The sequence below is a fragment of the Caulobacter sp. LARHSG274 genome (genome assembly GCF_052871235.1).
Genome location: NZ_JBIXJO010000002.1, coordinates 54419 through 109958, shown reverse-complemented (window position 1 = coordinate 109958; position 55540 = coordinate 54419). Strand labels below are relative to the sequence as shown.

At 68.2% G+C, this 55540-nt stretch carries 53 protein-coding genes, 1 tRNA gene and 2 pseudogenes (2 of these 56 cut by a window edge); 28 read left to right on the top strand and 28 right to left on the bottom strand.

Features of this window, described 5'->3' with window-relative positions; translation table 11 throughout:
* Window positions 1-706 carry the beginning of a PQQ-dependent dehydrogenase, methanol/ethanol family gene (locus ACIPQB_RS04870; protein ID WP_446484086.1) on the bottom strand. The gene continues 1376 nt to the left of window position 1, outside the view, so 706 of the gene's 2082 nt are visible here — the first part of the coding sequence; it begins with the start codon at window positions 704-706; its stop codon lies off the left edge, out of view.
* Window positions 707-867: 161 nt separating this feature from the next.
* Here ACIPQB_RS04870 and ACIPQB_RS04865 point away from each other — a divergent pair, with 161 nt between their 5' ends.
* A complete protein-coding gene (locus tag ACIPQB_RS04865) occupies window positions 868-1497 on the top strand; it encodes a TetR/AcrR family transcriptional regulator (RefSeq protein WP_446484085.1) in 630 nt (209 codons plus the stop codon).
* Between the two features lie 123 nt (window positions 1498-1620).
* Here ACIPQB_RS04865 and ACIPQB_RS04860 read toward each other — a convergent pair whose 3' ends face one another.
* On the bottom strand, window positions 1621-1776 hold the full coding sequence (locus ACIPQB_RS04860) for a hypothetical protein (RefSeq protein WP_446484084.1): 156 nt from the start codon (window positions 1774-1776) through the stop codon (window positions 1621-1623).
* Window positions 1777-1943: 167 nt separating this feature from the next.
* Between ACIPQB_RS04860 and ACIPQB_RS04855 the strand changes: the two genes are divergently transcribed.
* Window positions 1944-2807: an SDR family NAD(P)-dependent oxidoreductase gene (locus ACIPQB_RS04855; RefSeq protein WP_446484083.1), complete on the top strand. Its 864-nt coding sequence runs from the start codon at window positions 1944-1946 to the stop codon at window positions 2805-2807.
* A gap of 106 nt (window positions 2808-2913) precedes the next feature.
* The gene (locus ACIPQB_RS04850; protein WP_446484082.1) at window positions 2914-4074 is read left to right on the top strand and encodes an FAS1-like dehydratase domain-containing protein; all 1161 of its coding nucleotides are present in this window, start codon (window positions 2914-2916) and stop codon (window positions 4072-4074) included.
* Window positions 4075-4163: 89 nt separating this feature from the next.
* Here the strand turns inward: ACIPQB_RS04850 and ACIPQB_RS04845 are convergent, their stop codons facing one another.
* Together ACIPQB_RS04845 and ACIPQB_RS04840 are read right to left on the bottom strand one after the other, a co-directional pair.
* Complete coding sequence (locus ACIPQB_RS04845) at window positions 4164-5789, bottom strand: carboxylesterase/lipase family protein (protein WP_446484081.1); 1626 nt, start codon at window positions 5787-5789, stop codon at window positions 4164-4166.
* An 82-nt stretch (window positions 5790-5871) separates the two neighbouring features.
* Window positions 5872-6678, bottom strand: a complete 807-nt coding sequence (locus tag ACIPQB_RS04840; RefSeq protein ID WP_446484080.1) for a helix-turn-helix domain-containing protein — start codon at window positions 6676-6678, stop codon at window positions 5872-5874.
* Window positions 6679-7366: 688 nt separating this feature from the next.
* On the opposite strand from ACIPQB_RS04840, the gene npdG reads away from it, so the two are divergent.
* Genes npdG through cofC form a run of 4 tightly spaced genes read left to right on the top strand, consistent with a single transcriptional unit; the run spans window position 7367 to window position 10320 of the window.
* Window positions 7367-8029, top strand: coding sequence for an NADPH-dependent F420 reductase (gene npdG, locus ACIPQB_RS04835; protein ID WP_446484079.1), 663 nt, complete (start codon window positions 7367-7369; stop codon window positions 8027-8029).
* A gap of 4 nt (window positions 8030-8033) precedes the next feature.
* A complete protein-coding gene (gene cofE / locus ACIPQB_RS04830) occupies window positions 8034-8783 on the top strand; it encodes a coenzyme F420-0:L-glutamate ligase (RefSeq protein ID WP_446484078.1) in 750 nt (249 codons plus the stop codon).
* A complete protein-coding gene (gene cofD / locus ACIPQB_RS04825; protein ID WP_446484077.1) occupies window positions 8780-9730 on the top strand; it encodes a 2-phospho-L-lactate transferase in 951 nt (316 codons plus the stop codon). Before cofE ends, cofD begins: the two co-directional genes overlap by 4 nt.
* Window positions 9727-10320, top strand: coding sequence for a 2-phospho-L-lactate guanylyltransferase (gene cofC, locus ACIPQB_RS04820; RefSeq protein ID WP_446484076.1), 594 nt, complete (start codon window positions 9727-9729; stop codon window positions 10318-10320). The genes cofD and cofC overlap by 4 nt, the downstream gene beginning before the upstream one ends.
* Window positions 10321-10430: 110 nt before the next feature.
* On the opposite strand, the gene ACIPQB_RS04815 is transcribed toward cofC, so the two are convergent.
* A complete protein-coding gene (locus ACIPQB_RS04815) occupies window positions 10431-10589 on the bottom strand; it encodes a hypothetical protein (RefSeq protein WP_446484075.1) in 159 nt (52 codons plus the stop codon).
* A gap of 630 nt (window positions 10590-11219) precedes the next feature.
* On the opposite strand from ACIPQB_RS04815, the gene ACIPQB_RS04810 reads away from it, so the two are divergent.
* Window positions 11220-12134 carry an SDR family NAD(P)-dependent oxidoreductase gene (locus ACIPQB_RS04810; RefSeq protein WP_446484074.1) on the top strand — a complete coding sequence of 305 codons (915 nt, stop codon included), beginning with the start codon at window positions 11220-11222 and terminating at the stop codon, window positions 12132-12134.
* A 103-nt stretch (window positions 12135-12237) separates the two neighbouring features.
* Window positions 12238-13908, top strand: coding sequence for an AMP-binding protein (locus ACIPQB_RS04805; protein ID WP_446484073.1), 1671 nt, complete (start codon window positions 12238-12240; stop codon window positions 13906-13908).
* Window positions 13909-14027: 119 nt separating this feature from the next.
* On the opposite strand, the gene ACIPQB_RS04800 is transcribed toward ACIPQB_RS04805, so the two are convergent.
* The 3 genes from ACIPQB_RS04800 to ACIPQB_RS04790 all read right to left on the bottom strand — a co-directional run bounded on the left by ACIPQB_RS04800 (window position 14028) and on the right by ACIPQB_RS04790 (window position 18063).
* Complete coding sequence (locus ACIPQB_RS04800) at window positions 14028-15227, bottom strand: family 43 glycosylhydrolase (RefSeq protein ID WP_446484072.1); 1200 nt, start codon at window positions 15225-15227, stop codon at window positions 14028-14030.
* 343 nt (window positions 15228-15570) lie between these two features.
* The gene (locus ACIPQB_RS04795; RefSeq protein WP_446484071.1) at window positions 15571-16260 is read right to left on the bottom strand and encodes a DedA family protein; all 690 of its coding nucleotides are present in this window, start codon (window positions 16258-16260) and stop codon (window positions 15571-15573) included.
* 279 nt (window positions 16261-16539) lie between these two features.
* Entirely contained in the window at window positions 16540-18063 is a 1524-nt protein-coding gene (locus ACIPQB_RS04790; RefSeq protein WP_446484070.1) for a tyrosine-type recombinase/integrase, read from the bottom strand.
* 194 nt (window positions 18064-18257) lie between these two features.
* Here ACIPQB_RS04790 and ACIPQB_RS04785 point away from each other — a divergent pair.
* Window positions 18258-18316: transfer RNA gene (locus ACIPQB_RS04785), tRNA-OTHER, on the top strand.
* 197 nt (window positions 18317-18513) lie between these two features.
* On the opposite strand, the gene ACIPQB_RS04780 is transcribed toward ACIPQB_RS04785, so the two are convergent.
* Window positions 18514-19503: a P1 family peptidase gene (locus ACIPQB_RS04780; protein WP_446484069.1), complete on the bottom strand. Its 990-nt coding sequence runs from the start codon at window positions 19501-19503 to the stop codon at window positions 18514-18516.
* A 134-nt stretch (window positions 19504-19637) separates the two neighbouring features.
* Here ACIPQB_RS04780 and ACIPQB_RS04775 point away from each other — a divergent pair, with 134 nt between their 5' ends.
* On the top strand, window positions 19638-21035 hold the full coding sequence (locus ACIPQB_RS04775) for an amidase (protein ID WP_446484068.1): 1398 nt from the start codon (window positions 19638-19640) through the stop codon (window positions 21033-21035).
* Here the strand turns inward: ACIPQB_RS04775 and ACIPQB_RS04770 are convergent.
* Window positions 20970-21860, bottom strand: a complete 891-nt coding sequence (locus ACIPQB_RS04770) for an alpha/beta fold hydrolase (RefSeq protein WP_446484067.1) — start codon at window positions 21858-21860, stop codon at window positions 20970-20972. The genes ACIPQB_RS04775 and ACIPQB_RS04770 overlap by 66 nt on opposite strands.
* Before the next feature lie 111 nt (window positions 21861-21971).
* Between ACIPQB_RS04770 and ACIPQB_RS04765 the strand changes: the two genes are divergently transcribed.
* Window positions 21972-22871, top strand: a complete 900-nt coding sequence (locus ACIPQB_RS04765; protein WP_446484066.1) for a LysR family transcriptional regulator — start codon at window positions 21972-21974, stop codon at window positions 22869-22871.
* 162 nt (window positions 22872-23033) lie between these two features.
* On the opposite strand, the gene ACIPQB_RS04760 is transcribed toward ACIPQB_RS04765, so the two are convergent.
* The 3 genes from ACIPQB_RS04760 to ACIPQB_RS04750 form a co-directional block, all read right to left on the bottom strand.
* Entirely contained in the window at window positions 23034-23639 is a 606-nt protein-coding gene (locus ACIPQB_RS04760) for an ester cyclase (RefSeq protein ID WP_446484065.1), read from the bottom strand.
* A gap of 459 nt (window positions 23640-24098) precedes the next feature.
* Window positions 24099-25172, bottom strand: a complete 1074-nt coding sequence (locus tag ACIPQB_RS04755) for an SGNH/GDSL hydrolase family protein (RefSeq protein WP_446484064.1) — start codon at window positions 25170-25172, stop codon at window positions 24099-24101.
* Window positions 25173-25237: 65 nt separating this feature from the next.
* On the bottom strand, window positions 25238-26827 hold the full coding sequence (locus tag ACIPQB_RS04750; protein ID WP_446484063.1) for a GH39 family glycosyl hydrolase: 1590 nt from the start codon (window positions 26825-26827) through the stop codon (window positions 25238-25240).
* A gap of 188 nt (window positions 26828-27015) precedes the next feature.
* Here ACIPQB_RS04750 and ACIPQB_RS04745 point away from each other — a divergent pair, with 188 nt between their 5' ends.
* The 3 genes from ACIPQB_RS04745 to ACIPQB_RS04735 all read left to right on the top strand — a co-directional run bounded on the left by ACIPQB_RS04745 (window position 27016) and on the right by ACIPQB_RS04735 (window position 29876).
* The gene (locus ACIPQB_RS04745; protein ID WP_446484062.1) at window positions 27016-27597 is read left to right on the top strand and encodes an alpha-ketoglutarate-dependent dioxygenase AlkB; all 582 of its coding nucleotides are present in this window, start codon (window positions 27016-27018) and stop codon (window positions 27595-27597) included.
* 77 nt (window positions 27598-27674) lie between these two features.
* Complete coding sequence (locus tag ACIPQB_RS04740) at window positions 27675-28652, top strand: S1C family serine protease (protein ID WP_446484061.1); 978 nt, start codon at window positions 27675-27677, stop codon at window positions 28650-28652.
* 123 nt (window positions 28653-28775) lie between these two features.
* Window positions 28776-29876, top strand: coding sequence for a Gfo/Idh/MocA family protein (locus tag ACIPQB_RS04735; RefSeq protein ID WP_446484060.1), 1101 nt, complete (start codon window positions 28776-28778; stop codon window positions 29874-29876).
* A gap of 309 nt (window positions 29877-30185) precedes the next feature.
* Here ACIPQB_RS04735 and ACIPQB_RS04730 read toward each other — a convergent pair whose 3' ends face one another.
* Together ACIPQB_RS04730 and ACIPQB_RS04725 are read right to left on the bottom strand one after the other, a co-directional pair.
* Entirely contained in the window at window positions 30186-30806 is a 621-nt protein-coding gene (locus tag ACIPQB_RS04730; protein WP_446484059.1) for a glutathione S-transferase family protein, read from the bottom strand.
* Window positions 30807-30879: 73 nt separating this feature from the next.
* Window positions 30880-31059, bottom strand: coding sequence for a hypothetical protein (locus ACIPQB_RS04725; RefSeq protein WP_446484058.1), 180 nt, complete (start codon window positions 31057-31059; stop codon window positions 30880-30882).
* Window positions 31060-31337: 278 nt separating this feature from the next.
* Between ACIPQB_RS04725 and ACIPQB_RS04720 the strand changes: the two genes are divergently transcribed.
* The gene (locus ACIPQB_RS04720; protein WP_446484057.1) at window positions 31338-32756 is read left to right on the top strand and encodes a M20/M25/M40 family metallo-hydrolase; all 1419 of its coding nucleotides are present in this window, start codon (window positions 31338-31340) and stop codon (window positions 32754-32756) included.
* 165 nt (window positions 32757-32921) lie between these two features.
* On the opposite strand, the gene ACIPQB_RS04715 is transcribed toward ACIPQB_RS04720, so the two are convergent.
* Window positions 32922-34256 carry a surface lipoprotein assembly modifier gene (locus tag ACIPQB_RS04715; RefSeq protein WP_446484056.1) on the bottom strand — a complete coding sequence of 445 codons (1335 nt, stop codon included), beginning with the start codon at window positions 34254-34256 and terminating at the stop codon, window positions 32922-32924.
* Window positions 34253-36001, bottom strand: a complete 1749-nt coding sequence (locus ACIPQB_RS04710) for a transferrin-binding protein-like solute binding protein (RefSeq protein WP_446484055.1) — start codon at window positions 35999-36001, stop codon at window positions 34253-34255. Before ACIPQB_RS04710 ends, ACIPQB_RS04715 begins: the two co-directional genes overlap by 4 nt.
* Before the next feature lie 276 nt (window positions 36002-36277).
* Between ACIPQB_RS04710 and purB the strand changes: the two genes are divergently transcribed.
* On the top strand, window positions 36278-37588 hold the full coding sequence (gene purB / locus ACIPQB_RS04705) for an adenylosuccinate lyase (protein WP_446484054.1): 1311 nt from the start codon (window positions 36278-36280) through the stop codon (window positions 37586-37588).
* 18 nt (window positions 37589-37606) lie between these two features.
* Here the strand turns inward: purB and mobA are convergent, their stop codons facing one another.
* A complete protein-coding gene (mobA, locus tag ACIPQB_RS04700; protein WP_446484053.1) occupies window positions 37607-38155 on the bottom strand; it encodes a molybdenum cofactor guanylyltransferase in 549 nt (182 codons plus the stop codon).
* Between the two features lie 97 nt (window positions 38156-38252).
* Here mobA and ACIPQB_RS04695 point away from each other — a divergent pair, with 97 nt between their 5' ends.
* From ACIPQB_RS04695 to ACIPQB_RS04670, 6 genes and pseudogenes are all read left to right on the top strand, one after another.
* Window positions 38253-39311 (top strand): LacI family DNA-binding transcriptional regulator, encoded by a 1059-nt coding sequence (locus ACIPQB_RS04695; protein WP_446484052.1) that lies wholly within the window; start codon window positions 38253-38255, stop codon window positions 39309-39311.
* Between the two features lie 475 nt (window positions 39312-39786).
* Window positions 39787-41898, top strand: coding sequence for an ATP-binding protein (locus ACIPQB_RS04690; RefSeq protein WP_446484051.1), 2112 nt, complete (start codon window positions 39787-39789; stop codon window positions 41896-41898).
* Between the two features lie 105 nt (window positions 41899-42003).
* Window positions 42004-42999 (top strand): methionine ABC transporter ATP-binding protein, encoded by a 996-nt coding sequence (locus ACIPQB_RS04685; protein ID WP_446484727.1) that lies wholly within the window; start codon window positions 42004-42006, stop codon window positions 42997-42999.
* A complete protein-coding gene (locus tag ACIPQB_RS04680; protein WP_446484050.1) occupies window positions 42996-43661 on the top strand; it encodes a methionine ABC transporter permease in 666 nt (221 codons plus the stop codon). Before ACIPQB_RS04685 ends, ACIPQB_RS04680 begins: the two co-directional genes overlap by 4 nt.
* 64 nt (window positions 43662-43725) lie before the next feature.
* Window positions 43726-43812 (top strand): annotated as a pseudogene (locus tag ACIPQB_RS04675) (hypothetical protein); the annotation flags it as partial.
* 11 nt (window positions 43813-43823) lie between these two features.
* Window positions 43824-44189: a hypothetical protein gene (locus ACIPQB_RS04670; RefSeq protein WP_446484049.1), complete on the top strand. Its 366-nt coding sequence runs from the start codon at window positions 43824-43826 to the stop codon at window positions 44187-44189.
* 33 nt (window positions 44190-44222) lie between these two features.
* Here ACIPQB_RS04670 and ACIPQB_RS04665 read toward each other — a convergent pair whose 3' ends face one another.
* Complete coding sequence (locus ACIPQB_RS04665) at window positions 44223-44471, bottom strand: hypothetical protein (protein WP_446484048.1); 249 nt, start codon at window positions 44469-44471, stop codon at window positions 44223-44225.
* A gap of 149 nt (window positions 44472-44620) precedes the next feature.
* Here ACIPQB_RS04665 and ACIPQB_RS04660 point away from each other — a divergent pair, with 149 nt between their 5' ends.
* Window positions 44621-45421, top strand: a complete 801-nt coding sequence (locus ACIPQB_RS04660; protein WP_446484047.1) for a MetQ/NlpA family ABC transporter substrate-binding protein — start codon at window positions 44621-44623, stop codon at window positions 45419-45421.
* Between the two features lie 267 nt (window positions 45422-45688).
* A complete protein-coding gene (locus tag ACIPQB_RS04655; RefSeq protein ID WP_446484726.1) occupies window positions 45689-46432 on the top strand; it encodes a GntR family transcriptional regulator in 744 nt (247 codons plus the stop codon).
* Window positions 46433-46472: 40 nt separating this feature from the next.
* Here ACIPQB_RS04655 and xylD read toward each other — a convergent pair whose 3' ends face one another.
* From xylD to ACIPQB_RS04635, 4 genes are all read right to left on the bottom strand, one after another.
* Window positions 46473-48266, bottom strand: a complete 1794-nt coding sequence (gene xylD / locus ACIPQB_RS04650) for a xylonate dehydratase XylD (RefSeq protein ID WP_446484046.1) — start codon at window positions 48264-48266, stop codon at window positions 46473-46475.
* Window positions 48253-49131 (bottom strand): D-xylonolactone lactonase, encoded by an 879-nt coding sequence (gene xylC, locus ACIPQB_RS04645; protein ID WP_446484045.1) that lies wholly within the window; start codon window positions 49129-49131, stop codon window positions 48253-48255. Before xylC ends, xylD begins: the two co-directional genes overlap by 14 nt.
* 130 nt (window positions 49132-49261) lie before the next feature.
* Window positions 49262-50008, bottom strand: a complete 747-nt coding sequence (gene xylB, locus ACIPQB_RS04640) for a D-xylose 1-dehydrogenase (protein ID WP_446484044.1) — start codon at window positions 50006-50008, stop codon at window positions 49262-49264.
* A 35-nt stretch (window positions 50009-50043) separates the two neighbouring features.
* Window positions 50044-51195: a fumarylacetoacetate hydrolase family protein gene (locus tag ACIPQB_RS04635; protein ID WP_446484043.1), complete on the bottom strand. Its 1152-nt coding sequence runs from the start codon at window positions 51193-51195 to the stop codon at window positions 50044-50046.
* Window positions 51196-51430: 235 nt separating this feature from the next.
* Between ACIPQB_RS04635 and ACIPQB_RS04630 the strand changes: the two genes are divergently transcribed.
* A complete protein-coding gene (locus tag ACIPQB_RS04630) occupies window positions 51431-51808 on the top strand; it encodes a DUF427 domain-containing protein (RefSeq protein ID WP_446484042.1) in 378 nt (125 codons plus the stop codon).
* Between the two features lie 4 nt (window positions 51809-51812).
* Here ACIPQB_RS04630 and ACIPQB_RS04625 read toward each other — a convergent pair whose 3' ends face one another.
* The 4 genes and pseudogenes from ACIPQB_RS04625 to ACIPQB_RS04610 all read right to left on the bottom strand — a co-directional run.
* Window positions 51813-52250, bottom strand: coding sequence for a hypothetical protein (locus ACIPQB_RS04625; RefSeq protein WP_446484041.1), 438 nt, complete (start codon window positions 52248-52250; stop codon window positions 51813-51815).
* 108 nt (window positions 52251-52358) lie between these two features.
* On the bottom strand, window positions 52359-52703 hold the full coding sequence (locus ACIPQB_RS04620; protein WP_446484040.1) for a hypothetical protein: 345 nt from the start codon (window positions 52701-52703) through the stop codon (window positions 52359-52361).
* Window positions 52704-52929: 226 nt separating this feature from the next.
* The gene (locus ACIPQB_RS04615; RefSeq protein ID WP_446484039.1) at window positions 52930-53292 is read right to left on the bottom strand and encodes a hypothetical protein; all 363 of its coding nucleotides are present in this window, start codon (window positions 53290-53292) and stop codon (window positions 52930-52932) included.
* A gap of 145 nt (window positions 53293-53437) precedes the next feature.
* A pseudogene (locus ACIPQB_RS04610) lies at window positions 53438-53629 on the bottom strand (LuxR C-terminal-related transcriptional regulator); the annotation flags it as partial.
* Between the two features lie 120 nt (window positions 53630-53749).
* Between ACIPQB_RS04610 and ACIPQB_RS04605 the strand changes: the two are divergent.
* Window positions 53750-54124: a helix-turn-helix domain-containing protein gene (locus ACIPQB_RS04605; RefSeq protein ID WP_446484038.1), complete on the top strand. Its 375-nt coding sequence runs from the start codon at window positions 53750-53752 to the stop codon at window positions 54122-54124.
* Between the two features lie 7 nt (window positions 54125-54131).
* Here ACIPQB_RS04605 and ACIPQB_RS04600 read toward each other — a convergent pair whose 3' ends face one another.
* On the bottom strand, window positions 54132-54914 hold the full coding sequence (locus ACIPQB_RS04600; protein WP_446484037.1) for a competence/damage-inducible protein A: 783 nt from the start codon (window positions 54912-54914) through the stop codon (window positions 54132-54134).
* Between the two features lie 51 nt (window positions 54915-54965).
* Between ACIPQB_RS04600 and sfsA the strand changes: the two genes are divergently transcribed.
* Window positions 54966-55540, top strand: the 5' portion of a protein-coding gene (gene sfsA / locus ACIPQB_RS04595) for a DNA/RNA nuclease SfsA (RefSeq protein ID WP_446484036.1). It continues 127 nt past the right edge of the window; 575 of the gene's 702 nt are visible here — the first part of the coding sequence; its start codon is at window positions 54966-54968; its stop codon lies off the right edge, out of view.

The window sequence follows — 55540 nt, the reverse complement described above, 5'->3', positions numbered from 1 at the left end:
CCCCGCCCTTGCCAAACCAGTCGCCCTTCCAGGTCGGCCGACTGACCTGCTCGGCCTTGGTGTCGATGGGCTTGGAAGGATCCCCGGGCACCGTGTAGAAACGCCACAGCCGCTTGCCGCTCATGGCGTCATAGGCGCTGACATAGCCGCGGATCGGGCTGACGTCGGCGCCGCCATGGCCGATGATCAGCTTGCCGCCGAAGATGCGCGGGGGACCGTTGGTGTTGCGCAGTTCGTTCAGGCCGTATTCGCGCTGCTGCCACAGCGGCCTGCCGGTCTTGGCGTCCAACGCGATTACCCGACCGTCGGTCGTGACCAGGAAAACCCGCCCGTTCCAATAGGCGATGCCCTTGTTGCCATAGTACATGTGCAGCGGGCTCTGGGCGATCTTGCGGGTCTTGGCGTCATATTCCCAGAGCAGCTTGCCGCTGGCCGCGTCGAAGGCGCGAATGAACGAATTGCCGGTCGTGGTGAAAAGCTTGCCCTCGCCCGTCACCGGGGCGGAAACCGTAAAGCCCGGCTCCAGATCATAGTGCCAGGCCAGCTTCAGTCGATCGACGGTCTTTAGGGTGATGTCTTTGAGGGGGCTGAAATGTTGTTCGCTGCCCGTGCGACCAAAGCTGGGCCAGTCGTCGGCCTTGACGCTGGTGTCGCTGTCGGCGCCGGGCGAGATCCGATGGCAGGCCGATAGAGGCAGAAGCAGCATGAGAGCCAGGAGGCTTGCCCGCCCCGTGGCCGATTTGCGGATGGATTTCATCATGCTCGCGGCCCCCTATCGCCGTTCCCGCCCTGTCGCTGCTATTGTCAGACCTGCAGCTCTTATATACCAACCAGTCGGTAGTAATTCCTATGAGTAAGGGAAACTGAATGGCTATGTCCAGCCGGATTCGCGTACGGGAAGATCCAGCCGTCAGACGGGCGCAGATCATCGACGAGGGCGTCCGCCTGATCGGACAGCATGGCTTCAATGGGTTCACCCTGCAGGCCTTGGCCGGACGGTGCGGTCTGTCGAACGCGGGCCTGCTCCATTACTTCGGTTCCAAGGATGAGTTGTTCCTGGCCTTCCTGGGCGAGCTTGAACGTCAGGACAGCGAGGTGTTGGCGCCGCTGGTGGCCAGGGCCGGCGGCAAGGCGGACGCCGCCTCTTCGCGTGCGGTGATCGCGGCCTTCTTTCGGGCGCTGTCGGGGCGCTTTCTCCGACGCCCCGAACTGGCGCGCTTTGCGATCATGTTGCAGTGCGAGTCGATTGATCCGACGCATCCGGCGCACGACTGGTTTCTCGATCGTGAGGCGCTGGCTCACGACATGTTCGTCTCGCTGCTCACTGGCCTGACGCCTGATCCGCAATCGGCTGCGCGCCAGCTTTTAGCGTTCACCAACGGTTTGGCTCAGCAATGGCTTCGCTCCAACCGGGCGTTTGACCTGGCGCTGGAGTGGGACAAGGCTGTCATGGCGGTATTGCCGGTTCTGTTCGAGAACACCCCGGCCGAGGCTTAGTCAGCCGGCGCGCCTCGCCCCCGGGGCGGCGACCCTGGCGGATCGCCGATCGTCGCCAGGCCCGGCTTGGCCGCGATCACCGGCGCGCTCGCCGCAAGGCGCCGCCCGCCGGCGCCGCGTCGATCAGGCGTTGCTGTTCAGGATCGCCACAGGAGCGAAGGGCGGCAGGTCGCACAGTTCGCCGATGTCCTCGCCGGCTTTCTGCGTGCTCCAGAGGTAATATCCGACCAGTTCCAGACGGGTTGGCCAGCATGCCGCGCACCGCTGCTTGAACAGCACGACCCGCCGCCCACGGAACGCGCCGCATGGCCATATCCGCCTCGGCGATATTTGGTCGGACCGATATGCATCAAACTGCCTGACCGACTAGCGTGGCTGGTAACTCCAATGCATGGAAGCCAGGAGCCGCGACCCCACCACCATGACCGCACGACAGGGAGAAACCTGTGCAGGACAAAGCACCCGTTGTTCTGGTGACCGGCGCCAGCCGAGGGGCCGGTCGGGGGATCGCGATCGGCCTGGGCGCCCATGGCTGCACGGTCTATGTGACAGGCCGGTCGGAAAAGGCGGGCGACGCCACCCTGCCCGGCACCATCTATGAAACCGCTGAGGCTGTCACGGCGGTCGGCGGCCAGGGGATCGCCGTTCGCTGTGATCATGGCGACGACAGGGATGTCGAAGCGCTGTTCGAGCAAATCCGCCGCGAACAGGGACGACTTGACCTGTTGGTGAACAACGCCGCGTCGATCTATGACGAGCTGACCCACCCCGGTCATTTCTGGGAAAAGCCCTTGAAGCTGGCCGACATCATCAATGTCGGCGTGCGCAGCAGCTATGTGGCCAGTTGGCTGGCCGCGCCGATGATGGTTGAGCAGGGCAAGGGCTTGATCGTCTTCACGTCCGGCTCAGGGGCCGTCCATTATGTTTATGGACCCGGCTACGGCGCGCACAAGGCCGGCGTCGACAAGATGGCCGCCGACATGGCTGTGGATTTCAAGGGCAGCGGCGTCGCCACCCTGTCGGTCTGGATGGGCGCGCTGCTCACCGACCGGCTTCAGATGGTGATGGACTCCGATCCGATGAAATACGCCTATCTGAAGGACACGGTGGAAACCCCCGAATTTACGGGCCACATCATTTGGGCGCTGCTTAACGACCCCAAGATCGCGGAGCTTTCGGGCCAGACGGTGATTGGCGCGGAGATGGCGCGGACCTATCGCCTTCTCGATCAAGGCGGACGCCAGCCGCCCTCGCCCCGCGACACCGCCGGCATCGCCCCGCATGTCCAGCATCCCCGCATCATCCGCTGACCGCCGACGCATGGGGGCGCGCCTTGTGGTCGCTCGCGTGCACTAGGGCCCGAGGGGCGCCCGAGCGTGAACCAGCGCAAATTCCGAAACCCTGGATGTTCAAGACATGGCCCTCACGCTCGACTGCTCCGATATCGACCAGTACCTGGGGCGTCCGTTGGACGGCTCGCCGTTGCGCGAGCCGATCGGCAACAACGATATTCGCCGCTGGGTGCACGCCATGCACTATCCCAACCTCCTGCACTATGACCCTGCGTTTTCCGCCGCGAGCCGCTTTGGCAAGCTGATCGCGCCCCAGTCCTTCCCGATCGCCACTGACGATGGGCATGGCGCGGCGCCGGCCTGTGTGGGTTGCATCCCCAATTCGCACCTGCTGTTTGGCGGAGACGAATGGTGGTTCTATGGTCCGCGCGTCCAGGGCGGCGACATCATCAGCAATGAACGCATTCCGCTGGACTACACGGTCAAGGAGACCAAGTTCGCCGGACCGACCTGTTTTCAGCGCGGCGACAACAACTATCGCAACCAGAACGGCGAGATGATCGCCCGGCAGCGCTCCACGACGATCCGCTACCTTGCCGAAGCGGGACGCGAAAACACGTCTCCCGGCGACGCTGAGGATCCCATCTGGTCCGACACTGAGCTTGAGGTCCTGGAGCAGCGTAAGTTCGAATGGATTCGGATGCTCCACGATCTGGGTCATGCCCCCCGGCGCTGGAACGACGCCAAGCTCGGCGACCAGCTGCCCGAACGCGTGATTGGGCCCCACACCATCGCCAGCTTCACGACTGAATGGCGCGCCTACCTGGTCAATATCTGGGGCACCATGGATCTGAAGGCGAACGATCTGGAAGCGCTGGGCTTCACGCGCGAGATGGCCGGCTACGAAAACGATCCGACCATGCAACTGGTCAATCCCGAACTGACCGACGGCGCCTATTATGGACCCTCGCGCGGCCACCTCTTCCCGCGCTGGGCGCGCCGGATCGGCATGCCGCGCTCCTATGGCTATGGCGCTTCCATGGGATCTTGGGTCACCGACTATCTGGCCGGCTGGGCCGGCGAATGGGGCATGGTCGTCCATTCCAAGGCGTCGTATCGGGGACCGGCCTATACGGGCGACATTACGATCCTCAACGGCGAGATCATCGACAAGCTGGTGGACGAGAACGGCCGCGCGCTGGTGCAGATCGACGTCAAGATGACCAACCAACTGGGCACGGTCCTCGCGACAGCCAAGGCCGAGGTTCAACTGCCTTCCGGCTGATCGTAATTTGGCGCCGAGCCGCGCGGGGGGCTCCTGGACTTGGCTCGATCAGCGGCCTTGGTGGTGCAGACGCCGCCCACCAAAGTGCGTCAGACGTTCCAGAACTGGCGGGTCGTTCTGTTGGGGTCGGACACGACGCGCCACGGCGTATCGATGATCATCGTCTTGCGCTGGAGGGTATCGTAGCGCGGCCAAGCCAAGCTCTCTTGCGAAGGGTCGCCGGTGTGGGCGAAGTTGATCCAGGCCTGCATGGTCTGGACCGACAAGGCCTCCAGTTCGGGGCCCGACCCGATGAACTGACGCGGCGCGAGATTGCCGAACATCAGCGGCACCTCCGCCCCGTGCGGGCTTCTGAGCACGCGATCCATGACGCGGGGCTCATAATCGACGCGGTACATGTAGACCGGCGCGGCGCGCTGGGCGGCCTTGCGATCGGCCTGGAGCAGCGCATTTGTGCGTAGAATGGTGTCGGTCAGCAGCGAGGAGACCCAATAGGTGGGCGGATCGTTCGGCTGGGCGGCCCGATATACCTCGAAGGCCGCGGCCCCCCGCTCGCCCAGCACCGCATCGAAACGCTGGCGCGCCTGTTGGACGGTGAACTTTCCGAAGGCCGGATCGGTCACCAGAAACAGGGCCGCCTCATCCTTGGTGGTGCCGGTCATCAGCGGCACGTCTTGCGAAAGCATGGTGGCGACCGGATCAAACGGATGAGCCGGAACCGACCGCCCATCGACCATCGGCGCAAGGGTTCGCGAGCTGAGTCCCGGCGCCTTGGCCAGACGCACGCTCGAGGCGGCGGCGATCATCTTGCGAACATTGATCGTCTGTAGAGCGTGGACGTCAGATCGAGCCACGCCCAGCTTGGCCAGGGTTTGCTCGGCGATCGCCACGGCGTCGGCCTTTTCGACCAGCATCGGCGTGGCCCCGCTTTGCGCGATCGCCTTGTGGAACAGCCCCTTGGCGGGCGCGGTTCCAAGCAAGGCGCTAACCTTGGCGCCGCCGCCGCTCTGCCCGAAAATGGTGACATTGCGCGGGTCGCCGCCGAACGCTTCAATGTTGTCGCGCACCCATTGCAGAGCCAACACGATGTCCAGTTGGCCGCTGTTTCCGGAATCGGCGAAGTCGGGATGCAAATCGCCCAGGTACAGATATCCCAAGGCGTTGAGGCGCTGATTGAGCGAAACGACCACCAGATCGCCGCGTTGGGCCAGCGCAGAGCCCTCCGTCATTGGGTTCAGGCCCTGCCCCATCGCAAAGGCGCCGCCGTGCAGCCAGACCATCACCGGGCGCTTGCGGCGCGGCGAGGCCTCCGGCGTAAAGACGTTGAGAACCAGGCAGTCTTCGCTTTCCGGCTCATGAGCCGAGGTGTCCCGCACCACGGCCATCAGAATCGAGATGGCCGCAGATGGCGGCCCCGAAGCCCCCAAGGGCGCGCCGATCCCGTCCAGCACGATCGGTCCCTGGGGAGCTTGGGCTCCGGCCGCGAAGCAATCACGCACGCCGACCCAGGGTTTGGCCGGCTTGGGCGGCAGGAAGCGAAGCTTGCCTGTGTCCTCGCCATAGGGAATGCCGAGAAAGCGGGAAATAGTCCCGCTTCGCAGTCCGCGAACGCGCCCTCCGGCGGTATCGACCGACTCGGTCGGCATCGTATCGCCCTGCGCCATCAGGCGACCCGGGAGGGCTAGGCCAAGCCCTGCCGTCATGGCGCCGCTCATCAGCATCCGCCGCGAAGGATGACTGTCTGGCATCAATATTTCTCCCAGCCGGACGCCTGGCCCGCCGACCTGCGATACCCGGCTAGGCGGTGGAGGCTTGCCGCTTGTCCTCATTGGACTGAGCGTCGCAATGCCCGATCGATCGAGCGATCGCGTCGCGCAGACTTTGCTGCAGCGCGTAGGGTTCGATCAGATCAGACTGCGGAAAGACCAGGCCCACGACCATGGGCCGATCCTCGGGCAGACCGGGCAGCAGCACCGCGGCCATGTTGGCTTTCATGCCAAAACCGGCGGGGCCAAAGGCGTGATTTTGCCGGCGAAAGCCGTCCATTCGCGCCTGCAGGTCCGACGGGATGACTCGCGCCTCGGGGGGCGCCTCGGCGTTTATGCGATGGATAATCCCGCCGCGTTCGGGTTGCGGCATGCTGGACAAAAGCAACTGACCCGCGGCCGACTGGGTCAGACGCTCCACGGCGCCGCGATGAATTTCAACCGCGCGCGCCCCTGGAAAGGTCGCCTTGCCCGGTCGCCAGGCGCAGATCTGCACGCTCAATCCGACCATGGCGAAGAGGCCGACATCCAGGCCGGTTTGCGCGCGCAAGCGGTCCATCAGATCAACCAGCCGGCCTTCGCGCACGAAGTCCGGTTGCGGGCCGGTGCCCAACAACGCAGCCCGCGGACTAAGCCAGAAGGTGCGGGCCTTGCGATCATTATAGAGCAGGCCAAGATCGACCAGGCTGGCCAGCAGCTCCGAGGTGCTCGACTGAGGCCAATCAAAGCGATGAATGATCTCCGTCAGCTTGGCTGTTGGGTGATCCTCGTCGAAAAAATCCAATAGATCGATCACCCGTCGGGCGAACCGGGTCTTGTTTTCCTGAGCGCGCCGCATCCTCACCCCATTTTTTTGTTTTAGGCTGCATATTGGTAAGACCGATTTACCGATTACGCAAGTCGCTGAACGACGTAATGCATTCTTCAGGGCCGAAGGTCTGACGACCAACCTGTCCGGCGGGTGATACTAAAACCTATGTATTGCAGAGCTTTATCCGACCACCTTCCCCCTTTTCGAACCTAATGGGGAGGGCTTGAGCATGGTCGCAAAGTGTACGACCTGTGAGCGCATAACCACCTAACGGCAGATGCCGACCGGTCTTACCATCTGTTGCCAACAGTATCCCGGCCCGTTACCAATCATCCGTTCGACAAGGAAGCTGGCTCGACGGCTCGGCCAGGTCCGGCCGAACCGTCGCCGGGGCCAAGAACAAGGTCCGGCGCTCAAGCATAATCGCGTCGGGAGGGCGCACGACCAATGGACGTCGACCGTCGTGGAGCCGCATTGAAGCGCGTGATCGCCAGCTGGGCGCGCGGCCTCCCCACGCCGAAGATGACTTCGCCGGTCCGCGCCGCCTGCAGATCGTTATCGCGACAACACAGGCCCGGAGGACGCCACAAGGACGAGAATTGACGCGACCAGAGCTCCTCCCCTTCCGGGCGCGATTGGTCCCGGTGGGCGAAGACTGGCGATGCATACACAAACTGCGACGGTCAAAGGGCCGCGCGAACATTAGGGAAACACCATGGTTGAGACTTCCACCATCGCCATCGTCGGCGGCACGGGAAAGCTGGGGGCGGCGATCGGCCGGCGGCTGGCGGCCATCGGACACAAGGTGATCATCGGGTCGCGCTCAGCCGACGCCGCCATCGCCATGGCGACCACCTTGGGGTCGGAGGCTCGCGGCGCGAACAACGTCGAGGCGGCGGCCCTGGGCGACATCGTGATCGTCACCGTCCCATTCGCCGGCCAAGCCGAAACCCTGGCCCAGATTGCGCCGCATGTGACCGGGAAGATCGTGGTCGACACCACCGTCCCTCTGGTCCCGCCCAAGGTCATGCGCGTGCAACTGCCGTCGGAGGGCAGCGCGGCGGTGCGCGCCCAAGGGTTGCTGGGCCAGGGCGTGACCGTCGTTTCGGCGTTCCACAACGTCGCCGCCCATAAGCTGACGCATGTGGGCGAGGACGTCGATTGCGACGTGTTGGTGTTCGGCGACGACAAGGGTGCGCGCAGCCGGGTGATCGCTCTGGCCGACGACATGGGTCTGCGCGGCATCCACGGCGGCGCCCTGGCCAATTCGGCGGCGGCCGAGGCCTTGACCTCAGTGTTGATCCTGATCAACAAGACCTATCAGGTCGATGGTGCCGGGATCCGGATCACCGGACAGCTTGCCCAAGCCGACGGTTAGGCAAGTGATCGAGCTCCACCCCATCATGGCCATCGGCGAGGTCCGGCCCGGCGACGACCTGGCCGGCCTGCTCGCCCCCGCGCTGGCCGGTTTCGTATGCGATGGCGACGACATTCTTGTCGTGACGCAGAAGATCGTTTCCAAGGCCGAGGGCCGCTTTGTCGATCTCGGCGCGGTCACGCCCGGCCCGCAGGCGCTGGAACTGGCGGCCGTCACACACAAGGATCCGCGTCTGGTCGAGCTGGTGCTGGCCGAATCCGATGCGGTCGTCCGCGCGGTTCCCAACGTGCTGATCACCCGCCATCGCTCGGGCCATGTCGTGGCCAATGCCGGGATCGATCGCTCCAACCTTGGCCCGGGCGATCCGGAACGGGTCCTGCTTCTGCCAATCGATTGCGATGCATCCGCGGCGCGTCTGCGCGCCGCACTCGGCGCCTTGATGAGCTCGGCGCCGCGGATCGTCATCTCCGATAGCTTCGGCCGCCCATGGCGCAATGGGGTGATCAATGTCGCACTGGGCGCGAGCGGCTTGCCGGCCCTGATTGATCGTCGCGGCGAGATCGATCGCGACGGACGGGCGCTGGAAGTCACCCAGGTGGCGCTGGGCGATCTGGCCGCCAGCGCGGCCGGGCTGTTGATGGGCGAAGGCGCTGAAGGCGTTCCTGCCGTCTTGATCCGGGGCCTTTCGGCTCCAGACGAGCCCAACACCGCTTCCGCCCTGGTGCGGCCGGTCGAGCAGGACCTGTTTCGATGAGCGGGCGCGCCAGGAACGGGCGAGTTGTCGTCCTGACCGGAGGCGTGGGCGGGGCCAAGCTGGTCCTGGGTCTTTGCCACGCCCTGCCGGCTGAACAGGTGACGGCGATCGTCAATACGGGCGATGACTTCACCCACTTGGGCTTGGCCGTCTCCCCCGATATCGACACGCTGCTCTACACCCTGTCGGGCAAGGCCAACGCCGCCCAGGGCTGGGGACGCGAAGGTGAGACCTGGTCGTTCATGGAGGCGCTTCGCACACTTGGCGGGAAGGACTGGTTCCTGCTGGGCGACGGGGACTTGGCGCTGCACGTGGTGCGCACCCAACGACTACGCGCTGGCGAGCGGCTGTCCAGGATCATCGCCGACTTCGCGACGGCTTGGGGACTTGGCGCGCAGGTCCTGCCCATGACCGACGATCGGGTGGCGACCCAGTTGGAAACCGACGAGGGCTTGCTCGACTTCCAAGACTATTTCGTGCGCCGTCGGTGCGAGCCCCGGGTCCGCGCCGTCCGCTTCGCCGGGGCTGAAACCGCTGCGCCCGGGCCGGGGGTGATCGCAGCCATCACCGATCCCGACTGCCGGGCGATCCTGATCGCCCCCTCCAATCCCTATCTCAGTGTCGATCCGATCCTGGCGGTGCCGGGCGTCCGCGAAGCGCTGGGCCAGGCCTGCGCCCCGGTGTTGGCCGTCTCGCCGCTGATCGGCGGCAAGGCGGTGAAGGGTCCGACGGCCAAGCTGATGGACGAGTTGGGCGTGGAGACCAGCGTGGTCGCGATCGCCGAGCACTACCAGGGCCTGCTGGACGGGTTGCTGGTCGATGGCGGCGACGCCGCCGTCGATCTCGGCCTGACGCACGCTTTCGCCGACACCCTGATGCTGACCCTGGGTGATCGTATTCGCGTCGCCCAAGCCGCCCTGCAACTGGCCGACCAGGTGCGTCAGTGAACTGGCGCGCCGTGGTTCCGCTCAAGGCCCGCGGTCAGCGCAAGACCCGCCTGGCCGCCGCCCTGTCGGCGGAGGCACGCGATCTCTACAGCGAGCGAATGTTCGACCACGTGGCCTCGCAGTTGGCCGATTGTCCCGGGATCGACGAGGTGACGGTGCTGGCGCCCGCCAGGCCGCAAGGCTGGTCCGGAGCTTGGGCGCCGGATGGCGGCCTTGGACTCAATGCCGAACTGATGCGCTTGCGGGCGACACTGGGCGGCGCGCGAGTGTTGGTGGTGCATGCGGACCTGCCGTGGCTCTGCGCCGCGGACGTCGCCGCCCTGCTGCAGGCGACCCACACAGCCGACCTAGCCCTGGCGCCCGATCGGCATGGAAGCGGGACCAATGCGGTGGCCCTGGCTGGCGACCTGCCGTTCGGCTTCTGCTTTGGCCCGCAAAGCCTTGCCCTGCACAGGGTCCAACGCCCCGGTTGCGCGATCGTGGTGCGCCCCGGCTTGTCCTTCGATGTCGATACGCCCGAAGACCTGGCGATCATGCGGCGCACGCCCGCACGGGACGCCGTGGAAAGAAGCCGACTGGCGCCCGCCTAACGGCGCCGCGCACATGTACGAACCTCGCAAAAGGCGCTTTCGGCGCGCGACGTACGCACCGGCGTTTGATGTTTACCTCGCCTTGGCCGCCATGGCGCAACGCGGCCCGATCAGCGGGAAACCGCGCCCGCCGGCAAAGCCGCCCCGATCGTCTGGGCGAATGCGTGGGGATCCGAGATCATCGTCACGAAGACATCGCCCGACTTGGAGCCCGCGACCAGGGCCAGCGCGACGGCGCCAACCAGCAGCGCCAAGGCCAACAGGGCCATGATCGGCGATCGCGGCCGAGCAGTACGGGACGCGGGCGTGGGATAGTCTGTCGAAATCGACATCGTCGGCTCCCTCCGGGCTCCAAGCGATCTTTGTCGCTTTGGTCGTCATTGTCGTGGACCAGGGGGAGGCTACCCAGCTTTTACCCTTTTGCAAAATGACGCCGCCGAGCCCCCGGGACAAAACGACCGATGGACGATCAGCACATTTCGCCCATATATAAATATCACCCGCTTACAGGACCTAAATTTCTCCGAAACTCAAATCATGTCGTGAACAAGGAGAAGTATTTTAAGCGCTATATCGCAACTATTTATTCAATAAAACTTGAAGAGCTTGCGAGGACATCATGACCATACCCATTTCCAACCAAAACACCTGGAGCGGACCGTGCAACGGCGCGGGTTGCCGGCCTCGCCAGGGTCTGCGGATATCGCCGATCCTTGTCTCGATGCTGCGATCATTTCGCCGGGACGATAATGACCGCTTGGCGTCGTTATCTGGGCCGCAGACCAGATCGACGGTGGCAAGATCGCCGTCGTCCGCCGCGCTGGCCGTCCCCGCGACTCTTGCGTCGGCGGCGGGCGTGGAGGCCGATCTGGACACTGGTTCTCGCCGAGGAACATACAATGACCGAACGCAGGTTCGACGGCCGCGTGGCGGTAATCACGGGAGCTGGTCGGGGTCTGGGCCGCGAATATGCCCTCCTGCTGGCCTCCAGGGGCGCCAAGGTGGTCATCAACGATCCGGGCTCGGCGATCAGGGGTGAAGGCGTCGACGCCAACCCGGCCCAGACGCTCGTCCTGGAGATCCAGACGGCTGGCGGCGAGGCGGTCGCCTGTCTGGAGTCGGTGGCCACCCCTCAGGGCGGCGAAGCGATCGTCCAGACAGCAATCGACGCCTATGGCCAGATCGACATCTTGATCCACAACGCCGGCAATGTCCGCTATGGCGCGCTGGACGAGATCTCGCACGAAGACTTCAAGGCGGTCGTCGACGTCCATCTGATGGGGGCGTTCAATGTCGTGCGTCCAGCCTTTCCGATCATGGCCAAAGCCGGCTATGGCCGCGTGGTGCTGACCTCATCGGTCGGCGGGCTCTATGGCTCGGCGAACACCGTCAACTACGGCGTTTCCAAAGCCGGGATCATCGGGCTCAACAACATCGTGGCCATCGAGGGCGCGCCCAAGGGCGTCAGGTCCAACATTATCCTGCCCGGCGCTGTCACCCGAATGGCTGAAGGGCTGGACACCTCGGTCTATCCGCCCATGGGCCCGGAGATGGTTGCGCCCGTCGTCGGCTGGCTGGCCCATGAATCCTGCTCGGTCAACGGCGAGATGTACGTCTCGGTGGCCGGCCGGGTCGCCCGCGCCCTGATCGCCGAAACCCAAGGCGTCTACCGTCCGTCATGGTCGATCGACGATGTCGCCGATCAGATCGACGCCATCCGCGACGCCGACACCCAGGCGCTATGGATATTCCCCAGCGCGTCCGGCTACGCCGGACATCTTCAGCGCAGTTTCGAAATGGCTCGCAAGGGCTGACGTAGCGCGCTCCGGGCCTCGGCGCAGCGGGGCGCGCAAGCAAGGCGTCGAGCGCGGCCCGTGCCGGCCCGGCTCTCCAGCGCCACAAGGAGCAAGACAGGCCGTGCCAATAGGGATCGAGGACAGCTATGACAGGGGCTTGCTGGAGCCGCCCCTTCTGGACATGACGATCGCAGGCGCGCTCGACGCTGCGGTGCTGGCCCACGGCGACAGCCAGGCGCTTGTGGCGGTTCACCAGAATGTTCGGCTGACATGGTCGGGCCTGAGGGATCGGGTCGACGCTTTCGCCGCGGGACTGGTGAAACTTGGCGTCACGACAGGCGATCGGGTCGGTGTCTGGGCGCCCAATTGCGTGGAGTGGACGATTGCGCAGTTCGCAACCGCCCGGGTCGGCGCCATTCAGGTCAATATCAACCCCGCCTACCGAACAAGGGAACTGGCCTACACGCTAAAAAAGGTCGGCGTGAAGGTTCTGATCTGCACTTGGCAATTCAAATCCAGCGACTATGTGGCCATGGTCGAGGAGCTGCTCGGAACGGGAAACAGCCAAGGCCTCGCCGGCGCGGAGTTCTCCTTTCTTCAGCATCGCATCAAGATCGGCGGCCAGCCGCGAGAAGGTTGGCTCGACTTTGCCGATGTCGAAGGAAGCGGCGACGCCCAAGCGGGGCAAACGGTGAGCGGCTTGACGGCTCGACTGGATCCGTCAGACCCGATCAACATCCAGTTCACCAGCGGCACGACCGGCTCGCCCAAGGCCGCCACCCTGTCGCACCACAACATCCTCAACAACGCCTATTTGGTGGGCCTGCAGATGGGGTTGCGAGCGGGCGACCGCCTTTGCATCCCGGTGCCGCTCTATCATTGCTTTGGCATGGTCATGGGCAATCTGGCCTGTCTCGCGCACGGCGCGACCATGATCTATCCCTCCGAGGCCTTCGATCCGCTCAAGGTGCTGCAGGCGATCCAAGCCGAGCGCTGCACGGGCTTGCATGGCGTGCCCACGATGTTCATCGCCGAATTGGAACATCCTCAGTTCGATCAGTTCGACCTGTCGTCGCTGCGCACCGGGATCATGGCCGGTGCGACCTGCCCCGTCGAGGTCATGCGCAAGGTGGTCGATCGGATGCATATGGGCCAGGTCGGCATCGCCTATGGCATGACCGAGACCAGTCCCGTTTCCTTCCAGACCTCGACGGACGACCCGCTCGAGAGGCGCATCAGCACGATCGGCCGGGTTCAACCTCATCTGGAGGTCAAGATCGTTGATCCTGAAACTGGCGTGGTGGTTCCCCGAGGAACGGCGGGCGAGCTATGCACCAAGGGCTATGCGGTGATGCTCGGCTACTGGGATGACGCGGAAAAGACCGCCGAGGTCATTCGAGACGGCTGGATGCATACAGGCGACCTTGCGGTCCTGGACGCCGAGGGCTATGGCGCGATCGTGGGCCGCATCAAGGACATGGTCATCCGGGGCGGAGAAAACATCTATCCCCGCGAGATCGAAGAGTTTCTCTTTAGCCATCCGCTCATTGCCGACGTTCAGGTCGTGGGCGTTCCGGATCGGAAATATGGTGAAGAGATCTGCGCGTGGATCAAGCTGCGCGCCGGAGCAACGCCAGCCCAGTGCGATATTCCCGCCTTCTGCGCCGGCCGGATCGCGCACTATAAAATTCCGCGCTACGTCCGTTTCGTCGACAGCTTTCCCATGACGGTCACGGGCAAGGTTCAGAAATTCGAGATCCGCGAGGCGATGATCCGCGAACTGGCCGGTTAAACGCGCGGATGCGGTCAGCGCCCACACGACGCCCACCGCGGGCCAACGCCATTATCGGCTGCGATCACGAAGGATGCACAACCGCCTGGCGGCGGCGTGCGCCCTTGAGCGAGCGGCCCTCAGGTGAACTCGTCGACACGCCATTCATCCCGCCACTCGATGGTCAGCCGCCCCTCCCGGAAGATGATCGGCAGCCAGACGTAGCGGGAGATGGAGGTGTTCACGTTGGAGAGCGCCGCCGCAAGCGGAATGGCGTTGCGCTCGGCTTCCGTGAATGGCTGTCGCGGCTTGGCGGTCGCTTTTCGGATCGCACTGCGCACAGTCTCCGACAGCTCGCCGCTTTCGAAGTCGGGACGCCCGGTAAGCTGAGGCAGCCAGCGATCGGCCAGTGCGATGTAGAGATCCTTCTTGCGCGGATGCTTGAAGACGTAGCTGATCTGCGAATTGAACGAGCTGCGTGATCGGTCGGTGGGGTGAAGGTCGCCCAGCACGGCGAACGGGCCATGAAACCCGCTGGCCACAGCGACCTGGGTCGGGTTGGGGAAATAGCCGGTCATCCCGGAGCTGGTGAGATAGATCTTACCGCCGCGCTTGAAGCAGGCGATGCCTTCGGGCGTGTTTGGCGCGGATCCGCCGGGAAAGTGAGAACTGAACCTGTCGGTTACGTCGGTCCAGTCCTCGGTCAGTTCGACACAGATCACGTCCTTGTGGTCGTGCTCGAAGTACATGAACGCCTTGCCGGTTTCCTCGTCGACCACCAGATCGAAGTCGCCCGCCGCCATCCCGACCGGAAATAGCTCGCGATGCAGCATGGTGTAGGGGCCGGTGATCCGGTCGGCGACCATGACGGTGCGGAACTGCTTTCCGAGACCGGGGCGACGAATCTTGATCCAGCAGACGTATTTGCGTGTGCGCGGGTTGAAAAGGATGTGCGGCCGCTCGGGAAATATCTTCGGGCTCAACGGCGAGGTCGGATCCTGCGTGTCCGGCGGAATGAGCGGACCCAGGTCTTCCCAATTGTAGAGGTCTTTGGACCGGTAAAAGCGGACGCCCCAGCTTTCGACGCCCTGCTTGCCGTCGGTGAACTGCTTGTTCTCGCCGTACCAGTAGAAGCTGTCGCCGACGGCGATCACGGCGCCGGCATGGGCCTGGATCGGCTTGCCGTTGGTGTCCAGCCAGACCTCGCCCGGGCGGATGCTGTTCTGGCGGGGCGCGTTCCCGCGTCCGGCTGGCGCCCCCGACCCCGCGCATCCGCTCAAGACGGTGCCTCCAAGCAGCGAAGCCTGCGCCAGTAACCGGCGACGGTCGATCTCGATCATGGTTTGGCACCTACTTGCATGGGCAACAATACGGGCGGACGGCGGCACGACCAAGTAGAGAGCTGACGGTCCGATCGGCGTCGACGAGATCGGCGATGCGCCAATTGCAGCCGCTGTGACCTCGGCCACCACCGGATTAATATTAATCTAGGAAGCTCGGCCTGTGGCCGGTCTCCTCATAATGGTTTCGCCGCTCAAGCCACTCTTCGACCAGGGCCAACCTCCAACTCATGCGACGCCAAACCCGGGCCCAAACCGGCGGGAGGTAGATCGTCCTAGCAGACGCGCCGCCTCCGCCGGGGACTAGCGAGTCGCAAGGGCGAGCCGTCCGCGCAAGGCGGCCTCAGGCCGCGCAGCGATCCAGTGGCTCGAAGGCGGCGTTCGCAGGGACCCGCGCCATCGGCCGTGCGGTCGGCGCTGGTTTTGCCCCGGTCTTGTGGCGCATCAGCACCACCCCCGCCACGGCGGCGGCGAGCGCCAGAGCGACCACGACAACGACGTTCAGGCCCAAGCTCGGCAGGACCGACAGGCCCTTGCCCGCCAGATAGCCTGGCAAGACCAGGGCCCCGACCCAGACGAACGCCGAGGCGACATTGGCGATCTGGAAGCTGTGGGCTTTCATCCGCGCCATGCCGGCCATGACCGGCACGAAGGCGCGCAGTGGGCCGAAGAACCGGCCCAGAAAGATCGAGGCGACGCCATGGCGGCGCGAGAACAGGCGCGTGCGGGCGATCACCTGGCGGTGTGGGCGAAGAAACGGCAAGGCAAGCACCCCGCCGCCCAGGCGCCGGCCCAGGCCGTAGGAGACCGCATCGCCGAGCGCGGCGCCGGCGACCGACCACAGCACCACCGACACCGGATCCAGGGCGCCCGTGGCGATCAGGCCGCCCGCCAGCAGCATCAGGGCGGTGGCCGGCACGAAGGCGCCGATCAGCACCAGCGACTCCAGGAACGTCGCCACGCCGAGCACCAGGCCCGCCCACGCACGGTGGTCGGAGATCAGGGCGGACAGCGGGGCGAGATCGAAATGCATGGTCGGACGTCCTTGGGCCCAACCAACATGGGGAGCGGCGACACGGTTGCGAGACCGGTCGGTATCATCGAGTGTTAAAAACGTCGGCTGTGGCCGATCCGCATCAGACGTTCGCCCAAGTCGCCGCGAACCCGCTTCGTCAGATTCCGCCGGTCCGCTGCCCGCTCGCCGCCGCCGACCGATCAAGTGGCGCCGCTGAGATGATCGCGCGAAACTCGTCAAGGATCCCCCACACGTACCGCGCAAGGAAGAACAAGCCGGAGGAAAGGCTTCGCCCACTTAGGCCACTCTTCGATCTGGAGATTGGGCTGCGGCGGCCGCCTCAGCTGCGACAGCCTTCCAGCAGTCCAAGACCTCAGCGGCATAAACCACTCTCCTTCCAATCTTCTGGAAGGGCGGCCCAACGCCCATCCATCGATAGGTCTGGAGCGTACCCACGGTCATGCCCAAGTGCACCGCCGCAGCCCGCGTATCGAGCCATCGTGTCCTGACGATGTCGCCTAAAATGCTGCTGATTGGCGCGATCTCCTCAGGCTCGGCCTCCAGGAGTTTGATCACGCCACCATCCTCTTTGCTTGCCGTTCCGGGGTCCAAAAGCACGGCAATCTGACCAGATATCCGCTCCGCTGCATGCTTCACGGGCTGGTTGGTCAGGTGCGCATAGCGTTCGGTGGTTTTTGAACTCCTGTGGCCCAGCAGTGCGCCGATGATCAGCAGACTGTCGCCGCTGACCGCACCGAAGCTGGCAAAGGAGTGACGCAGATCGTGGAGGCGCGTGTCTTCCAGGCCAGCGGCCTTTCTGACCCGCTCCCAGACCGCTTGCAGGTCTACCACGTGACCCAGCCCGTTTCGGCCGGGCATGACATAGGGATTGCCGTCGACGGGCGGGATTGTTCTCAAGACCTCCAAAACCGCCGCGCCGACCTGAACAACCTTCGCCCCAGTCTTGCTGTCCGGGAGACGAAGGCAACTATTGGCCTGGTCGATGTAAGAGCGCTTGAGCGTCAGGATCTCGTTGCGCCGGCAGCCGGTCAGCGTGAGCAGCCGTATGGCCGCTATGGCGTAGGGGCTCTCCACACCGATCGCCTCGGTCGCCGCCAACACCTCACCAAGGCGCACCAGTTCGGCGGGCGACAGGAAGCGCTCGATCCTGCGCTCCTGGAAGCGGCGAACCCCGATTGCCGGGTTGTCGGCCCGAACGCCTCGACCGACGCCAAAGCCGATGGCGGCGCTAAGGGTGCGCACCGCGCTGTTGGCCGCGCCCTTGCCGCCGCGCACGCGCGACAGGCCCCGCTTCTTCCGGGTTTTGGCTGTTTTGGTCGTGAACCCTGCGGCGACATCGAGAAGGAGGCGCTCGATATCAGCCCGGCCTAGGGTCGCGGCCTTGCGGGCGCCCAGAATGGGTTTGATGTGGTTTTCGATGTCGGCCCGGGCCGCTTCGACCGAACTGGCTTTCCGTGTCGCCAGACCCACAACCAAGTAGAGGTCGCACAGCTCCGCGACCGTGAGATCCATGCGCTTTTCGATCTTCTCGGCCTGGACGTCGATCTTGCCCGCCACGCTGCCCAGCAGGCGGATCGCCTCGCTGCGCGCCGTCTCGGGCGTCCAGGGGGAGCCATGCTGACCAATGGCGTAACGACGCGACCGCCCCTCATGGCGATATTGCAGCACATAGCTCTTGTGCCCCGTCACGCGCACGCGAAGGCCAAGGCCGGCGACCTGACTATCCCAGACGAAGTAGTCAGCCTTCTCGGGCGCCAGCCCATCGATCAGCCGCAGGGTGATTTTGGTTCGACTACGCAATTTTTTGCCCCTCCTAATGGAAGCGGACCAAAACGGCGAGGTCGGACGTGACGACCGCCGGGGCAAATCCCGGTAAGCGCCCGGTAAGCGCCAGGAGGGAAACCACGGAAATGCCGATCGCAGGGGCGGCGGAGTAACACAATGATTTTGCTGCGCTATTCGCGCCGCGGAAAACAAAGAGAAACAATCGGCGGGCCGCCGAGCCGGGTTGGTAAGGCTGAGGTCGGCAGTTCAATCCTGCCCGGCGGCACCATCGGGACCCAAAGCAATTCAAGGCTTTGGGTCCCGACCAGTTCACAGACATCGTCATCGAAGAGGCTCCAGTAAGCACGGGGTAAGCGCGGGTTCGTTTGGCGACGCCTCGACATGTCTCGGCATCTCCGCTTTCCGGCAAGTCCCATGGGCTCCGGAAGGTTCTAGGCGCCGGCCAGGCTCAAACCGGCCGGTCGCCTAGTCCCTGGCCAGATAGACCCCGCGCGCGATCGCCCGGGCCAGGCAGTCGGCGAGCGCAGAACCGATGCGGGCGATGCGGCGCAGGCGCTCGTCCTGGCCCAGGTCGATCTCGCCCGAGGCCAGGGCGAACACCACGTCGCCGTCGAACGGCGTGTGCGCGGGCCGGACGGCGCGCGACAGGCCGTCCTGGGCCATCATCGCCACGCGCTTGCACTCTCCGGCGGAGAGGGCGGCGTTGACGGCGACCACCGCCAGGGTGGTGTTGGCGCCGGGCGCAAGACGGCCCTGCCCGGCCAATCGCGTGTCGTCGGGCATCGGCTCGATGGCGCCGGCCTCGCCGCCGGGCGCGCGACCGCCGAACTCGCCGTCGATCTCGAACGGCCAGGCCCAGAACGTCCGGCCGTCCGGCATGAACACCGAGCCGATCGGATTGACCGCCGCCAGGGCGCCGACCATCAGACCCTCGCCCAGGTCCAGCGAGGCCGAGCCCAGCCCGCCCTGGACCAGTCCCGCCCGCGCTCCCCGGCCGGCGCCGAACGCGCCCAGCTCGAACGCCGGGCCCGCCGCGCCCACGGCTTCCGCGCCCAGCCGGCGATAGGGCGGATCCAGCCCCCAGGCCTTGTCGCCGCCATTGGCCAGGTCGTAGAGCACCGCGCCGGGGACGATCGGCACCCTGGGCGCGCCGGGACGGACCATCAACCCCTCGCCCCTGGCCGACAGCGCCGCGACCACGCCGTCCGCCGCCCCCAGGCCGAACACCGAGCCGCCGGACAGGGTCACCGCATGGGCCGTGGCGTAGCCGTTCTCGGCCGACAGGGTCTCGGTCTCGCGCACGCCCGGTCCGCCGCCGCGCACGTCGACGCCCGCCGCCCAGCCGCCCGGACACAGCACCACGGTCACGCCGCTGCGCACGCTCTCGTCGGTGGCGTTCCCCACGCTCAGCCCCGGGACGTCGGTGATCAGGTTGCGGGGTCCGGGACGATACAAGGCAATCACCCTTCGAGGATTCGTGGCGCGACGTCTTTTAGCCGACGCAGCCGGCCGGCGGGCGGAAAACGACTTCGCCGCCGCGCGGCCGACTGTAGGCTGGTCCGGTTCGAGTCTCGCCTTCCGGAGTTCCCATGACCGACCTGCCGGATCTCTCCGCCGTCGCGCTGCTAAAGCTCTATCGCGACCGACGCGCCTCGCCCGTCGAGGTGATGGCGGCGGTCCTGGCCCGGGTCGAGGCGCTGGAGCCTCGGCTCGCCGCCACCTGGGCGCTGGACCCCGACGCGGCCCTGGACGACGCACGCGCCTCCGAGGCGCGCTGGGCCAGGGGCGCGCCGATGGGTCCGCTGGACGGCGTGCCGGCGACGGTCAAGGAGCTGATCGCCACCCGGGGCGTGGCCAAGCCCCTGGGCAGCGCGGCCACCGACCTGACGCCCGAGCCCGCCGACGCGCCCCCGGCGGCGCGGCTGCGCGAAGCCGGGGCGGTGATCTTCTGCAAGACCACCTCGCCGGACTTCGGGATGCTGTCGTCGGGCCTGTCGAGCTTCCACAGGCTGTCGCGCAATCCCTGGGATCTGAGCAAGACGCCGGGAGGCTCCAGCGCCGGCGCCGGCGGCGCGAGCGCGGCGGGCTATGGTCCCCTGCATCTGGGCACCGACATCGGCGGCTCGATCCGCCTGCCCGCCGGCTGGTGCGGCGTCTACGGGCTCAAGCCCAGCCATGGCCGGGTGCCGATCGACCCGCCCTATATCGGCCGGGTCGCCGGTCCGATGACCCGCACCGTCGCCGACTCCGCCTTGATGATGAGCGTGCTGAGCGCGCCGGACTGGCGCGACCACATGAGCTTGCCGCCGGCCGCCATGGACTGGACGGACCTGGACATCGACCTTAAGAACCTGCGGATCGGCTTGATGACGGACGCCGGAGCCGGCGCTGCGCCCGAGCCCGAGGTCCTGGACGCCGTCACCGCCGCCGCAGGCCTGCTGGAGGCCCAGGGCGCGATCGTCGAGCCGTTCGCCCCCTTCCTGACCCGGGAGATGCTGGACGGACTGGACCTCTTCTGGCGCGTGCGGTCATGGAACGACATCGGCGCCCTGCGTCCCGAAAAGGCCCGGCTGGTCCTGCCGTACATCGACGCCTGGGCGCGGGCGGCGCGGGACGCCGACGGCCTGTCGGTCTATCGCGGGTTCCACCAGATCCACCGCATGCGCGAGGCGGGGGCCCGGGCGTTCCAGTCCTACGACTTCGTGCTCTCGCCCACCGCGCCGATGCCCGCCTTCGCCGCCGACCTGCCCTCCCCGACCAACGATCCGAGCCGGCCGTTCGAGCACATCGCCTTCACCGCGCCGTTCAGCATGACCGAACAGCCGGCGGCCTCGATCAATTGCGGCTACACCGCCGACGGCCTGCCGATCGGCCTGCAGATCGTCGGTCGGCGGTTCGACGACCTCGGCGTGTTGCGGCTGTCACGCGCCTACGAACGCCTGCGCCCCGCCCAGCGCCCCTGGCCAAGCCTGCAACCCGTCCCATAAAGGCGATCCGCGCCCGCCCCGGCGATGACAGGTCTCCAGCAGGAAGTCCGTCACGGCCGTCATGAACGCGCCGGGTCGCTCGACATTGAGCATGTGGACGCCCGGCAGCATCAGGAGCCGGGCCCCGGGAACAGCCTCGGCGATCTCCTGGCTGTGGCTGGCCAGGGTGACGGTGTCCTGCCGGCCGCCGATCACCAGGGTCGGGGTGGTGATCACCGGCAGCGACCGCCGCAGGTCCAGGTCGCGCACGGCCGCGAAACAGCCGGCCAGGCCGATCTTGGACGTGCCCAGAACCATCGCCCTGAAGGCCGCGACGGTCTGAGGCTGGCTATCGAACATTTCGGCGGGAAACCAGTTGCCCATGAACATGTCGGCCGTCGCCTCCAGGTCGTGGCTGGCCAGGGTCCGGGCGACAAGATCGTCGAAATAGGCCGCCGGCTCCAGATGGGCGGCGGTGTTGGAGAGCACCAGGCGCCTGAGGCGCTCGGGCGCGCGGATCGCCAGCCACTGACCGATCATGCCGCCGAGGGAGAGTCCGCAAAAATGGACCGCCCCCACGCCCAGTCCGTCGAGCAGCTCCACGACGTCGCGTCCCAGCCGGTCGATCGAATAGGCGCCGACAGGCGGGTCGGACCCGCCATGGCCGCGGATGTCGTAGCGCAGCACCCGGAACGACCTGGCCAGGTCCGCGACCTGGCCGTCCCACATCCGGTGATCGGTGGCGATCGAGTTGGACAGCACCAGGACGGGCAGGTGTTCGGCCCCGTCCAGGCGGTAGGCGATCCGGCAGCCGTCGCCGGTGGTGAAGTGATGGATCTGCGTCATCTGGAGCCTCGCGTCTCGGCGGGCGACCTCGCCCGATGCGGACAGTCCTAGGCGTCGCCGTGGCGCTGAAAAATTACTATGATCGAGCAGTCTTTGTAGAAATATCCGACAATGAACGATCTCAAGCTGCACGACCTGCAATGCTTCAACGCCGTGGTCCGCGCCGGCGGCTTCCAGGCCGCGGGGCTGGCGTTGAACCGGTCTCATCCGTCGGTGTTCGCCGCGGTCGCCCGGCTGGAGGCGCGGCTGGGGCTCACCCTCCTGGATCGCGGCGGCTATCGCGTGACCCTGACCGAGGCCGGCCGGCTCTTCCACGCCCGCGCCGGCTTCGCGCTTCGGGAAATCGACAATCTCGCCGCCTACGCCCGGCAGTTGGCCAGCGGCGAGGAGACCATGCTGCGCGTAGTGATGGGCGATCTTTGCCCGCGCCCGCGCCTCCTGGCCTTGCTCGGGGCCTTCTTCGCCGGGCGCGAGGCCACCCGACTGCACCTGGACTACGACGCCGTCGGCGGCCCCGTCGAACGCCTGCTGGAGGGCGAGGCCGACCTGATCTTCCATCGCGCGTCGCCGTCGGATCCACGCCTGGAGGTCCTGCCGCTGGGCGAGATCGTGTTCGTGCCGGTGGCCGCGCCCGGCTTGCTGCCGTTCGCTCCCTCGCCCGAACTGACGCCCGACCGGCTGCGGCCGTTCACCCAGTGCGTGATCCGCGACACCGCCCGGCGCAGTCCGCCCGAGGACTTCTTCCTGATCGAGGGGGCGCCGCAATGTTCGGTTCCCGACCACGGCATGAAGAAGGAGCTGATCCTCCACGCCATGGCCTGGGGGCATCTGCCCGCCTTTCTGATCGAGGACGAGCTGGGCAGCGGCGCGCTGATCTCGCTGGCCGGACCGCACCTTCCCGGCCGTCGGGAGACCTTGTCGGCCGCCCGTCGGCGCGACCGCCCGCACGGCCCGGTCGCCGAGGCGCTGTGGACCTTCCTGCAAGACGAGGCGCAGGCTCCAATGGTCTGAGAACACAGGGCCAGCGGGGCAATGCCAGCGCGATTGGCCACGAGGGCGGAGGGGAATCCCCAAACGGACTCATAAGTCCCGATCAATCCACCAGGTCCCCGTCAGGGAACCGGCCGGTCTCGGGAAACCATATTTTCGTCAAAACCCGTCTTCGGCCGCCCGTCAGACCTTGGGCAGGTCATAGCGCGCCGTCATGGGCAGCAAGCCCAACTGCTGCATCATGCCGATGTCGTCGCGGCTGGCGCGATGCTCAATGATCAGGTCATCCTTCAGGGTGTACCAGTGGATCGACTGGACCTTGATCTTCTTGCCGGTCGGCGGCACGCCCACCAGCAGACCGCCGTTGAACGGGATCTTGCTCACCCCCAGATGCGTGCCGGTATTGATCTGGCGCATCACCACCTCGTCGCCGGCCGCCATCAGGTCGAACTCCTCGGAATGGTAATCGGGGAAGGTGCTCAGGATGTCGGTGACCACCCGCGTGAGGCCGGCCCGGCCCACGGCGACGCCGTGGTTGCGGGTGTCGGGCGCAAAGGCCTGGACCGACTCGTCGATCTTGCCCTGGTTGAGCAGCATGTTCTGGCGGCGGACGGTCGCCGCATTGCGAGCAGCCAGCGCCGTGGCTTCGATGTGACTGGTGGGAATGTCGGGGACTGGCGGCGGAAACTTCGGCGCCTGGCCAGGCGCGGCCGGCGTCTGGGCCCGTGCGGCTTCAGCCAGGGGAAGCCAGGCAGTGAGGGTGAGCAGCCAACGGCGGTTCAGGCGCATGGGACGTCCTCTTGAATGCCGCATCTTCGGACAACCGTAGGTCCGCGCAATGGAAAAGACGCGTTGAACCTTGGGCGGAACGCACGGCGCCGAGATCCTAAACAGACGGGTGCGGGCGCCGCCGGCCGGCAAGCAGACTAACGGCCGCCTTGATTGGATGCGCCCACCATTTGGTGGATGCGCAATTTTCGGTCGGAGCCGCAACTCAAGACGAGCCCGCGCCGTCCCGCCGCTGTAGCCCCGCGAGACGGCGTTCGGCCCCGTCTAAATCGCTCCGGCGAGTCCAGAGCCGACATCCACGGCAGGCGCCCTGTCGCGCTGGATGAGCCCAGGGCGCGCCGGGCGTGGGCGGTCCTCCGCCCGAACTTTTCGGCTGCGTCGATCGTACCAATCATCCCAAACGGCTGCATGCCTACCGATCGGGAAAATTGTCGCCATGACGGGCCCGAGGTTCGGGCTTTAGCGCGCCGTCCCCTCGCTCCAGGCGTCCGGGAACCGGGCCAGGGCGCCTTGCAGCAGGTCGGCCATGGCCTGGTGATCGGCCAGGGACGGGTGATAGTTGCAGCCGGTCACCGCCAGGCCGCCGAAGCGGACGGTGGCGATCCGGGCCGGATCGTTCAGGGTCGTCGCCACTTCGGAGACCAGGTCGTAGAAGGCGTCCGACCCCATCAGCACGAACCTAGCCTGCGGCTGCCGGGCCATCAGCATCCGGGCGAAGGCGACATAGCGGTCGCGATAGGCGGCGCGCAGGGCGGCCTGGTCGGCCCAGGGCTCGCCGGGGTTCAGCGGCGTCGAGAAGTCGTTGGTCCCCAGGTTGATCACCACCACCTGCGGCCGCCAGCCGTCGGGGCCGAGCGGGTGGGTCGGGTCGCCGGGAACGGCGCGGTCGTAGATCGCCGGCAGGCTCTGGCCGGGGCTCGTGCCATTGTAGTTGCGGACCACGCCGAAGCCCGAAAAGGCCACCAGGCGGTAGTCGGCGTTCAGCCGCCGGGCCAGGACCGGGCCGAAGGCTTTCTGGCTGTCGGTCAGGTCGTGGACCTGCTCGTCGGTGCAGGCCTGGACCGGCGACAGGTTCCCATAGCCGACGGTGTAGGAGTCGCCGATGAACTCGATGCGGCGGGCCGGGGCGACGGCGGGCAAGGCCTGGCCGCCCTCGGTCGGATAGAAGCCGATGAAGCGGCCGCCGCCCGCCTGGCTCTCGGTCTGCTTTTCCAGCCGCACCACGTGCTCGCCGGGCGGCAGGCCCTGCAGGGTCAGGCGGGCCAGGCCGGGACGCCGCAGCTGGGCCTTCTCCTCGCCGTCGACCAGCAGCCGCATGAACTCCGTGCCGCTCTCGACCGCCGCCTCGACGCCCGCGCCCCGGAACCGCCCCTCGAAATAGACCCCCGGCCAGCCGAAGCCCAGGCTGCCGTCGGCGGCGGGCAGCACCCGGCCGGCGACATGGACCGGCAGCGGCGCCGGCGGCGAAGCCGGGGCGGCGACGGCGCCGGTGGCCACCGCGGCGGCCAGGGCGAGGGTGATCATCCGCATCATGGTCAGGCGCTGTCCTCTGGGAGTCTCGCAGGCGAGGACCACACGGCCCTGTCGGTCGATCCGCCCTATCCCGCCCGCGTCTTGGCCAGCTGGACCAGCACGATGTCGTTGGCGTGCATCGGCAGGTCCAGCGACAGGCGGCCGTCGCGACCGACCTGCACGGCGCGGTCCTTTTCCGGCAGGTCCCGGGTCAGGTCCTGCAGGTGCTGAACCTGCGCGGGATCGAGGGTCTTGGGCGCGCCCATTTCGAGATAGGCGCTGTAGGCGTCGTTGGCCTTGTAGCCGGTGCGGCGCACGGTCAGCCGATAGGCGCCGGGCTTGAGGTGGGCGAAGGCCAGCCGGGCGGTCCCCGTCGCGGCGGCCGGGTGGACCTTGGTGTAGTACGGCCGGTTGCTGACCTTCTGGTCCGGCTGCTCCCAGTCGAAGACCAGGGCCGAGACCTTGTCGCCGTCCACCGAGGCGAAGACCTCGCCGTCGGCGCTGGGCAGTTCCAGGCCCTTCAGCGCATTGAGATATTTGTAGGCGAACCAGGCCGGCTTGCGCACGCCCTGCGGGTTCATCAGGCCGAAGCCGCCCTGGAACGGCGCGGTCGGCGGGCCCGGCTCCTCGAACAGGTCGGTATAGGTCCAGTAGCTCATGCCCTGGGCCAGGCCCTGGGTCCGCTTCAGCTTTTCCAGGATGTAGGCGGCGCTGACATAGGAGTCGTGGACGGAGTCGCGCGGCGTGTAGCTGGTGCTCCATTCGGTGAAATAGAGCGGCAGGGTCGGGAACGGCGAGGCGGCGATCTGCTCGCGCACCCGGCGCACGTCGCCGACGATCGCGTCCGGCGACGGCGACAGCTTGGTGTCCTGCTCGCCCTTCTCGTCGAGGAAGCCGCCGTCGACGCCGTAGGTGTGGGTCGAGACGAAGTCGACGCCCGAACCGCTCTTGGCGACATGGGCCAGGAACTCCGGCACCCAGGCCGCGCCGGCCGTCGACGGACCGCCCACGCGAAGGGTGGGATCGATCGCCTTGATGGCCCGGGCGGTGACGTCATAGAGCTCGAAATAGGCGGGCTGGTCGGCCTTTTCCCAGAAGCCGGCGAGGTTGGGCTCGTTCCAGACCTCGAAGAACCACTTGCGCACCTCCTCGACGCCGTAGCGCTGGCGGACATGCTTGATGAAGGCGTCGATCAGGTCGCGCCAGGGCTCGAGCTTGGGATGCGAGCTGTTGCCCTTCCAGTAGAAGATCGTCTGCTCGGAGGACTTCATGGCGTCGGGCGTGAAGCCCAGCTCGACGAACGGCCGGATGCCCTTGGCCAGCAGGTCGTCATAGAGCTGGTCGAGGCCGGTCCAGTCATAGACGATCTTGCCGTCGACGTTCTTCACCGTGCCCAGCACGTCGTGGAAGATGGCGTGGAAGCGGATGTAGCGGAAGCCCAGCTCGTCGACGGCGGTCTTCAGCTGGGCCTGGCTGTCGGGCCGCCGCAGGGTGCCGGGATAGTCCGAGCCGACCGACAGGTCGAAGAAGCGGTCGACGGGCTTGCCGGCCTTGGCGAGGTCGAGGGCGATGACCCGGGCGGGCGCCTTGGGGGCCTTGGCCAGGGCGGCCGTGGCGGTCGCCAAGCCCGGCAGGGCGGACAGTCCGGCGATCAGCCGGCGGCGGGACAATGTCATCGGGCTAGGCCTCCCCCTGTTTGTTGCCCCCAGAGCTAACCCGCCTTGGTACCGGTATCAAGAGGGATGGGAGACCGGCGCCGGGGCCTGGTTCCCGGTGCCCGGTCAGGCGGGAGACGTCCGGCGTCGGCTCGCCGGCGTCGACGCGGGCCTTGCGAGATCGCCGCGAAGGGACATCTGACTCGGCGATGGACCGCCAGCCCAGCCTGTTCGACCTGCCGCCCGCCAAGGCTCCGCCGACCGCGCCGGCCGGCCTGCGCTGGCGGGCCGAGCTCATCGACGCGGCGGAGGAGCGGGCCCTGGCCGAGCGGATCGCCGGCCTGCCGTTCAAGCCCTTCGAGTTCCAGGGCTATCTCGGCCGCCGGCGGGTGGTGTCCTACGGCTGGCGCTACGACTTCGCCCGCCAGGTGCTGGAGCCGGCCGCGCCGATCCCCGACTTCCTGCTGCCGCTGCGGACCAGGGCCGCCGCCTTCGCCGGCCGCGATCCCGAGGCCTTCCGCCAGGCCCTGGTGCTGGAATACGCCCCCGGCGCCGGCATCGGCTGGCACCGCGACCGGCCGCAGTTCGACGAGGTGGTCGGGGTGTCGCTGCTGGCCGCCTGCCCGCTGCGGCTGCGCCGCCGGGCCGGCGCGCGCTGGGAGCGGGCGACCTTCATCGCCCAGCCGCGCTCGGCCTATCTGCTGTCCGGCCCGGCCCGCACCGACTGGGAGCACTCGATCCCGCCGGTCGAGGCCCTGCGCTATTCGGTGACCTTCCGGACCTTCCGATAGCCGCAAGGACCCACGCCCAGCCCCTTGTCGGCCGCCCCGCCGGGCCCCAGATTTAGATCATGCATGGGAGACCCGACTTGAATTCACCGTTCCAAGGTTATGAGGTCGAGGCCCGGCTGCGGCCTTCCGCCGGCGGCCACGCTTTCGACCTGGATCGCGCCCTGTCGGCCGTCGTCGCCCTGGAGGCGCGGGTGGCGGCCGACGCCTTCACCGCCACGGTGCTGGGGACCGAGCGCCTGGGCAACGGCGTGGTGATCGGGCCCAACGGCCTGGTGCTGACCATGGCCTATCTGGTCACCGAGGCCGAGGAGGTGGTGCTGACCCTCAATGACGGCCGCCGCGTCCCCGCCCACGTGCTGGGGATCGACGCCCAGAGCGGCTTTGGCCTGGTCCAGGCGCTGGAGCCGCTGGGCCTGCCCGCCGTGCCGCTGGGCACCGCCCGGAACCTGGACTCCGCCAGCCCGGTGATCATCGCCGGGGCCGGCGGGCGCAGCCATGCGGCGGCCGGCCAGGTGCTGACCCGCATGCCCTTCGCCGGCTACTGGGAATATCTGCTCGACGACGCCATCATCACCGCCCCGGCCCATCCGCACTGGAGCGGCGCGGCCCTGCTGGGCCCGGCCGGCGATCTGGTCGGCCTGGGCTCGCTGAGCCTGGAGGAACAGACCGAGGGCGGGCTGCGCCGGCCGATCAACATGTTCGTGCCGATCGACCTGCTGCCGCCGATCCTCGACGACCTGGCCCGCGGCAAGCCGGCCCATCCGCCGCGCCCGTGGCTGGGGGTGCTGTCGCAGGAGCTGCAGTCGAAGGTGGTGGTGGTCGGGGTGATGCCGGGCGGACCGGCGGCCCGGGCCGAGCTGCGCCCCGGCGACCTGATCCTGGCGGTCAACGGCGTCCCGGTCTCCGGCCTGCCGGACTTCTACACTCAGCTATGGGCCCAGGGCCCGGCCGGCGCGACCATCCCGCTGCGCATCCTGCGCGAGCAGGACGTCTTCGACGTAGAGATCCGCTCGGTCGACCGCAACGCCCTGCTCAAGAAGCGCCGCTTCAACTGAGGCCAATTTCCCTTCTCCCCTTGCGGGAGAAGGAAACTCGGCCGGCGTTGTTGACGATCTTGCGGCCGGCGACCAACCTTGGGATGTTTCGACCGCCCCCTCATCCCTCGCCGGAGCTGGACCATGGAACTTGGACGTCGGGATCTCCTGCTGACCGCCGCGGCCCTCCTGGCCGCCCCGACGATCGGGCGCGCCCAGGCGGCCGGCGACCGCAAGCTCGGCTACGCCATCGTCGGCCTGGGCTATTACGGCCTCAACGTCATCCTGCCGCAGTTCGCCAATTGCGAGCACAGCCGGGTGACGGCCCTGGTCAGCGGCGACCGGGCCAAGGCCCTGGCCACGGCGGCGCGCTACGGCGTGCCCGAGCGCTCGATCTATTCCTACGAGACCTTCGACCAGATCCGCGACAATCCCGACGTCGACGTGGTCTATGTCATCCTGCCCAACTCCATGCACGCCGAGTACACGATCCGCGCCGCCAAGGCCGGCAAGCATGTGATGTGCGAAAAGCCGATGGCGGTGTCGGTCGCCGAGTGCGAGGCGATGATCGCCGCCTGCAAGACCGCCGGCCGCAAGCTGATGATCGGCTATCGCTGCCATTTCGAGCCGTTCAACCTGGAGGCCATGCGCCTGGCCCGCAGCGGCGCGGCCGGCAAGGTCCGCTATGTCGTCTCCGAGCACGGCTTCGTGCAGCGCGACCCCAGCAAGTGGCGGCTGAAGAAGGCCCTGGCCGGCGGCGGCTCGCTGATGGACATGGGGGTCTACAGCTTGCAGGCCGCGCGCTACATGACCGGCGAGGAGCCGGTCGCCGTCACCGCCCGGGAGTCCACCGACCGCAGCGATCCCCGCTTCACCGAGGTCGAGGACATGATCGCCTGGACCCTGAACTTCCCCTCCGGGGCCATCGCCACCTGCCAGTCGATGTACAGCGCCAACCAGAACCACGTCCTGCTGATGGGCGACCGCGGGCGGATCGAGCTGGAGCCGGCCACCCGCTATGACGGCAACCGCCTGTGGACCGGCCGCGACGGCCGCGAGCAGGAGGTCACGGCCCCGCCGGCCGGACCGGGCAAGACCCAGTTCGCCGGCCAGCTCGACCACATGGCCGTGAGCCTGCGCACCGGGGCCGAGCCGATCGTCTCGGGCGAGGAGGGCCTGCGCGACCTGCGGATCGTCGAGGCGATCTACCGCTCGGCCCGCGACGGCCGGACGATCACGCTGTAGGGGCCTCGGCGCGGTTTGATTTTAGATCGCCGTGCTCCCCCCTTCCGTCTCCCCGGCGAAGGCCGGGGCCCAGATACATCCTGAGCGGCTCGTGGGTTTCACCTGGGCCCCGGCCTTCGCCGGGGAGACGGGGTTTTTGAAGCGCGATCCAACTTGAAGCAAACGCGCCCTGGGTGGATCGACCGTGCGTGGTCCTCGTCCTTCGACCGGCTCAGGATGAGGACCATTCACAGGCAGTAGAAAACCTCATCCTGAGCCTGTCGAAGGACGAGGTTTTCGGCCCCTCGGCGCTGAACGCTGATCCGGCCCTCAGGCCAGGGCGTCGGCCTCCCAGGCCAGGTATTCCGGCGTCTCCAGCAGGCGCTCGCCATAGGACCCGGCCAGGCCGGCGTCGCCATAGTCCGACAGGTGGACGCCATAGGTGCGGAAACGCGTAGCCACCGGGGTGTAGAAGGCGTCGGCGATCGACCACTCGCCCAGCAGGAACGGCCCGCCCGAGCGCTTGAGCAGCTGGTTCCAGCGCTCGACGATCCGGCGCACGTCGTTCTGGGTGGCCTCGGAGATCGCCACGGTCTTGCGGGTCTCCAGCTCCATCGGGCATTCGCCGCGCAGCGACGAGAAGCCCGAATGCATCTCGGCCGCCGCCGAACGGCCGAGGGCCCGCAGGGTCGGGTCGGCCGGCCACAGCCGGGCCTGCGGGAACTTCTCGTGCAGATACTCGCAGATCGCCAGCGAGTCCCAGACCACCAGGTCGCCGTCCTTGAGCACCGGCACCAAGTGGCTGGGCGAGTGCTTGGCCAGCTCGTCGGCCTGGCCGACCTGGCGCAGCTCGACCAGGGTCTCCTTGAAGTCCGCCCCGGTGTGCTTGAGCGCCAGCCACGGCCGCAGCGACCAGCTGGACCACTTCTTGGTGCCGACGACGATTTCCATGGCGGACTCCCTGTGCGCGCAAGCGGGCCCTGGGCTTAGCGCGCCCGCCGACTCGGGACAACGCCTGGCGGGATCAGGATTCGCCGCTTCGCGCCGCCGGGCGCGGGAACACATAGGCCCAGGACGGATCGGCGGCCGGCGGGCCGGGGTCGCGGGCCAGGGCCCGCAGCGAGCGGGCGCGGTTCAGCTCCTCGACCGGAATGATCTCGGCGGAGCGGGCGGAGTGGGGAGTCAGTCTGAGCTGGGCGTGCATGGCGGGACCTCGCTTGACGGCCGTCTGTCGCGGCCATGGCCCCATAGGAGACTCCCGACCCTGAACATGCCCGCACCCGCTCGTTGTCCGCCGTTCATGTTGCTGAAGAGGGCCGCTCTCGACCAATGCCTGGGAAGCGGGACGATTTGCGCTTCGGCGCGTCAGCGTCCGCAACGCGATTGGTCTTTGACCGGCCATCGGGCCGCTCGGCGGCGACGGCGGTTCTCAAGCGATCGCCGGCGTGCGCTTATGCGGCCCTGGCTATCGGGGAGGCCCTCATGCGGCGATCGGCGAGACTTCTGCTCGGGCTCGTGCTCGCGGCCCTGCCGCTGGCGGCCCGGGCCCAGGCCCCAGGCCTGCGGCCGGACCAGGCGACCTTCCGGGCCCTCTATCAGGAGCTGATCGAGACCGACACCAGCATCACCACCGGCAGCTGCACCGCGCTGGCCGACAAGATCGACGCCCACCTTCGCCAGGCCGGCTATGGCGAGGATCAGATCACGCGCTTTGCGGGGCCGGGCCATCCGAAGGAGGGCGGCATCGTCGTCATCCTCCCCGGCACGTCGACCACGCTCAAGCCGCTGCTGCTCCTGGGCCACCTCGACGTGGTGGTGGCCAAGCGCGAGGACTGGACGCGCGACCCCTACAGGCTGGTCGAGGAGAACGGCTATTTCTACGGCCGCGGCGTGGCCGACATGAAGGCCATGGACGCCATCTGGATCGACGCCATGATGCGCTTCAAGGCCCAAGGCTATCGTCCCAAGCGGACCATCAAGCTGGCCCTGACCTGCGGCGAGGAAGGCGGCTCGCCGTTCAACGGGGCCGAATGGCTGGCCAAGAACCGTCCCGACCTGATCACCGCCGAATTCGCCCTCAACGAGGGCGGCGGCGGGCGCACCGACGGCCACGGCAAGCTCCTGACCGCCAACCTGCACGTCGGCGAGAAGGCGTCGGAAAGCTTCCGGATCGAGACGACCAATCCGGGCGGCCACAGCTCCGTGCCGATCCGCGACAACGCCATCTACGAACTCGCCGACGCCCTGGCGAAGATCCGCGACCTGGAATTTCCCCTGCAGATGAGCCCGACCACCCGCGCCTTCTTCGCCCGGGCCGGGGCGGCGCGCGGCGACGACCTGGGGCGGGCGATGGTCGCCCTCGCCAACAACCCGGCCGACAAGGCGGCCGAGGCCGTCGTCAACACCGACCGCAGCTACCATTCCATGCTCCGCACGACTTGCGTCGCCACCCTGCTCGACGGCGGTCACGCCGAGAACGCCCTGCCCCAGCGGGCCGGCGCCAACATCAATTGCCGCATCTTCCCCGGCGACACCGTGGAAGGCACCCGGGCGGCCCTGGCGGCGGCGATCGGCGATCCCGGCGTGACCGTGACGCCCAAGGCCCTGCGCGGGCCGCTGGCCCAACCGCCGCCGCTGGACCCCAAGGTGGTCGGCCCGGCCGAAAAGCTGGTGGCCAAATACTATCCGGGCGTTCCCCTGGTGCCGATGATGTCGACCGGCGCCACCGACGGCCTCTTCCTGGAAGCGATCGGCATCCCGTCCTACGGCCCGCCGGGGACCTTCGCCGACCCCGACGGCAACGGCGTCCATGGCCTCAACGAACGCCTGGCGGCGCGCGCCCTCTATACCGGCCGCGAACTGCTCACCGAACTGGTGAAGGCCTATGCGGACGCGGACTGAGGGCGCCGCTTCAAGAGTCGCGAGGCGAGGCTGGCGTCGACCCCACACGCGTCCGCCCGCGGCGAGGCCGCGCCTCAAAACCTCGTAGGCAAGCCTGCTCTGGCGTCCGGATATTTCGCGATCCGCCTACTTGAACTGGCGAGCTAGAGCATCGCGCGGCTTGCTCTAGAAGGCGCGCGCCACGCCAAATTCCATGGCAAGCCGCCTGTAGTCGTAGATGCCGACGCTGGAGCCGTTGTCCTCGACGTTCAGGCGAACCGTGGGGCTCAGGCCAGCGAAAACGATGCGCCGAAACGTCATGCCGGCTCTGGCAGTCATCAGCCATTCCTTCCGGCGATCCGGAAACAGGAAAAGTCTCTCATCCGCCTCGGTGCGACGCGCGCCGATCGAGGTGAAGACCGTTCCCCAACGCATCTCGAGCCAAGCTCCCGCAGCGCCGCCCCCCGACCAGGTGGCATACCCGCGATCCGCCGCCGCCTGTCGCGTTGCGGATCCGGTCAGCGTCACGCCCGACCTGGAACTCAGCGCGCGCTCGTAGGACACCGATGCGTCGTACAAGCCGCCGTCCTGAAGGGGGTTCTGTTCGTAGGTGGCGTCACCCGCGCTGGCAGACACGACCAGCTGCGAGCGATTAGTGAGGGGATGCACCCAGTCAACCGATAGCACGTCCGTTTGACCGTAAGGATCTCCCGCAAACCATCGATAGGTCTGACCGAAGGAAGCGCTGATGCGATCCGAGGCGTTGCGCCATTCCAAGCCGACAAGCGCGGAAGCTGAGACATCGCTGAAGCGCTCATCGCCGTAGAGGTTCGCCACCGCCGACAGGCGCGGTACGAACGACAGGCGATCAGAAATCCCGATGCGGCCGTAGACCTGACCGGCCGTGCGGACGCCGAGGCCGGATTGGGCGCGGGCGTCGTCCGACAGCGTGAGAGGAGCAACGATGGTGTCGAGCGTGCGCGCCTGGGTCGCGCGGTTGATGTTGGTGTCCGGAGCGAGATTGAGTTCGAAGGATCCGCCGACACGCTGGGGCGAGCGGAGGGCCGCCGCGAACTGTTCGACCAGGGGCGCGGCCTCGACCGGGATGCCTGCCGCCTGGGCCTGGCGCAATTCACGTCTGGCATCGGTTTCTCGCCCGAGCGCCGCAAGCATACGTGCAAGCTCCAGTCGCGCCGCCACCGCCCCGGGCTTCTCGTCCAGAAGCGCCCTGAATGCGATCGCCGCCTCATCATAGCGCCCCGCATCCGCCAGCATCAGGCCTTTGCGATAGCGAGCCTCCGCGCGGACGTCCGATTCGGGGTCATTGGAGAGGGCGTCATAGAGGGCGATGGCGTCGTCGATCGCGCCGGATGCCCGACGGGCATCCGCCAGATCGAACACCTGAGGCGCCGTCAGCTCAGCTGAAGCCTCCTGCGAGAACGCCATGGGGGGAATCAGCAGGATCGCAAAGGCGAGACCTGCAGCCGTGAAGCCGGTCGCGAGGGAGGCCCGGGTTTTCACTGACGGCGCGCGACCGTCACTCCGCCGATCAAGGTGCCGCCCGCTTGGACGCTTTCGGGGACGCGCAGATCGAAGTCTCCGCCTATCTCTTCGCCCGTAGGTCCATAGAAGCGGGTCGAGAGCTCGCCGACGGTAGCGCCGTTGTAGGTCAGCGGAGCCAGGCTGACCTTGGTCCCGAGTTGTCCGGCGAAGTTGTATCGGCCGAAGTCGGCCACAGTGGCGCCGTTGCGACCATTGACGGCGAGATCGCCGGCATAGGTCTGGCGGGTGAAATCGACATTGAAGACTGAGGTTCCGCGCACGTCGTACTCCGCAGCGTTCGTCCGGTTGACGCCCGCGCCATAGACGACCCCTTCATAGCGGGCGGAACCGGTGCGGGTGGTGAGCAGCCGGTCAAGCGTTTCCAGTCCATAGACAAAATGGTGAAACTGGCGGCCGGTCACGACGCCGTTGCGCTCCTGGCTCTGCCACCGGCCCAGCGTGACATACGTCAGGGCCAGTTCGCTATTGGCCTGGCCAACCTTATAGAGCTCAAGCCTGACATCGCGACCGTCAAACGCCTTCTCATAGACGGTGAAGTTCGGGTTGCTCGACGCCACGATCGATGCCGTCGTGTACTCTCCCCCGGGCATGTTGGAGAGCCCGGGACCGAACGAGAAGTTGCCGCTCGTGTGATCGTAGACCTGGCCGATCATGCGGTAAGTTCGGACGCTCGCGCCAGCCATGCCGTCGACCAGATCGGCGAACACGCCCATACCTTGCGGGTAGAAGAGCTGTTGGGTCACGATATTGGTCAAGGTGAGGTTAACCGCCGGGCTTGTCCCCCTTTGTCCGGTGAAGCCGCCGATCGCAGTCGCGCCGTCACCGTTGACGGCGCTGAAGGTCGCACCCAGCTCTTCCGCTCCCGGCCCGAAGAAACGGCCAGCCAGGGAGCCGGTGAGGGTCGCGTTGCGACTTCCGACTATGACGTTGCCTGAGAAGCTGGCGTCTCCCGAGGAGAGCAGGCCAGCGCCGTTCAGTTCAATCCCACCGCCGGACACACCCGCGCCAGTGAGCAGCGCCCGCTCGGTGAGGTAGGATTTGACGGAGAAGATTCCGGCCAAGAAATCAACATCGAATGCGCCGCGGCCTTGCAGGACGCTGGGCTCAAACCCGGGAACAGTCGAAGCTCCGAAGACATCGATGTCGAAGTTGGCGCGCCCTGTTCGGGGCGCCGCGGTTGCGGGGGTCTCGATGCCATAAACGAAGGTGGCGAACTGATCGCTCTGGCGGTCGCCAGTACGGTTTGATCGTTGCCAATAGCCGAGACCGACATACCGGTTGCTGGTCGTGCCGCTGTAGGGGGTCGTTACCAATGTCAGATTATCGCGCGTTCCCGCCAAGTCTTTGGAAAAGCGTGTTTCACCGTTGCTGTTTGACGTGATTTCCGCCTGCCCGAACGTCTGCGTGCGGCCATCCACGCTCACCTGATAACTGCGGCTGGCGGCGTTATAGGCCACGGATAGCGTCGCCGGAGCGGCCGAGCCGCTCACTGTCGTTCCAGAGGTCAGGTTATAGACGTTCTGTGATGTCCCGCTCATTCCCGTGAACGTCTGATCGACGGTCAGGTTGGTGATGCTGGAGTTGGTCGCGGGCGGAGGTGGCAGGGGCGTGACGATCCCGCCGCCACCACCGCCGCCACCGCCGCCGCCGCAAGCACTGAGAATCAGGCCGACGAGAGCCACACCAATGGCTGGATTACGCATGCAAGTTCCCCCGAACCGGGCGAGGTTGCAATTCTACTTCAAGCTGTCAACCCCGCGCGCGCCCGGCATCCCCAGGCACGGCCACTGAGAGCGGACATGCCGGACGACCGCAGGGAGTCACCCTTCACCGTTCGGACGGAGTAACGGTCATGTCCGCTCAGGGTCGGCAACAGAAGTTTGGGCTAGGCAGAACAGCCGACCCTCCGCGTCTCGGCCACTCCTTACCTCCTCCCCCGCCCTTGACTCTCACCCCCTACCCGCCGAAACCCCGGCTCCATGATCAGCCGCTATTCCCGCCCCGAAGCCGCCGCCATCTGGTCCAGCCAGACCAAGTACAAGATCTGGTTCGAGATCGAGGCCCACGCCGCCGACGCCATGGCCGAGATCGGGGTGATCCCCAGGCTCGCCGCCCAGACGATCTGGGAAAAGGGCCGTGACGCGGTCTGGGACAGCGACCGCATCGACGAGATCGAGCGGGTCACCAAGCACGACGTCATCGCCTTCCTGACCCACGTGTCGGAGATCGTCGGCCCCGAGGCCCGCTTCCTGCACCAGGGCATGACCAGCAGCGACGTGCTCGACACCTGCTTCGCCGTGCAGCTGAGCAAGGCCACCGACCTGCTGATCGAGGACGTCGACCTGCTGCTGGCCGCCCTCAAGCGCCGGGCCTTGGAACACAAGATGACGGTGTGCGTCGGCCGCAGCCACGGCATCCACGCCGAACCGATCACCTTCGGCCTGAAGCTGGCCGGCTACTATGCCGAGTTCCAGCGCGCCAAGGAGCGGCTGGCCATGGCCAGGTTCGAGATCGCCACCTGCGCGATCAGCGGCGCGGTCGGCACCTTCGCCAATGTCGACCCGCGGGTCGAGCAGCACGTGGCCGACAAGATGGGCCTGGTGGTCGAGCCGGTCTCGACCCAGGTGATCCCCCGCGACCGCCACGCCGCCTATTTCTGCGCCCTGGGCGTGGTCGCCTCGTCGGTCGAGCGGCTGGCCACCGAAATCCGCCACCTGCAGCGCACCGAGGTGCTGGAGGCCGAGGAGCCGTTCGAGGTCGGGCAGAAGGGCAGCTCGGCGATGCCGCACAAGCGCAACCCGATCCTGACCGAGAACCTGACCGGTCTGGCCCGGCTGGTCCGCTCGGCCGTGACCCCGGCCCTGGAGAACGTCGCCCTCTGGCACGAGCGCGACATCAGCCACTCGTCGGTCGAGCGCGGCATCGGGCCCGACGCCACCATCCACCTCGACTTCGCCCTGCGCCGCCTGGCCGGGGTGATCGAGCGCTTCAACATCTATCCCGATAACATGGCCAGGAACCTGGACAAGCTGGGGGGCCTGGTGTTCTCGCAGCGGGTGATGCTGGCCCTGACCCAGAAGGGCGTGTCGCGCGAGGACGCCTATGCCGCCGTGCAGGGCAATTCGATGAAGGTGTGGCGCGGCGAGGGCCGGTTCATCGACTTTTTGAAGGCCGACCCGGTGGTCAGCAAGGCGCTGTCGGACGCCGAGCTGGAGGAGTTGTTCGACTACGGCTACCACACCAAGAACGTCGACGTGATCTTCAAGCGGGTGTTCGGCGAGCAGGGCTGAGGCGCGGCCGCCGCTCCGTCAGAGACCGCCGGCGTCACGCCGCCCTGAGAGCTGGCGGCGCTCCTCCGGCGTATTGGCCCCGCGCAGCCGGGCCCGGACGTCCTCGTCGCAGGGCAGAGCGGCCAGGCCGGCCCGCTCGACCAGCCGCCGCAACGGCCAGCCGATCTCCGCCTCGGCCGGCAAGGCGTCGAGCCGCAGCGCCATCGGCACGGGCAAGTCCTCGTAGACCGCGCCCGGCCCGGCGGCGGCCAGCAGCGGCGCCAGGTCTTCGACGGTCACGGTCGGGGCGTCGACCGCCAGCACCAGGGCCCGGGAAAGCCCCGCCGCCGCCAGCGCCCGGGCCCCCGCCAGCACCCCGCCGACCGGTCCGCAGCCGGGTTCGGGATCGTCGACATGCTCCAGGCCATGGTCGCGGCCGGCGGTCAGCACCCGGGCCGCGCCGGCCGCCCGGGCCAGGTCCGCCACCCGATCGACCGCCCGCCGCCCGTTCCACTCCAGAACCGCCTTGTCGGCGCCCATCCGGCGCGAACCGCCGCCTGTCAGGATGATCGCGCCGAAAGCTTCCATGACCTCAGCCTAAAGTGGCCAGGCCAGCACGCAAGCGCCGCCTTCCAAGCGGGGCCCGAACCGGTCTAGTCTGTGGGCAAATAGGAACGCACCATCGATGAGCGAACGCAACGAGCGTCAGCGGCGCCGCACGACCCAGAGCGCCACCATCCGCGACGTCGCGGCCCTGGCCGGGGTGTCGCCGATGACGGTGTCGCGGGTGATCAACCGCGAGACCACGGTCAAGTCCGAGACCAAGGCCCTGGTCGACGCGGCGATCCGCGACCTCAACTACGCGCCCAATCCCGCCGCCCGCAGCCTGGCCGGCTCGGCCCCGTTCCGCATCGGCCTGCTCTACGACAACCCCTCGACCGGCTACCTGTCGGAATTCCTGGTCGGGGCGCTGGACGAGAGCAGCCGCACCGGGGCCCAGGTGGTGATCGAGAAGTGCGCCGAGCCGGAACTGGCCGGCGCCACCCTGACCCGGCTGCTGAAGACCGGCGTCGACGGCCTGATCCTGCCGCCGCCGCTGTGCGAGTCGCCGCAGGTGCTGGCCGAGGTCAAGGCCTCGGGGGCCGCCGCCGTCGGCGTGGCGCCCGGCATGCCCAGCGCCGACATGGCCACCATCCGCATCGACAACGAGGCCGCCGCCTACGAACTGGCCCAGCACCTGCTGGCCCTGGGCCACAAGCGCTTCGGCATCATCAAGGGCCACCCCAACCAGACGGTCAGCCAGCAGCGGCTGGACGGCTTCGTCGCGGCCCTGAAGGCGGCCGGCGTCCCCGATGGCGACGTCCGCATCGAGCAGGGCTATTTCACCTATCGTTCGGGCCTGGAAGCGGCCGAGCGGCTGCTGGGCGAGGACGACCGTCCCACCGCCATCTTCGCCGGCAATGACGACATGGCCGCCGCCACCGCCGGCGTGGCCCACCGGATGGGCCTGGACGTGCCGGGCGATCTATCGATCGTCGGCTTCGACGACACCTCGATCGCCGCCAACATCTGGCCGGCCCTGACCACCGTCCACCAGCCGATCGCCGCCATGGCCCGCGCCGCCATCGACCTGGTGCTGGAGGAGATCCGCCGCAAGCGCGGCAAGTCGGGCGAGCCGCGCCAATTGACGCACCCCCACACCCTGATCGTCCGGGACTCGACCGGTCCGGCGCCGGAGGGGTGATCGCGATCTGAGGCCTTGGCTGGTGCGGGCGGCCGGAATCGAACCGGCATGGCCTCGCGGCCGACGGATTTTCGTACCACTTCGGCTTTCGCCGCCGCCCACTGGAGGCGTTCGTGGTCTGGACTATCCCTTCGCCGTGCTCCGGCGGACCGGAGGTTAGGCGCTGCCCGTCTAGTCTCTACACCTTCCCCCTGGCGGGGGCTTGGCTCGGGATCGCCATCTGACAGGGTTCCCCGAATTTGAGCAGTTCTACGTCCCGGATTTCCCCGGGCGCACTCAATCCCTTGGCTTAAGTCCGTTGCGTCTACCAGTTCCGCCACGCCCGCCTAAACCGCGCCGAGCTATAGTCGGCCCGTTCCGGATCGTCGAGGCTTTCGCGCGAGCCGGCATGGCCTCGCTTCGCAATTAACGTCCCATCCGCTCCTTCAATGATAGGGTGAGCTGCAAGCCTTTCTTCGCGGACCCGTTGTCGCCGATGAGCCGGACCTCTGCCCACCTCGCCTTTCGGCGGACCATGACCCTGATGGCCGGCGGCAATCCGTTGCCGGTGGTGCTCGAGGCCATCGTCGCGGCGGTGGAGGCCGAGGACCCGGCGATCCTGTGCAGCATCCTGCTGCTCGACGAGACCGGCGAGCATCTGCTGCACGGCGCCGCCCCCAGCCTGCCCGACGACTACAACCAGGCCATCCACGGCGTGGCCATCGGTCCCACGGTCGGCTCGTGCGGCGCGGCCGCCGCGCTCGGCGAGCGGATCATCGTCGAAGACATCCACACCCACCCCTTTTGGGCCGACTACAAGCATCTGGCCGCCGCCGCCGGCCTGGCCGCCTGCTGGTCGCAGCCGATCCGGGCGGCCAGCGGCCAGGTGCTGGGCACCTTCGCCATCTATCACCGCCAGATCAGCGCGCCGGACGCCGACGACATCGCCTTCATCGAGGCCGCCGCCGACCTGGCGGCGATCGCCATCGACCGCCGGCGGGCCGAGGACAGCCTGGCGGCCAGCGAGGCCAGGGCCCGCCAGGCCGCCGAGGCCGCCGAAGCCACGGCGCAGAACCTGACCACCTTCTTCGACGTGTCGCTCGACATGCTGTGCATCCGCGACCTGCAGGGCCGCTTCGTCAAGCTGAGCCGGACCTGGGAGACGGTGCTGGGCTATCCGGTCGAGACGCTGGAGAGCCAGCCCCTGCTGCCCCTGGTCCATCCCGACGACGTGGCCGAGACCAAGGCCCAGATGGCCAAGGCCGAGGACGGCGAGGTCTTCGGCTTCGTCAACCGCTACCGCCATCGCGACGGCCATTATTGTCCGCTGGAGTGGCGGGCCCGGCGGTCGGGCGACCTGGTGTTCGCCGTGGGCCGCGACGTCACCGAGCGGCTGCGCACCGAGGCCGAGATGCAGGCCGCCCGCCAGGCCGCCGAGGCCGCCAACCGCGCCAAGACCGACTTCCTGGCCAATATGAGCCACGAGATCCGCACGCCCCTGAACGGCGTCATCGGCGTCATCGCCGCCCTGGGCCAGACCGAGCTGACGCCGGCCCAGCGCGAGATGGTCGAGCTGGTCCAGAGCTCCGGCGCGACCCTGGAGCGGCTGGTGTCCGACATCCTCGACGTCTCCAAGATCGAGGCCGGCCGCCTGACGATCGAGGAGCGGGCCTTCGACCTTGAGGCCGAGCTGGGCGGTCTGCTCGACATCACCCGCATCCGGGCCGACGAGAAGGGGCTGGTCTTCCGCGCCGAATGCGACGCCAGCGTCCGCGGCGTCTTCCGGGGCGACAGCGTCCGCATCAAGCAGGTGCTGGGCAACCTGTTGTCCAACGCCCTGAAGTTCACCAGCCGGGGCGAGGTGGTCGCGCGGATCGCGGTGGCCGACCCGGTCCAGGCCGGCGCGCCGTCGCGGCTGACCCTGCAGGTCCGCGACACCGGCGTGGGCTTCGATCCGGAGCTGGCGGCCGTGCTGTTCCAGCGCTTCAGCCAGGCCGACACCACCATCACCCGCCGGTTCGGCGGCACCGGCCTGGGGCTGTCGATCAGCAAGACCCTGGTCGAGATGATGGGCGGGGAGATCACCGCCGAGTCCCAGCCCGGGCGCGGCAGCCAGTTCGACGTGGTCATCCCGCTGACCCGGACCAAGGCCTCGACCGCCCCCGCCGGGACCGCGCCCGCCGCCGACGACGGGTCCCTGGCGCGGCGCGACGGGCTGCGGGTGCTGCTGGCCGAGGACCACCAGGTCAACCAGAAGGTCGTGCAACTGATCCTGGCGCCCAGCGGGGCCGAACTGACCATCGTCGAGAACGGCGCCCTGGCGGTCGAGGCCTTCAAGGCCGCGCCCTTCGATCTGGTGCTGATGGACATGCAGATGCCGGTGATGGACGGCCTGGCCGCCACCCGGCTGATCCGGACCCATGAGCGCGAGGCCGGGCCCGGCGAGCGCGTGCCGATCGTCATGCTCAGCGCCAACGCCATGGCCCATCACCGCCGCGACGCCCTGGCGGCCGGGGCGGACCTGCACGTCTCCAAGCCGGTCACCGCCGTCGCCCTGATGGCCGGCATCGACCAGGCCCTCGACGCCGCCGAGCGCCGCGCCAGCTGACCACGGCGCCCGCCAAAGCGAGATTGTCTTCACCTTTCCGGCGCCAGCGCCTAAATCGTGCGGCTTGCGGCCTTGCGCCGACCGATCCTTCCCCAGGCCGCGACCGTGATCACCTTCGAAGCCGTCTCCAAGTCCTATCCCGGCGGCGGCCGCGCCGCCCTGACCGAGGTCAGCCTGGCGGTCGCGCCGGGCGAGGTGTTCGGGGTGATCGGGGCCTCGGGGGCCGGCAAGTCGACCCTGATCCGGCTGATCAACGGCCTGGAGAAGCCGTCCGGCGGCCGTGTCGTGGTCGATGGCGACGATGTGGCCGCCCTCGGCGTCGAGGGTCTGCGGGCCCTGCGCCGGCGGGTGGGAATGATCTTCCAGCACTTCAACCTGCTGTCGTCCAAGACCGTGGCCGGCAATGTCGCCTTCCCGCTGCGGCTGGCGGGCGTCGCCGAGGCCGAGGTCAAGGCCCGCACCGCCGAGCTGCTGGCCCGGGTGGGCCTGACCGACTTCGCGACCAAGTATCCGGCCCAGCTGTCGGGCGGCCAGAAGCAGCGGGTAGGGATCGCCCGGGCCCTGGCCACCGAACCCAAGGTGCTGCTGTGCGATGAGGCGACCAGCGCCCTCGACCCGGAGACCACCGAGCAGATCCTGGAGCTGGTCTCCAATCTCAATCGCGAGCTGGGCCTGACCATCGTGCTGATCACCCACGAAATGGACGTCGTGCGCCGGGTCTGCGACCGGGTGGCGGTGCTGGACGGCGGCCGGGTGGTCGAGACCGGCACCGTCGAGGCGGTGTTCCTGCACCCGGCCAGCGCCACGGCCCGGCGGTTCGTACTGGAGGCCGACGGCGCGCCCAGCGAGGCGGCGATGGTCGACGGCCGCGTGGTGCGGCTGACCTTCCGCGGCGAGGCCACCTACCGGCCGATTCTGGGCGCCGTGGCCCGCGAGACCGGCGTCGACTATTCGATCCTGGGCGGGCGCATCCACCGCCTGCGCGAGACGCCCTACGGCCAACTGACCCTGTCCCTGGCCGGCGGCGACGTCGAGGCCGCCATCGCCCGGTTCCGGGCCGACGGGGTGCGGGTCGACCTGGTGACGGAGGCCGGCCGATGACCGCCCTGTTCGAGAACATCAGCTGGGCCGAGATCGGCCAGGCGACCCTCGACACCCTGGCCATGCTGGGCGGGTCGATGGCCCTGACCGTGGTGCTGGGCCTGCCGCTGGGGGTGATCCTGTTCCTGACCGGGCCGGGCCAGATGCTGCAGAGCCGGGCCGCCAACGGGGCGCTGTCGCTGGTCATCAACATCCTGCGCTCGGTGCCGTTCGTGATCCTGCTGATCGTGATGATCCCGCTGACCGTGGCCCTGGTCGGCACCTCGCTGGGGGTGGCCGGGGCCATCCCGCCGCTGGTGGTCGGGGCCGCGCCGTTCTTCGCCCGGCTGGTCGAGACCGCCCTGCGCGAGGTCGACAAGGGGGTGATCGAGGCCAGCTTCGCCATGGGGGCCAAGCGCCGGCAGGTGGTGCTGGACGCCCTGCTGCCCGAGGCCATGCCCGGCCTGATCGCCGCGGCCACCGTCACCGCCATCGCCCTGGTCTCCTACACCGCCATGGCCGGGGTGGTCGGGGCCGGCGGCCTCGGCGACCTGGCCATCCGCTTCGGCTACCAGCGCTTCCAGACCGACGTCATGGTGGTCACGGTGGTGCTGCTGCTGGTGCTGGTCCAGGCGCTGCAGATGGTCGGCGACGCGGTGGTCAGGCGGGTCTCGCACCGGTAGATTCTTCCCCTCCCCCGTGAAACGGGGGAGGGGGACCACGAAGTGGTGGAGGGGGCGTCGGCGCGCACGGCGCTCCGTCCCGCGCCCCCTCCGTCACGATGCGTACTCGCATCGCGCCACCTCCCCCGTTGCACGGGGGAGGAGAATTGTGGACATGACCCCATGACCGACGACATCCCCATCCTCTCCGCCCCGCCGCCCGAGCACTGGGACGAGGCCTTCGCCCAGACCCTGGTCGGCAAGACCATGCTGGTGAACCTGACCTTCCTCGACGCCGACGGCGCGCTGGCGGGCCGCGAGGCGTTCTACGGCGTGGTGATCACCGCCGACGCCGACGCGGGCGTCCTGCTCGACCTGCTGGGCCCCCAGGACGGCGACACCACCACCCTGCCGCCCCAGACCTCGAACATCGCCGCCGCCGCGCCGGGGATTTACCCGCTCAGCGACGGCGAGAGCGTCGAGAACCCCGACTTCCTGTCCAGCTGGACGATCCATGGGCCGGAGGAGCCGGCGAATGATCCTGAATAGACCCCTGTCCCGCTGGGAGAGGGTTTCATGACGTCAGGCCTGGTCGAACGGAAACGGCAGGCGTCCGGCCTTGAAGAGGATCTGCGGGTTCTCGTCATAGTCGCCCAGCTCGACGTCGGCCGAGGCGGCGAAGGCGACGACGCCCTCGCGCAACGGAGCCAGGCGCTCGGCCTTGCGGCGGGCTTCCTCGGCGTCCTTGCAGCCGACCTGCTGCTCGGCCTTCAGGCCCTTGCCGCGGCCGGCCTTGTAGGCTTGGACGATGTAGACGGTTTCTCTGGCCATCCCTCTTCAGGCGACCTGTTTGGCGGCGAGGTCAAGACGGGAGGCGCCGAGGAGACGAGACTCTGCGCGGCGGATCAGGAAAACTGATTTCCCCGCGGCCGGGAAACGGGCAAAACCCTACCCGGTTACTCGCCTTAACGGAGCCGTTCATGGTCGCCCGCCGCGCCGCCCTCTTCAGCCTCGCCGCCCTGCTGCTGGCGGCCTGCTCGCGGCAGCCCGCGCCGAGCGCCGGCGACACCCTGACCGTGGCCGCCACCGCCGTGCCCCACGCCGAGGTGCTGGAGTTCCTCAAGCCCAAGCTGGCGGCCCAGGGGCTGAAGATCGAGATCAAGGTCTTCAACGACTACGTCCAGCCCAACATCCAGGTCGCCGAAAAGCATCTGGACGTGAACTACTTCCAGACCCTGCCCTATCTGCAGACCTTCAACGCCGACAAGGGCACCCACCTGGTTCCGGTGATCGGCGTCCATATCGAGCCGCTGGGGGCCTATTCGCGCAAGGTCAAGGCGATCGGCGACCTGCCGGCCGGGGCGACCGTGGCCATCCCCAACGAAGGCAGCAACGAGGGCCGGGCCCTGCTGCTGCTGGCCCGCAACGGGGTGATCACCCTGGCCGACATGAAGAACACCCTGGCGACCCTGAAGGACATCACCGCCAATCCGCGCGGCCTGAAGTTCAAGGAACTGGAGGGCGCGACCCTGCCGCGGGTGCTCGACCAGGTCGACCTGGCGGTGATCAACACCAACTACGCCCTCGACGCCAAGCTGGACCCGTCCAAGGACGCCCTGCTGATCGAGGACAGCCGCAGCCCCTATGTGAACTATCTGGTCGCCCGCGAGGACAACAAGGCCGACCCGCGCGTCCAGAAACTGGCCAAGGCCCTGACCTCGCCGGAGGTCAAGGCGTTCATGGAGCAGAAGTATCACGGCGCGGTGGTGCCTGCGTTCTAAAGGGGCGTTCGCTTCAAGCTGAATCGCGCGTCTCGAAACCCGTCTCCCCGGCGAAGGCCGGGGTCCAGATTCAGCCGTAGCATCGGACGCTTATCCGAAAGACACAGCCCTATGATCTGGACCCCGGCCTTCGCCGGGGAGACGGGGAGAATGGTGGCTCAGTCTCCTTCGACCGCCCCCCCTTAAGGGCCAAGCCCGCTGGCGTCCGCTGAAATTTCACCGTACATATCAGGCTCACGCGAACGGAGCCGCCCCTTGCGACAGCTTATGGCCCAGGACGACGCCCACGCCGGCGCCCAAACCGCTGGGGGGCGCGATCGGATGCTGGTGCTGGACGTCTGCTCGTCCTCGGGGCTGGAGGACTGGTCGCCCGACCTGCAGAAGGCCAAGGTCTACGAGCGCATCCTGCTCGACCTGATCCTCGGGCGGCTGGCCCCCGGGGCGCGGCTGGACGAGCAGTCGCTGGCGGCGCGCTACGAGGCGGGGCTGGCCGGGGTGCGCGACGCCCTCGGCCGCCTGGCCCTGGAAGGGCTGGTGATCCGCCGCGCTCGCTCGGGCACCACCGTCGCCCCCCTCGACCTGGTTGAGCTGCGCCAGGGCTATGAGGCCCGGGCCCTGATCGAACCCCACTGCGCCGGCCTGGCCGCCAAATACGCCAGCAAGGCGCAGGCCGCCGCCATTCGCGCGGCCTTCGACGGCGGCGAGACCGCGGCCCGCGACCGCGACCTGCCGGCCCTGGTGTCGATGGACCAGCGCTTCCACGCCGCCGTCGCCCGGGCCAGCGGCAACCTGGCCCTGGCGCGGATCCTCATTCCCCTGCAGCACAAGGCCGCCCGCTACTGGGTGTTCTCGTTCGGCGCCGCCACCGAGGCCGAGCTGGTCGCCGACGTCCAGCAGCACCGCCAGGTCGCCGACGTCATCGCCCAGGGCGACGTCGACGGCGCCCGGCTGGCGATGATGCGGGTGCTCAACATCATGCCCGAGGCGACCCGGCCGCTGATGGAGGCGTAGGGGTCCACGTTCCTTCTCCCGCAAGGGGAGAAGGAAAAGCTCAGTGGTTATGCCGCGGCAGCTTGGACGCCAGGTCCTGGTACTTGACCGCGAACTCCAGCACCCCGCCGGTCTCCAGCTGGCCCGTATGGGCGCGGTAGAGCTCCTGCCAGGGGGTCATGGTCGCCGGCACGGCCGGGATGCCGTCGCCCTTGCGCAGGGCGATCTCGACCTCGGAGACCAGGGCGTCGCAGCGGCCGGTGTTGAGGTCGATGCGGATCACGTCGCCGGTGCGCAGCCAGGACAGCCCGCCGCCGACCGCGCTCTCGGGCGAGGCGTTGAGGATCGAGGGGCTGTCGGCGGTGCCCGACTGGCGGCCGTCGCCCAGGGTGGGCAGGCTCATGATCCCCTTCTTCAGCAGGTGGTCCGGCGGCTGCATGTTGACCACCTCGGCCGAGCCGGGCCAGCCGATCGGGCCGGCGCCGCGGATCACCAGGATGCAGCGCTCGTCGATCTCCAGCGCCGGGTCGTTGATGCGGGCGTGGTAGTCGTCCGAGCCGTCGAACACCACGGCCCGGGCCTCGAAGGCGCCCTCGTTGCCGGGCTCCGACAGGTAGCGGTCGCGGAACTCCTGGCTGATCACGCTGGTCTTCATGATCGCGAAGTCGAACAGGTTGCCCTTCAGCACCAGGAACCCGGCCCGCTCGCTCATCGGCTGGGCGTAGGGGAAGATCACCTCGCGGTCGCGGGTCTCGCGACCTTCCAGGTTCTGCGCCATGGTCCTGCCGGTGACGGTCATGACGTCGCCATGCAGGCGTCCGGCCTGCAGCAGTTCCCACAGCACCGCCGGCGCGCCGCCAGCCCGGTGGAAGCGCTCGCCCAGATACTTGCCGGCCGGCTGCATGTTGAGGATCAGCGGGATGTCGTAGGCCGCGCGCCAGTCGTCGGCGGTGATCTCCAGCCCGGCGTGGCGGGCCATGGCGGCGATGTGCGGCTGGGCGTTGGTCGAGCCGCCGGCCGCCGCCACCAGGGCGATGGCGTTCTCGAAGGCCTGCTTGGTCAGGATGTCGAGCGGCTTGACGTCCTCATAGGCCAGGTCGACGATCCGCTGGCCGGTCTTGTAGGCCATCTGGCCGCGCTCGCGGTACGGGGCGGGAATCGCCGCGCAGCCGGTCAGCGACAGGCCCAGGGCCTCGGCCACGGCGTTCATGGTCGAGGCCGTGCCCATGGTGTTGCAGTGGCCGGCCGAGGGGGCGCTGTCGGCGGCGCGCTGGATGAACTCCTCCTCGTTGATCTCGCCCGCCGCCAGCTTGCGCCGCGAGCGCCAGATCACCGTGCCCGAACCGACCAGCTCGCCCTCGTGCCAGCCGTCCAGCATCGGCCCGCCCGACAGCACGATGGCCGGGATGTTGACCGTGGTGGCGGCCATGATCCCGGCCGGGGTGGTCTTGTCGCAGCCGGTGGTCAGGACCACCGCGTCGATCGGATAGCCGTGCAGGGTCTCGACCAGGCCCAGGTACGAGAGGTTGCGGTCCAGGGCCGCGGTCGGCCGCCGGCAGTTCTCGAAGATCGGGTGGACCGGGAACTCCATCGGAATGCCGCCGGCGTCGCGAATGCCGTCGCGGATCCGGGTCACAAGGTCCAGGTGGATGCGGTTGCACGGCGAGATGTCGCTGCCGGTCTGGGCGATGCCGATGATCGGCTTGCCGCTGCGCAGCTCCTCGGGCGTGATCCCGTAGTTCATGAACCGCTCCAGATAGAGGGCGGTCATGTCGATATGGTCGGGATTGTCGAACCAGTCGCGCGAGCGGAAGCGGCGGGGGGTACGGCCAGATGGGGTATTAGGGGAGGTCAAGGCGCACCTCGTACTGGGGCTGGCCGGCGACGGCGACCGGCAGGGCGAAGACGCCGCCGCAGAGCGGATAGGCGGCGAGCTGCTCGTCGCTCAGGCCCTTGCGGGCGGTGGTGAAATAGAGGGTCTTCAGGTCGGGGCCGCCGAAGCAGGGCTTGGTGACATTGATGGCCGGCAGGGTGATCCGGTCGACGATCTCGCCGGCCGGCGACAGCCGCAGGGCGCCGTGGCCGCCCCACAGGGCCGCCCAGACATAGCCTTCGCTGTCGACCACCGAGCCGTCGGGCCAGGCGTCGTCGATCTCGAGCTTGAAGAACTGGCGCTTGTTCGACAGCGCGCCGTCCGGGCTCAGGTCGTAGGCCCAGATGACCCCTTCCAGGGTGTCGGTATGGTAGAAGGTCTTGCCGTCGGGGCTGACGCAGGGGCCGTTGGTGATGCAGACGCCGTCGTCCTGCTTGACCGGCCGGCCGTCGGGGCCGAGGCGGTAGAGCGCGCCGGTCAGGGTGGTCTCGGCGTCGTGCATGGTGCCGAACCACAGCCGGCCCTGGGCGTCGACGGTGGCGTCGTTGGGACGGTTGTCCAGGCCCGGGGGCTCGATCTCGCCGTGATGGACGAAGGCGCCGCTGGCCGGGTCGAAGCGGTGCAGGCCGCTCTTCAGCCCGGCGATGAAGCCGCCGCCGGCCAGCGGGGCCAGGAAGGTCACCTGGTCGGGGGCGTCGAAGCTGCGGGTCTCGCCGCTTTCGGGATGCAGGCGGTGGACCTTGCGGCCCTTGATGTCGACGAACCACAGGGCCTGCTCGGCGGCGATCCAGATCGGCCCCTCGCCGAGGGTGGCCTTCAGGTCCCAGACGCAGACGGGTTCGGGCATAAAATCATCTCCTTGGCCCTCCCCCTCGATGGGGGAGGGTTGGGTGGGGGCGGCTGGGGCGTCGCCGGCTGAGCCGCCGCGTCACCCCCATCCCCAGCCCTTCCCCCATCGAGGGGGAAGGGGGCTGTTGTCAACGCCAGCCGGCGTCGATCCAGTATTCATGGCCCGTGCACAGGGCCGCGTCGTCGGAGGCCAGGAACATCACCAGCGAGGCGACGTTCTCGGGGAGCAGCCGGCCCTTCAGGCACTGGGCGGCGACGATCTGGGCCTCGCCCTCGGGCGTGTACCACTTCTCCTGGCGCTTGGTCTTGACGTTGCCGGGCACCACGCAGGTGACGCGGATGTCGTCGGGGCCCAGCTCGCGGGCCAGGGCCCGGGTCATGCCCTCGATGGCGGCCTTGGCGGTCTCGTACAGCACCAGGTCCGGCAGGCCCAGGTGCCAGGAGATCGAGCCGAAATTGATGATCGCTCCGCCGCCGCGGGCCTTCATGCCGGGGGCCACGGCCTGGGTGGCGAACAGCATGTGGCGCAGGTTGACCGCCATCCGCTGGTCCCAGTAGGCGGGGGTGATCTCGGCCAGGCTGTGGCGGTCGTCGTTGCCGGCGTTGTTGACCAGAACGTCGATGGGCCCGATCTCGGCGAAGGTCCTGGCCACGGCGTCGAGGTCGGTCAGGTCGCAGCGCAGATAGACCGGGGCGATGGCCGAGCCGGCCAGCTGGGCGACCAGGGCCTGGGAGTCCGCGTCGACCACGTCGAGGAAGATCACCTCGGCGCCCTGGCGCGCGAAGCCGGCGACGATGCCCGCCCCAATGCCGGAGCCGCCGCCGGTGATGACGACGCGTTTGCCCTGGAGGCTGGGATAGATGGCTGAGGGCATAGGCTTCACTTCGGGAGGGGGCAGGTCGAGGCGGGTCACAGCAGGCCGCGGCCGGCCAGATTGCGGATCAGGGCGGAGACGCCGAACGTCCACGGCGGGGCCAGGTCGCAGGTGGTGACCTCGTTCTCCAGCACGCCCAGCTTCGGGGTCGCCACCCGCACCCGGTCGCCGATCTTGTGGGTGAAGCCCTGGCCAGCGGCGTCGCGGTCCTGGATCGGGGCGAACATCGTGCCCAGGAACAGGGCGAAGCCGTCGGGATACTGGTGCTGCTTGCCGAAGGCCTGGCCGGCCAGCACCGCCGGGTCGCGGCTGATCAGGCTCATGTTGCTGTGGCCGTCGAGCACGAAGTTGTCGCGGCCGGTGATCTTCAGGGTGACCTCGGCCGAGCGGACGTCGTCGAGGCCGAAGCCGTCGTCGAACAGCCGGAAGAACGGGCCGATGGCGCAGGAGGCGTTGTTGTCCTTGGCCTTGCTGAGCAGCAGGGCCGAGCGGCCCTCGAAGTCGCGCAGGTTGACGTCGTTGCCCAGCGACGCGCCGCGGATCTGGCCCGAACCGTCGCACAGCAGCACGACCTCGGGCTCGGGATTGTTCCAGTGGCTGTCGTTGCGCACGCCGACATGGTCGCCCCAGCCCATCGACGACAGGGTCGGGCCCTTGGTGAAGATCTCGGCGTCGGGACCGATGGCCACTTCCAGATATTGCGACCACAGGCCGTCGCTGATCAGGGCGTCCTTCAGGCGGGCCGCGCCTTCCGAGCCCGGATCGACGCTGCGCAGGTCGCCGCCCATGCGCTCGCCCAGCTGGGCGCGGATCTTCAGGGCCTCGGCGGCGTCGCCGCGGGCCCGCTCCTCGATGACCCGCTCCAGGGTCGAGACGGCGAAGGTGACGCCGGCCGCCTTCAGCACCTGCAGGTCGACGGGGGCCAGCAGCTTGGCCGCCGCGCCTTCGGGGTTCTCCCAGACGGCGCGGACGTCCAGCGCCTCCAGCGGGCCCAGGTCCTCGCCGGCCGGGATCGCCGCGCCGGGGGCGAAGGCGTTCATCAGGTCCGAGGTGGTCGGGGCGATCTTGCTGACGTCCTCGATCCGGCCGCCGCGCACCAGCACCGGAGTCGGGCCGTCGCCGAAATCGATGCGGCCCAGCAGGGTCGCGTCACGCCAGTCGTCGGGAAGGAAATCGCTGAGGGCCACCGGTCGTTTCTCCCAGGCGGGCGCGTTGGACCGGTCTTGTTCGCCGCCCGCGCCCCGTCGGATGTTGGCGATCTTGTTAGCGCTAACAGTGTGGCGGGCGCAAGCCCTGCGCCGAGACCTTATGGTCGCGGCCCCTGGCGTTTTCGGTTGAAGAGCGCGGAACGCAACCGTCGAGGTGGCGAAACGGCGGGCTCGGCCCCATCTCCCCCGGCAGGCTCAGAATCGGAGATGCGCCATGACCGACAGGCCAATCAGAATCCCGGGACCGGACCACCCGATCACCGTCACGCCCAATCCCCGGCGGGTGGTGGTCACGCTGGGCGGCCGCACCATCGCCGACAGCCGCGACGCCTTGACGCTGCGCGAGGCCAGCTATCCGCCGGTGCAGTACATTCCGCGCAAGGATGTCGACATGGCGCAGCTGGCCCGCACCGACCACGCCAGCTATTGCCCCTACAAGGGCGAGGCGTCCTACTACAGCCTGCCGTCGGGCGGCGAGCGGTCGGTCAACGCGGTCTGGACCTATGAGTCGGCCTATCCCTCGGTGGCGGCGATCAAGGATCACCTGGCCTTCTATCCGGACCGGGTCGACGCCATCGAGGAGCGGGACTGAGCGGTCAGGACCTGGCCCCGGCCTTCCACCGGCCCCACGCCGCCTGGGCCACGCCGACGGCGAAGGCGGCCAGCTGGGCGTCGCTCCACAGATAGTAGGTCGAGAAGAAGCTCCACTGCATCAGGGTGCGGTCGATGATGAAGACCACGTGGGTCAGCACCACCAGCAGCTGGAACGCGGCCATGAACAGGATCCACAGCCGCCGCTCGAACACCGCGAAACTGACCAGGACCAGCAGGTAGACGGCGTCCACGCCGAAGATGCCCCACTGCACCGCGACGGGGTCGTGGATCTGCACGGCGGCCGACAGGAACCAGGCGGCGATGGTGGCCACGGCCAGCAGCCGCTCGAACCGCCGGCCGACCGCCAGGGCCAGGCCGCAGATCGCCAGCATGGCCATGGCCGCGATCTGGGTCGGCAGGATGGTGAAGAAATCGAACATGTCGCCCCCGCGTCAGGAGCGCCATGTTTCTCATGAATCGCCGTCGCGAAAAGGGCCTCGCGCCGGTCGGCGGAGGCCCCTTGGACGCAGGCGCTACGGTCTCGCCCCCTAGGCGCTCTTGACCTCGCGCAGCTGGCCGGTGCGCGGCACGTCGTCGGCGGACTTGTCGCCGCCGCCGACCAGGGTCACGCGGCGCAGGCCGACCTGGTCCTTGGCCTCGGCCAGGGCGCCGTGGGCGGCGATCAGCGAGCGCCGGACATGGGCCATGCCGGTGGCCGCCTCCAGCACATGGTCGACGGCCAGCTGGCCGATGCCGGCGGCGAGCCCCGCCTCCAGCCGGGCCCGCGGCATGGCGGCGATCAGGTCGCCCATCAGGGCCAGGGTGGTGTCGACGGCCTCCTCGGTCGTGAACAGGTGGCTGGCGAGTTGTTCGGCGACGATGCGACGGTTCATGGATGTTTCCCCCTTCACGCGCCGCGGCGCGTGTTCTTGATGGCGAGCGCCGGTCGGCGCCCGTCTTGGCTGGTGGCGAGCGCCGGGGCGGCGCCCGTCAGGGGGCGTCAGCCGTGGCGCAGGAACTGAAAGACGTGGGCGACTTGTCGCGTCCCCAGCAGGCCGCCGACCAGCAGGCTGACGGCGGCGGCGATGGCCAGGACGACCAGCATCCGGACGGCGGGGCTCAGGGCATGGTCGTACCCTCCGTCCATCGGTCGTGGAAGCCATCGTCCAGCACCGTGGCCGCGACGATCAGGATCTCGCGCAGCACCATCTCCGGCGGCTTGGGCGAGGCCTCCTTGCGCAGCGCCGAGACCAGGTCCCGCACCACCGGCGCCAGGCTGTCGGGCGCCAGGTCCAGCAGCTGGCGCTCCAGCTCCGTCCAGGCGAAGGCCGGGGTCGGCGGGCGCTCGGTCAGGGTCGGCCAGCGGCGGATGAAGGCGTCGGACTCCTCGCGGATCTGCCGCGCCTTCTGGACCATCAGGCCCAGGCGGTGGGCCGCCAGGCTGGCCACGCGGTCGTTGTCGATTACGCTGATCTGGGTCACTGGGGTCCGCCTCGCTGGGTGTCGAGACGGCAAGGGAGACCGGCGGGGCCGGGGGCGACAGTCCGATTGAGTCGCTGTGGGATTCAGTCCCATAGCCGCCGACGCGGTCGGCGACCTGCTCGTGCGCGGCCAGCACTCGCGCCGCGGCCCGCCGGCCGTTGACCCCCAGCTTGCGGCAGGCGCTCTCGACCAGGGCGTCGGCGCGCGACTTGGAGACCCCCATCAGCGGGCCGATCTCCTTGGACAGCCGGTGCTCGCTGACCAGCCGCAGGGCCTCCCGCTCGCGCTTGGTCAGCAGTTCGATACTCGGCGGCGAAGAGGACGGAGGCCTAGCCATGACTCAGGGGAACGATCACCGCGGACGCCCGACGCGCCGCATGCGGTGCAAGAATGCATTGCAGCCGGCGAAGGCCAAGCCGATAGTTCGGAAACCACTATTTCAGCTGGGATACGCCTTTTGACCACCCCGACCGGCCCCGACCCCATCGACGTCGCCGTCGGAACCCGTATCCGGGTCCAGCGCCGGCACCTGAAGATCAGCCAGGACGACCTGGCTCAGGTGTTGGGCCTGACCTTCCAGCAGGTGCAGAAATACGAGCGCGGCACCAATCGGGTCTCGGCCTCGATGCTGGTGCGCATCGCCGCCAAGCTGAAGACCACGGTCGGGGCCCTGGTCGGCGAGGACATGGTGGCCGACCAGGACGTGGCCATGCTGACCGCCCTGTCGACGCCCGGCGCGATCGAGCTGCTGCAGGTCTACGGCCAGGCCGGCCCCAAGGCCCGCCGGGCCCTGCTGAGCGTCGCCAAGGCGCTGGTGGAGCCGGAGGAGTAGGGCGAACCTACTGCCCGCCGGCCTCCAGCCGCTCGATCCCCGTGACCTCCGCCGCCTCCAGCGCCGCGACGAGTTCCTCGACCGCCGCGTCGACCTGCGCCGGATCGCGGCCGCGGATCACCAGGCTGGCGCCGTAGAGGTCGGGCGGGGCGAAGAACGGATAGCTGCCGATCGACAGGTCCGGATGGGCCTTGGCCACGGCCTCCAGCGGCGCGGCGATCGTCCCCTCGCCGGTGCCGGTGACCCGGACGGTGCGGCTGATCACCACCGCCCCGGTGCGCAGGCGCGGGCCGACGTCGTCGAGCATGCCGCGCATGATCGCCGGCACCCCGGCCAGCACGAAGACATTGCCGATCTGGAAGCCGGGCGGGCCCTGGACCGGGTTCTTCACCAGGCTGCCGCCCTCGGGCACGTGGGCCATGCGCCGGCGGGCGGCGTTGGGCTCGCCCCAGCGCTCGCGCAGCATGGCCATGATCTCCGGATGCTCGGGGGCGGCCACCCCGAAGGCCTTGGCCACCGAATCGGCTGTGATGTCGTCATGGGTCGGGCCAATGCCGCCGGTGGTGATCACATAGTCGTACTTGGTCCGCAGGGCGTTGACCGCCTCGATGATCTCCTGCTCGACATCGGGCACCACCCGGGCTTCGCAGAGGTCGACGCCGTAGGTCGCCAGGTACTTGGCGATGGCGTTGAGGTTCACGTCCTGGGTGCGGCCCGACAGGATCTCGTCGCCGATGATCAGGACCGCCGCCGTCACGCGCTCGCCAGTCTTGGCCTGGGTGGTGGTCATGGCCGCGATCCCCTACATCCGAACATCTTCGCCGTCCGACTTAAGGCCCCCATGCTCCTCCCGCAACCGATGGCGCGCGGCGTCATCGTCCAGCGCTACAAGCGCTTCTTCGTCGACCTGGTGCTGGACGACGGGCGAGCGATCACCGCCCATTGTCCCAATCCCGGCGCCATGCTGGGCCTGAAGGATGCGGGCCTGGCCGCCTGGGTCTCGTGGTCGGGCGATCCCAAGCGCAAGCTGGCCTGGACGCTGCAACTGGTGGAGGCCAATGGCGGGCTGGTCGGCGTCAACACCCTGCTGCCCAACAAGCTGGTGGCGGAGGCCCTGGCGGCCGAGGCGGTCCCGGAGCTGACCGGCTATGCTGTGATCCGCCCGGAGGTGAAATACGCGGAAGCCAGCCGCGTCGACTTCCTGCTGACCCATCCCGACCGGCCGCCGTGCTGGCTGGAGGTCAAGAACTGCCACCTGTCGCGGACCCCGCCCCTGGCCGAATTTCCGGACTGTGTGGCGGCGCGCTCGACCCGGCACCTGGGCGACCTGGCGGCCCGGGTCGAGCAGGGCGACCGGGCGGTGGCGCTGTTCGTCGTCCAGCGCAGCGACTGCGACGCCTTCAGCGCCTGCGCAGA

Excerpts from the sequence above, each read along its gene's own strand:
- ACIPQB_RS04865 (WP_446484085.1), top strand. The coding sequence starts at position 868 with ATGGCTATGTCCAGCCGGATTCGCGTACGGGAAGATCCAGCCGTCAGA.
- ACIPQB_RS04850 (WP_446484082.1), top strand. The coding sequence starts at position 2,914 with ATGGCCCTCACGCTCGACTGCTCCGATATCGACCAGTACCTGGGGCGT.
- ACIPQB_RS04845 (WP_446484081.1), bottom strand. The coding sequence starts at position 5,789 with ATGAGCGGCGCCATGACGGCAGGGCTTGGCCTAGCCCTCCCGGGTCGC.
- ACIPQB_RS04840 (WP_446484080.1), bottom strand. The coding sequence starts at position 6,678 with ATGCGGCGCGCTCAGGAAAACAAGACCCGGTTCGCCCGACGGGTGATC.
- npdG (WP_446484079.1), top strand. The coding sequence starts at position 7,367 with ATGGTTGAGACTTCCACCATCGCCATCGTCGGCGGCACGGGAAAGCTG.
- cofD (WP_446484077.1), top strand. The coding sequence starts at position 8,780 with ATGAGCGGGCGCGCCAGGAACGGGCGAGTTGTCGTCCTGACCGGAGGC.
- ACIPQB_RS04815 (WP_446484075.1), bottom strand. The coding sequence starts at position 10,589 with ATGGCCCTGTTGGCCTTGGCGCTGCTGGTTGGCGCCGTCGCGCTGGCC.
- ACIPQB_RS04810 (WP_446484074.1), top strand. The coding sequence starts at position 11,220 with ATGACCGAACGCAGGTTCGACGGCCGCGTGGCGGTAATCACGGGAGCT.
- ACIPQB_RS04800 (WP_446484072.1), bottom strand. The coding sequence starts at position 15,227 with ATGATCGAGATCGACCGTCGCCGGTTACTGGCGCAGGCTTCGCTGCTT.
- ACIPQB_RS04795 (WP_446484071.1), bottom strand. The coding sequence starts at position 16,260 with ATGCATTTCGATCTCGCCCCGCTGTCCGCCCTGATCTCCGACCACCGT.
- ACIPQB_RS04775 (WP_446484068.1), top strand. The coding sequence starts at position 19,638 with ATGACCGACCTGCCGGATCTCTCCGCCGTCGCGCTGCTAAAGCTCTAT.
- ACIPQB_RS04770 (WP_446484067.1), bottom strand. The coding sequence starts at position 21,860 with ATGACGCAGATCCATCACTTCACCACCGGCGACGGCTGCCGGATCGCC.
- ACIPQB_RS04765 (WP_446484066.1), top strand. The coding sequence starts at position 21,972 with ATGAACGATCTCAAGCTGCACGACCTGCAATGCTTCAACGCCGTGGTC.
- ACIPQB_RS04760 (WP_446484065.1), bottom strand. The coding sequence starts at position 23,639 with ATGCGCCTGAACCGCCGTTGGCTGCTCACCCTCACTGCCTGGCTTCCC.
- ACIPQB_RS04755 (WP_446484064.1), bottom strand. The coding sequence starts at position 25,172 with ATGATGCGGATGATCACCCTCGCCCTGGCCGCCGCGGTGGCCACCGGC.
- ACIPQB_RS04750 (WP_446484063.1), bottom strand. The coding sequence starts at position 26,827 with ATGACATTGTCCCGCCGCCGGCTGATCGCCGGACTGTCCGCCCTGCCG.
- ACIPQB_RS04745 (WP_446484062.1), top strand. The coding sequence starts at position 27,016 with ATGGACCGCCAGCCCAGCCTGTTCGACCTGCCGCCCGCCAAGGCTCCG.
- ACIPQB_RS04735 (WP_446484060.1), top strand. The coding sequence starts at position 28,776 with ATGGAACTTGGACGTCGGGATCTCCTGCTGACCGCCGCGGCCCTCCTG.
- ACIPQB_RS04730 (WP_446484059.1), bottom strand. The coding sequence starts at position 30,806 with ATGGAAATCGTCGTCGGCACCAAGAAGTGGTCCAGCTGGTCGCTGCGG.
- ACIPQB_RS04725 (WP_446484058.1), bottom strand. The coding sequence starts at position 31,059 with ATGCACGCCCAGCTCAGACTGACTCCCCACTCCGCCCGCTCCGCCGAG.
- ACIPQB_RS04720 (WP_446484057.1), top strand. The coding sequence starts at position 31,338 with ATGCGGCGATCGGCGAGACTTCTGCTCGGGCTCGTGCTCGCGGCCCTG.
- ACIPQB_RS04710 (WP_446484055.1), bottom strand. The coding sequence starts at position 36,001 with ATGCGTAATCCAGCCATTGGTGTGGCTCTCGTCGGCCTGATTCTCAGT.
- purB (WP_446484054.1), top strand. The coding sequence starts at position 36,278 with ATGATCAGCCGCTATTCCCGCCCCGAAGCCGCCGCCATCTGGTCCAGC.
- mobA (WP_446484053.1), bottom strand. The coding sequence starts at position 38,155 with ATGGAAGCTTTCGGCGCGATCATCCTGACAGGCGGCGGTTCGCGCCGG.
- ACIPQB_RS04695 (WP_446484052.1), top strand. The coding sequence starts at position 38,253 with ATGAGCGAACGCAACGAGCGTCAGCGGCGCCGCACGACCCAGAGCGCC.
- ACIPQB_RS04690 (WP_446484051.1), top strand. The coding sequence starts at position 39,787 with ATGAGCCGGACCTCTGCCCACCTCGCCTTTCGGCGGACCATGACCCTG.
- ACIPQB_RS04680 (WP_446484050.1), top strand. The coding sequence starts at position 42,996 with ATGACCGCCCTGTTCGAGAACATCAGCTGGGCCGAGATCGGCCAGGCG.
- ACIPQB_RS04670 (WP_446484049.1), top strand. The coding sequence starts at position 43,824 with ATGACCGACGACATCCCCATCCTCTCCGCCCCGCCGCCCGAGCACTGG.
- ACIPQB_RS04665 (WP_446484048.1), bottom strand. The coding sequence starts at position 44,471 with ATGGCCAGAGAAACCGTCTACATCGTCCAAGCCTACAAGGCCGGCCGC.
- ACIPQB_RS04660 (WP_446484047.1), top strand. The coding sequence starts at position 44,621 with ATGGTCGCCCGCCGCGCCGCCCTCTTCAGCCTCGCCGCCCTGCTGCTG.
- ACIPQB_RS04655 (WP_446484726.1), top strand. The coding sequence starts at position 45,689 with ATGGCCCAGGACGACGCCCACGCCGGCGCCCAAACCGCTGGGGGGCGC.
- xylC (WP_446484045.1), bottom strand. The coding sequence starts at position 49,131 with ATGCCCGAACCCGTCTGCGTCTGGGACCTGAAGGCCACCCTCGGCGAG.
- xylB (WP_446484044.1), bottom strand. The coding sequence starts at position 50,008 with ATGCCCTCAGCCATCTATCCCAGCCTCCAGGGCAAACGCGTCGTCATC.
- ACIPQB_RS04630 (WP_446484042.1), top strand. The coding sequence starts at position 51,431 with ATGACCGACAGGCCAATCAGAATCCCGGGACCGGACCACCCGATCACC.
- ACIPQB_RS04625 (WP_446484041.1), bottom strand. The coding sequence starts at position 52,250 with ATGTTCGATTTCTTCACCATCCTGCCGACCCAGATCGCGGCCATGGCC.
- ACIPQB_RS04620 (WP_446484040.1), bottom strand. The coding sequence starts at position 52,703 with ATGAACCGTCGCATCGTCGCCGAACAACTCGCCAGCCACCTGTTCACG.
- ACIPQB_RS04600 (WP_446484037.1), bottom strand. The coding sequence starts at position 54,914 with ATGACCACCACCCAGGCCAAGACTGGCGAGCGCGTGACGGCGGCGGTC.